The following is a 57,671-nucleotide window of genomic DNA, read 5'->3' as shown; positions in this document are numbered from 1 at the left end:
ACCAAGGGGGATTTTTATTTGAATTTTCCATATCGTTATGATTGCGATTCAATAGATTGTGATTCCATATAATTTCTGAACAAAAATAGTAAGCCGATAGTTGCTACCAACGAAAAAAGAACGATAGGCATAGGCATATGATCTATGCTTTCGAGGTCAGTTTTTACTATTTTCAGATTATACAGATACATAATAATGATAGCCAGACCATTATTGAAAATATGTGCCAGAATAGGTACCCAGATATTGCCCGTCCAATAATATAAATAGCCAAATAAAACACCCAGCATCATGCGCGGCAAAATACCATAAAACTGGAAGTGGATGACAGCAAAAATGAACCCTGCCAACCAGATAGCCACATGAATATTTTTGATACCTAAAAACAGTTTACGCATCAATAAACCTCTGAAAACCAGTTCTTCACCAATACCTGCTATCACTGCTATTACCAGAAAGGCCAGAAGAAACTGCCAGAAAGAGGTAAAAGTGGTAAAAAACTTGGTGGCTTTGGCTAGTTGATCTTCCATACCTTTCAACCATATTTCTAAACCTTTCATTGATTCAGGGAAAACAATATTTTCATTAATCTCCTGCAACCAGCCATTAAAGCCCATAAAAACCACCTGAATCAGAATAATCATGAAAAATACTCTGGCTTTCGGAAAAGGCTTAAAGTTTAAATCGCTCCATTGCTTTTTTTCAATAATTCGCCAGTATAACCAGGCGGTGCCAATAAACCCTACAAATGAACCTAAGCCTTGACCCACAATCATGCTCAACCATCCGTTTGGCATTTTTGTGAAGTCTCCACCGCTTTCTAGCATTCCCTGCAAAGTAACTCCCGAGGCCAACATGACTATAATCTGAATCAGACTACCTAAAAATAGAAAATTTACTAAAAAAAGGCCCAGAATAATCAGAACAGAAGAGGCTGCAGGATTTTCCTTACCGCTTAGGTACATAGGGGAATTATTTTTCATATTTACTGTTTAAATTTAGTATAGCAGTTTCTGCTTAAAATTCGGTAAATTTGCAGTAAAATTATTCACTTATTTGTGAATTCACTAATTCAATTTTAGATTTTGGTTAAAATAGGTAATATATCATTAGGAGAATTTCCGCTTTTACTAGCACCGATGGAAGATGTCAGCGATCCACCGTTCAGATTAGTCTGTAAAGAAAACGGAGCGGATTTGATGTACACAGAGTTTATTTCTTCAGAGGGCTTGATTCGTCATGCCGCCAAGAGCGTGCAAAAACTGGATATTTTTGAGTATGAACGTCCGATAGGCATTCAGTTATTTGGCAGTGATGTAGAAACGATGGGCGAATGCGCCAAAATTGCTACCAATGCACACCCTGATTTGATTGACATCAATTATGGTTGCCCGGTAAAAAATGTGGCGTGCAGGGGAGCAGGAGCGGCTTTGTTGCAGGATATCCCGAAAATGGTAGAAATGACCTCGGCCGTAGTAAAAGCTACACACCTGCCAGTAACCGTAAAAACCCGCTTAGGCTGGAACGACGAAACAAAGAATGTGGAAGAAGTAGCAGAGCGCTTACAGGATGTAGGTATTCAGGCCTTGACAGTACATGGCCGTACCCGTGCACAAATGTATAAAGGCGAAGCTGACTGGACTTTGATTGCCAAAATCAAAGAAAACCCACGCATCAAAATCCCGATTTTTGGTAATGGTGATATTGATTCACCTGAAAAAGCTTTGGAGTATCGTAATCGTTTTGGTATTGATGGTATTATGATTGGCCGTGCTGCTATCGGTTATCCCTGGATTTTCAACGAAATCAAACATTATTTTGCCACAGGTGAGAAATTACCTGCCCCAAGTATAGACCAAAGAGTAGAAGCTGCACGCAAGCACCTTACTTTTTCTATCAAATGGAAAGGTGAGAGATTGGGTATTCTCGAAATGCGCCGTCACTACAGCAATTATTTCAAAGGTTTACCAAATTTCAAAGAGCATCGGATGCGTTTGGTGCAATCGTTGGATATTAACGAGATTACGGATATTCTGAACGAAATTCCTGTTATTTTTGAGGGCTTTGTGCTGGAGAAGCAGGTAATTAAAGTAGAATATGCAGGTGTAGATTAATTAATGCCACCTTATAAGTGAATACATCAACAACCACTACCACCCAAAATAAAACGATTATTGCCTGGCTGCTTCTCTGTTTATTGGCAACCATGTGGGGTTCGTCGTTTATCATCATGAAAAAAGCATTGGTTGCTTTTACACCTGTGCAGATTGGTGCTTTAAGAATCATGTCGGCAGGGTTAGTCTTTTTGCCCTGGATCATTAGCCGACGCAAAGAATACCCTAAGGAGAAAACCAGATACTTTCTGGCTTCAGGTTTTTTAGGCTATCTTTTTCCTGCTTTTTTATTTGCATTAGCAGGTACCAGAGTCAATAGTTCTTTGATAGGAGCACTCAATTCATGTACGCCATTGTTTGTTTTGATGGTTGGCGCGCTTTTCTTTCAGCAAATAATCAAACGCTGGCAAGCTATTGGTTTGGTTCTAGGCTTTATTGGTAGCATTGTCCTGATTCTTTCGGCTAGTAAAGATGGCTTGTCTTTTAATAATCCGTATGCTTTATTGGTAGTGCTTTCAGCCCTGATGTATGGCTTCAATGTAAATATTACCGGCAAGCACCTGAGCACCATTAATCCGGTATTGGTAAGTGCCTGGACACTCTGTGGTGTGGCTATTCTGGCAGGTATCACCCTATTTACAACCGACTTTTTGTCGAGAGTGAATATACAGACGCTTACACCCTTGTTACTGGTTATTTTACTGGGTGCAATAAATTCGGGCATTGCTGCTATTATTTTTAATTATATTTTGCAAATTGCGTCTCCGGTATTTGCCTCTTCGGTTACTTATCTGATACCGGTAGTGGCAACCATGATTGGGTTTCTGGATGGCGAACCAATTTCATTATACCATTATTTCGGAATGAGTATTATCTTAGTGGGGGTCTATCTGATTAATAAAAAATAAGACTTTAAGTATATGCTAAAAGCCATTATCAACGACAAAGAAACTGTAGAGATTTCAGAAGAAAAGGGCAATATATTGCTTAATAATGAGCCTTTTGCATGGGATTTAAAAAAGATATCCGACAAAGACTTTCACATTATCAAAGATAATAAGTCGTATAATATAGAAGTCGTTGAGGCGAATTATGCTGAGAAAATCTTTAAGTTGAAAATCGGAGATAAAATTCATACTGTTAATTTGAAAGACCGCACTGATTTGCTTCTGGAAAAAATGGGCATGAGCAATACTAAATCTGCTAAATTAAACGACCTGAAAGCCCCTATGCCCGGTCTGATTTATGAAATGAAAGTGCAGGTAGGGGATGAGGTAAAAAAAGGCGATATTCTGTTGATTTTAGTAGCCATGAAGATGGAAAATGCCATAAAAGCCACAGGTGATGGCAAGGTAAAGAGCATTAAAGTGAAGACGGGCGAGACCGTTGAGAAGAATCATATTATTATGGAGTTTGAATAATATTTATTTGCTACCCTCTTTCAACAAAGAGGGTATTTTTTTGATTGATTGAGACAAATATTTAATTTTACGCCCAAATCATAAACTATGAGCCAACTGAAATACAAAAGAATCCTCTTAAAATTGAGCGGCGAAGCCCTAAATGGAGGCGATAAAAGCCAGATTATTAATACTGAAATCCTTTCTCAATATGCTCAGGAAATCAAAGCCGTGGTAGATGCGGGTTGTGAAGTAGCTATCGTGATAGGCGGTGGAAACATTTTTCGTGGAGCAAGTTCAAACTCAGGTATTGAGCGTGAGCAAGGCGACTATATGGGTATGATGGCCACCGTTATTAACGGTATGGCTATTCAAAGCTCCTTAGAGTCAATCGGATTGAATACCAGATTATTATCAGCCATCAAGGTAGAACAGGTAGCAGAACCGTTTATTCGTCGCAGAGCCATTCGTCACCTAGAAAAAGGAAGAGTGGTTATTTTAGGAGCAGGTACGGGTAACCCTTATTTTTCTACCGATTCGGGGGGCGCTCTAAGAGCCAATGAATTAGGCGTAGATTTGTTATTGAAAGGCACAAGTGTGGATGGCGTATACACAGCCGATCCACGCAAAGACCCTACAGCTACACGCTATAAGCAAATAAGCTATGACGAGGCCATTAATAAAAATCTGAAAATAATGGACTTAACGGCCTTTGCGTTATGTAAAGAGAACAAAATGCCAATCGTAGTTTTCGATATGAACCAGGCCGGAAACCTGATGAAAGTTGTAACAGGTGGGGATATAGGGACCTTGGTTACGGAGTAATTATTGAGTGATTTAGTGAATTAGTGATTGAGTGATTAAATTAAGAAATCTGAAAATCCTCTATTGATTAATTATATTAAGTCATTTAAATAGATTTTGAATAATTTTACAGCAAGTGATTAAAAGAATTGGATAGAAAGTGAAAAAATAATCACTCAATCACTAATTCACACAATCACTCAATTTTAAATACACATGGAAGAAATAGATCTTGTAATTGATATGGCGAAAGACACGATGGATCGTGCCTTGAAACATACTCAAATTGAGCTTTCAAAAATCAGAGCCGGAAGAGCGAGTACTAATATGCTTGATGGTATTATGGTTGAATATTATGGTGTGCCAACACCTTTAAATCAGGTGTCATCGGTGAGTACGCCTGATGCTCGTACCATTTCAATTAAGCCCTTCGAAAGAAAGCTAATTAATGATTTGGAACGTGCCATTATTAATTCAAACCTGGGGTTATCACCTGCTAATGATGGTGAAGTGATCCGTTTGAATATCCCACCATTGACAGAAGAGCGGCGCCGCGATTTAGTGAAAAGAGTAAAGGGAGAAATCGAAGTGGCGCGTGTGAATATCCGTAAGGTACGTCAGGAGGCTAACGAAGAATTGAAGAAAATTCAGAAAGATGGGGGCTCAGAAGACGAAGTTAAAAAAGCTGAAGAAAGAGTTCAAAAACTAACTGATAGTTATATTCAGAAAGCCGAACAGCTAATGGCTGAGAAAGAAAAAGATATCATGAGTGTGTAAGCTGGCTATTAGCATTGCTATAAACAGAAAGCTTGCCTTTGGCAGGCTTTTTTGTTGGTATTTTGTATATTTAATTCACTCAAAACTACCAATACACCACTTCATCTATTTATTTTGCATAAAATAACGTGTCTTTGTCCATGAATCTCGATCCGGAAATTAAGCCCTCTGAAAGATTATTTAAAAAATTCCCTTTTACTCCCACACCCGGACAAGCCAGATTGTTTGAATTGATGAACGATTTTATTCTGGACGAAGAGAAATTCAGAGATGTATTCTTGCTGAAAGGCTATGCTGGTACTGGAAAAACGACTTTTATCAATACCCTAATTAAGGTTTTAAGAGAGTTTGGCTATAAATCGGTATTAATGGCACCAACCGGACGAGCCGCCAAGGTGATGTCGGGTTATGCCAAAAAAAGTGCATTTACCATCCATAAAAAAATCTATCGGCAGGTTGAAAACACCTATACTGGTACGCTTGTTTTTGAACGGATGAAAAACAATAGTGAAGGAACGGTATACATTGTTGATGAGGCCTCAATGATTTCTGACGAAAGAGATTTTGGTACAAACAGCCTTTTGCACGATTTACTGGATTATGTCTTTGAACAGGAAACTAATAAACTCTTACTGATTGGGGACGAAGCTCAGCTTCCCCCTGTGAAAATGGCCGTAAGCCCCGCACTCAATGCCGACCACCTCAAAAACCGTTACCATACTGATTTAACCGAACATTGCCTGACCGAAGTGATGCGTCAGGAACAGGAATCAGGGATATTAACTAATGCGACTGAATTAAGGAAATTATTGGATATAGAAAATCCTGCTATCAAATTGATGACAGGCGGTTTTAAGGATTTCTTCAAAATGGGTAGTGATAGACTGGAAGATGGTTTGCGCTATGCCTATGATAAATATGGCCGCGAAAATACAACTATTATTACACGCTCCAATAAGACGGCTGTACAGTATAATCGTTACATCAGAAACGCCATTAATTATTCAGAAAGTGAGATTGAGAATGGAGATATGCTTATGGTGGTGCGCAATAATTATACGATTCTGGATGAAGATTCGAAAGCAGGTTTTATAGCCAACGGTGACTTTGTGGAAGTTATAAAACTTCGTAAAGAGGAAGAAATGCACGGATTCAGATTCGTAAATGCTACTTTGAGATTGGTTGATTATCCGGATGAACCGGAGTTTGATTCGAAATTAATTCTAAATACACTATATTCGAATGCACCTACATTGACACCCGAAGAAAACAAGGCTTTGTATGAGAGTGTAATGAAAGATTATTTCTGGGTGAAATCAAAAAAAGAGCGACAGGAAATGCTGAAAGCAGACCCTTATCTGAATGCCTTACAGGTGAAATTTGCCTATGCACTAACCTGTCATAAATCTCAGGGTGGACAGTGGGATGCCGTTTTTGTAGACCAGGGTTATCTGCCTGATGCACAGATAGACAATGATTTTATCAGGTGGCTTTATACTGCTATCACACGTGGCGTAAAACAGGTTTTTTTAGTTAATTTCAACAAAGATTTTTTTGTGTAATCATGGGGAAAAATCGTAGGAAACACGGCAATTATAAAGAGAAAAAGGCCTTTACCTCTCCTGGTACTTTGGTATATGTAGGCAAAGAGGTAGCTGAGAATACACTCATTAAGTTGGTTGAGTTTAATGAACAATTCTACCATGAAAAAACCATTAAGGATTTAAGTAACTGCAAACCTCCGATAAAAGAAAATGAGGTGCTTTGGCTGGATGTGGAGGGAGTACACGAAGTGCCTGTAGTAGCAGCCGTTGGCAGACATTACAACCTGCATCCGCTCTTGCAGGAAGATATACTGAACACCGAACAAAAGCCGAAACTGGAACATTTCGGCGATAAGCACCTTTTCACAGTTTTGAAAATGCTGCAGTTCAACCCTGAACTGAATCAGATAGAATCAGAACACGTAGCATTGATTCTGGGTGAGAATTACGTACTCACCTTTCAGGAAGTCCATAAATCTGATGTATTTGCACCCATTTTTACAAGGTTGAATGCTTCAATCGGCAAAACCCGTAAAGGCAAAGCTGATTATCTCTATTATTCTTTCTGCGATTTGATTGTCGATAATTACTTCGTTGTACTCGAAAAGTTCGGAGAAAAACTCGAGGAACTGGAAGTAAAGATCATTGAAAGACCCGAAGCAAGCGACCAGACCTTGTTGTATCGGTTCAAGAGAGAATTAATGACCATCCGTAAAGTGACTCTCCCACTACGAGATATGTTCGGCACGCTCATCAGAGAAGATTCTCCACTCATTCAGGCAAATACGAATATCTATATGAGAGATGTATACGACCATATCTTACAGATACTCGACACCATTGATACTTATCGTGAAATGATTGAGAATATTCATAATATCTATCTCACAAGCATAAGCAATAAAATGAACTCAGTCATGAAAACCCTTACCGTTTTCACGGCTATTTTCATGCCACTCACTTTTATTGCAGGTATTTACGGGATGAACTTCGACAATATGCCCGAGCTCCACCATCACAACGGGTATTTTTATACCTTGGGTCTAATGGTTGTAATAACCATAGGGCTCTGGATATATTTTAAGTGGAAGAAATATGTCTAATCATTTGCAGCAGTTAACATTGCCTCTGCCAGTATAGCATAACAGGCCGCCCAGGCAGCTTCAACTTCCGGTGTCCAGTCTTTGCCTAAACCTTTGCTAATCGACCACAACAAGGCTTTGCCAACCTCGTCATAATGCTTGGGTTTTACGCCATAGCCGACATGTCTTTTGCCTAATTGTCTGATTTTTTCACTTACTTCATTCAGGCGGTCTAATCGGCTCACAATCATGTCGAGCATATCAATTAATTTCTTCGCCTGTATTTCTCTCGGAACCTGAAACATTTTGCGCAACGAGGGTTCTTTCAGAAACAATCGGCTATAAAACACGTCTCCCAGCAAGGTAGCATCAATCCCTTGTAAACTCCGCCATGTATTTCTGATAATTTTTACTTGCTCGTTTGTCATACGCCTCGTTTTTTTATCAAAGTTTGATATTTTCAAACTCTAATCCAAATCAAACACACTGAATAAGCCGAAAATGTAGTCGAATGGTAGATTTAAGCCATTAAACAGTTTCTAGTAATCTCGCCCTTTCCAGACCAGCTTAGTAGGTAGAAAATAGCTCACCAGTTGCAGGAACCAGAATACATACATGTAGAGGGTATACACAGGAATATATTTGAACAAATGTAGCTGGCCCAATCGGACAAAAATCTGATAGCCCAATATAGCATTTATCAGTAAATTAAACCCAATAACAATGAGAGGAATCTGCCAAGAAAATAAGCTGATGGCAAGCAGAATAGGCAAAGCAAAGCCTTGAACCAGAGCAGGATAAATTAAAACAGAACCGGTAGAAATTCCTCCGGCAACCCATCTTTTGCGCTGCTCGAAATAGTTGAGTGGAGGTTTAGTAACAGTCATGATAGATGCATCAAAGCCCTGCTTAAAATCATAACCTTTATCAATCACAGCCTTATATAAGGCATAATCTTCTACTATCGAGAAGCCAATATTTTCGTAGCCGCCAACAGCCCAGTACGCTTCTTTGGTTACCATCATATTATTACCCATACCCGTTGAGGGAATATGATAGTTATTCATGGTTTTCATCAGTTTTAGCGCAAATAGCCACTCCAAAGCCTGACAAGCCTCAAACCAATGGGTATTTTTTACTAAAGTAATACCTACGGCTACTCCTGCTTTTTTGTCCGATGGGTTTTCGTGCAGCAGTTCAAGCATTTTTTCAATCCAATGTCTGGGTACTTCTACATCAGCATCAGTAAAGAAATAATACTCTCCCTCAGCATGATGTGCCAGTTGAGCCAGAACATTGGCTTTCCCTTTGAGACCGGGTATGCTTTTTTCAATGGTATGTATCTGAAACATACTTTTTTCATGCTCGCTCAAATGCCCCATGAATCCCTTAATCAATTCATCAGTTTTATCGGTAGAACCATCGTTTCCGATTAAAATCTGTGTTTTTTCTTTAGGGTAACTCAGGCATATGAGCGAGCGTAATAAATCTAGTATATTGTTTTCCTCATTGCGGGCGGCAATCAGGATACTTACCATTGGTATATTCATGAAACTAATCTCTGATACTGGCAGCTATCTTTTTAAAATCGGCGTATAGGTTTTTATATTCTGAACTTAGCGACCAACATAAAATCTGATAATAATAGTTCTTGGTTTCTACATAGGTAATCAGATAAGTGATTTTTACTTCCAGATTATCAGATTCTTTAAAGTTGACACCTAGTTCGGACTGATAAAATTTGTTACCATTGACTTCAAACTCTATAGCTTTTGTCTCTACTGATTCGTTTTCTTCAGTTCTCAGGTGTTTAATATTATCGTCATGGAAATCTTTCAGCGAAGCAAACTTGATTCCCTTCATTTCCAGTTCTTCTTTTGAGTCGTCTATGATTACCAGATAGGCATTTTTGGCAGAGTTGATGTATTGCATAGTAGCTACATCGTTCAATGTTACGGCTTTTGTCATGTAATCGGGCACTGATACATAATATATATGACCTGCTTTCTGTTCTGTGAATTTGGTCTGGCTATACGCCGAAACCAGTGTTGTGATAGATAATAATGTTATTAAAACCCCTTTTGTAATTTTCATGTTAAAAGCTGTTTATGGTTTTAAATAGTTTTTTATTAATAAATACCTCTTAAATCATTGTCTGGGAGGTATTTAAATTGATTGAAAACGAAATTCTCGTTCAGAAAAGTATTCAAGGAACCTTGGTAAAGCAAAACTCATGCTTTTATTTGCCTTGATACTATCATGAAAAAGCACAATCGAACCATTTTCAGTATACTGCAAAGCCTTTGCTAAAACTCTCTCAGGCGATAAACTGGCATCATAATCTGCCGTCAGCACATCCCACATAATTATATCATATTCCGGCAGTAAAGCCTTTGCCTGACTGCGCTTAATACGTCCATGAGGTGGTCTGAAAAGCTTTTTGCTTTTCCCATCCCATTGTATTTTACTACTGATTTCGGCATCACAATGTTTTACATTAGCTAAATATTCTTCATCTTCTGTAGCCCATCCTCTCAAATGATTATAGGTATGATTGCCTACAGCATGTCCGCCGTTCATAACCCTTTCAAAAATATGAGGGTGTTTTCTGATATTATCACCAATGCAGAAAAAAGTAGCTTTGGCATTAAATCGGGCTAAAGTTTCCAGTACAAACTCCGTTATTTCAGGAATCGGACCATCATCGAATGTCAGATAGATGGTCTTTTCCTGCTTATCCTTTCGCCAGATAAAATCAGGATACAATGCCCGCATCAGAAAATTTGTTTTGTGGAGTATCATTTATATGTTTTGTATAACGATTTTCGTAACCTGAGTCAGAATATCTGAACCCTCATTCAAAAAGGTGGTCACCGTAGCGTCCACCTTTTTTGGCTTCCTTTTTGGTAGCTGGTACTTTCACAGACTCCTTTTTAAAAAAGGTTCCCACCGTGCAGGTAACCTTTTTCTGCGCCTTTTTAGTGGCTGGTACTTTTGCTGACTCCGAAACTACCTGCTGGAAGCCACCCTCTTTCAAAAAGGTTCCCACCATAATGGTAACCTTTTCAGGTTCCGCTTGAGTGGATGGTCTGTAGTCAGTCATGCCTCTACCAACTGTATTTATCTTCTTTTTCTTGTGAGCCATAAATTTGTTATAATGTGGATTCAAATCGAGTAAATTTCCGTCTTTACATTGGGTTTTCAAAGATTTTTGGGAGGTTTTGCGTAGAATCGTACTGTTGAGGTATGAATTTAAAAATTGCACTTACTTAAAGTAAAAGATTTCATGATTCAAATACTCATCGCATTTAGCACAGAACGATTTGAAAAATCGCTACACACGATTACACAATAAAACTTCAAATAACTTCTCTAAATAAAAGCGAATTTATCTAAATTGCAAACAGTATAATAGCCAAACTCAAACGCTGCTTGCCAGTAAATTATAGTCCACTAATAAATGATTGTATGATTCATTTTCTGCGTATATCTCTCTTGTTTTGCCTGGTTGCTACTGCCACAGCACAAAACAAACCACTCAGCAATCGGATTGCCAATTATACCATTGATGTTGTGCTCGATGCTGATAAAAAAACGCTCTTTGGCAAGGAGACATTAATCTGGAAAAATACCTCAAACGATCGTATTTCAGAATTGCAGTTTCATCTTTACCTCAATGCGTTCAAAGATAAAAACTCGACTTTTATGAAAGAGTCGGGTGGACAATTGCGCGGCGATATGATGGATCCATCTAAGTCTATGAATTTAGGCTCAATTACTATTGAATCGATGCAGATAAGGAACGGTGAGACGCTAACAAAAAAGATTAAATTTATACAGACAGACGATCTGAACGAGAAAGATAAGACGGTTATCAGTGTGCCCCTCAGTAAGCCACTAAGTCCTAATGAAAGCATTACACTGGATATAAATTTTAAGGCCAAACTTCCTCAGATATTTGCCCGTACGGGTTTTGCCGATAATTATTTTCTGGTAGGACAATGGTTCCCTAAAATTGGTGTGTATGAGCCAGCTGGTATGCGTTATGCGACCAAAGGGCAATGGAATTGCCATCAGTTTCATGCCAATACCGAATTTTACGCCGATTTTGGCACCTATAAAGTCAGCATGACTGTGCCAAAAGAGTATCAGCTGGCAGCTACAGGTATTTTCCAAAGCGAATCACCTCATACAAATGGTACTAAAACCATTACCTATCTGGCGGAAGATGTGCATGATTTTGCCTGGACAACCTCACCTCGCTTTGTTATCAGCGAGCGCCAATGGAAGCATGTAAAAATAAAAGCTGTGATGCAACCGGAGCATTCAGGCTCTACCGAACGCTACTTTCAGTCGGCAATTACGGCATTAACTTATTTTGAGAAAAATCTGGGCAAATACCCCCATACAGTTTTAAGTCTGATTGATCCACCCGTAAATGGGGCTGGTTCCGGTGGGATGGAGTATCCAACATTTATCACCTGCGGCACGGCCTGGGGCCTCCCAAAAGGTTTCAGGTTTCCCGAATTGGTAACGGTACATGAATTCGGCCACCAGTATTTCCAAGGAATGCTGGCTACCAATGAGTTTGAAGAATCGTTCTTAGACGAGGGATTTAACCAATATTATGAGGGTAGAATCATGGATGAAAACTATGCCCCAGGGTCTCAGATTGATTTTATAGGTTTTACGATAAACGACATGGAGACCTCGCGAATTAGCTATATAACTATGAAAAACCCGAAGATTACAGAAGTTTTTCGCAATGCCTGGGAGTATCCGAAAGGAACTTATAGCATTATGACCTATACCAAAACAGCCACATTGCTTAAGACCTTAGAGAATATGATAGGCCGCAGCACAATGGACGAAGTGATGCAGACCTATTTTATCCGCTGGCGTTTTAAGCACCCATGTGTAAGAGATTTTATTGATGTGGTAAACGAAATTGTACCCAAACGCACCGGAAATCGTTTCGGAACAGATATGAACTGGTATTTCGATCAGGTCTTATATAAAGCTCCTGTGCTTGATTATGCCCTGAAATCTATCAACAATATTGAAAAAGATAGTAAAGTTTCCGGACAATTCACGGTAGAACGTTTGGGCGATATGATATTACCGACCGAAATCTCAGTACAGTTTGCCGATGGTAAACAGGAATTAATTCCGTGGAATGGAGAGGAGAAATCAAAGCTGTATAAGTTTGATAAAGCCATCAGCTCTGTAAAGGTTGACCCACAGAATAAACTCTTATTAGATTTAAACTTTAATAATAACAGCAAAGCTGTCGACCCATCTATGCTCGTATTCAGAAAATACACCATGAAAATCATGTTCTGGATACAGAATATGATGCAGTGGATGGCAGGAATAGCATAATGGAATGAATGAGTGATTATTTTAATGGTGAATCATGAATTACGAATTAGTGAATAATTGTAATAAAGATTTATTCTTAGAATATTCGCTAATTCATAATTCACCATTCGCGATTTCAAATCACTAACTCACTCAATAAACCATGTCCAACATCAGCCTGATAATAGAAGAGCGCCCGCATGATATAGGGAATTTTATGGTAGGGCGTTTGTTGCCTTTCAGAGGGAAACGCACCGTAGGGCCTTTTATCTTTCTCGACCATATGGGGCCAGCTTGTATGGGTGAATACCAGAATATTGATGTTCCACCGCACCCACATATCGGGCTTTCAACCCTGACCTATCTTTTCGAGGGAAGCATTATGCACCGCGATAGTCTGGGAGTGGAAATGGAAATCAAACCCGGACAAGTAAACTGGATGACGGCCGGCAAGGGAATAGTGCACTCAGAACGTACCCCTGAATACCTGCGAGCATCTGATAAAATGCTGCATGGCCTCCAAATCTGGGTAGCAATGCCCAAAGGTTTGGAAGACATGGATCCCTCATTTTATCATGCTTCGGAAGATGTTATACCTACCTGGGAGAATGATGGCGTAGCTTATAAACTGATTGCAGGTACTGCCTTTGGGCATAAGTCTCCTGTGCCTGTATATAGTAAATTGTTTTTGCTGGAGCTCAAAAGCACAAATGAGAAAACCATTAAAATCGGGCATGAATTATTTGGCGAAGTAGCGATGTATATTCTGGAGGGAAGCATTGAAAACCAGGGAATCAGCTATGAACCCAAGCGCATATTAGTTGCCAAGCAAGATGAACTCTGTGAGTTTACCATAAAAGAAAATACGAGCATTTATATTTTTGGTGGAGAGCCATTTCCGGAAGAACGTTTTATCTATTGGAATTTTGTATCGAGCAGTAAAGAAACCATAGACGAAGCCAAGATTAAATGGCAGGAGCAGACTTTTCCTAAGATTCCGGGAGAAACAGAATTTGTACCATTACCAACCTGATTATTAATGAACAACCTGAAAGTATCAACCGCTCAATTCGAAAACAAGAGCGGAGATAAAGCTTATAATCTATCTATTATTGACAAACTGGCCGGAAAAGCCGCAGCCGAAGGCTCACAGGTCATTGCTTTTCATGAATGCTCTGTTACGGGTTATACTTTTGCCATGCCCTTTACAAAAGAGCAAATGCTCGAAGTAGCTGAACTGATACCTGATGGAGAAAGCATTCAACAACTGATTGCCATTGCCAAAAAGCATGATATTGTGGTATTGGCGGGGCTTTTTGAAAAAGATAAAGACGATAATATATTCAAAGCCTATGTATGCGTCGATAAAAATGGCTTGGTTGCTAAATACCGTAAATTACACCCTTTTATCAACACACATCTTACACCTGGTAATGCTTATTGTGTATTTGAGATACACGGATGGAAATGTGGTATTCTGATTTGTTATGATAATAATGTGATTGAAAATGTACGAGCAACTACATTGCTGGGAGCCGATATTATTTTCATGCCGCATGTAACCATGTGTACACCGTCTACTCGTCCGGGCGCAGGTTTTGTTGACCCTAAGCTCTGGGAAAACAGAGAGGCAGACCCGACTTCACTTCGTTTAGAGTTTGATGGAATGAAAGGTAGGGGATGGTTGATGAAATGGCTACCTGCCAGAGCCTATGACAATGCCATCTATGCCATTTTCTCAAACCCGATTGGTATGGATGCCCACCAGTTAAAAAATGGTTGCTCGATGATTGTAGATCCATTTGGAGATGTAATAGCCGAATGCAGAACCTTAGGAGACGACTTTGTAACTGCTACGCTTACCCCTGAAAAATTAACTCAGGCAGGTGGTTACCGTTATAAAAAAGCCCGCAGGCCAGATTTGTACAGAGATATTATCGGACAAGAACATACGTCAGAACAAAAAGTAGTCTGGTTGAATATGGATAAATAATGCTATGAATGATTCTTCGGCACCAACAAAACATATTCATAACAAAGAAGTAGTTTACGTTTCAGCTCCATCTAACTTAGGGCTGAAACGTATGTCTTATGCCGATAAAGATGGTCCAGGCACGAGAAAAGCACCTGCTGTATTTGAGCAATTCTTATTCAGAGAAAGGCTGAATATTGCCAAATCTTATTCGATTATTCCCCCGGCTTATTCAGGCGAAGTTGAGTCAAAAACAGGTATCAGAAACCTGCTTGAATTGATTGAGTATTCTAAACAATATGCAGGAGTAATTAATGAAATTGTTGTCAAAAATCAATTCCCGATTGTGATTGGCGGAGATTGCAGTATTCTGATAGGCAGTATGTTAGCCCTGAAACAATCAGGAAATTATGGATTGGTACATATTGATGGACATACCGATTATGCCATTGCTAAAGTCAGTTCATCAACTGGTGGGGCAGCAGGAATGGACTTGGCAATTGTAACAGGCGTAGGTGATGATGCCGTTACGAATCTCAATCAGCTAAAGCCTTATGTGGCAGAAACCAATACGGCCCAATTTGCCAATCGTTGCTACGATGAAACTTTCAATGGTAGCTTTTATCATACCGATATTTTTAGTGCTGATTTACCCGTATTGCGTGAGGAAGGAATTGTAGAGACTGCCAATCAGTTTATTGAAAAACTAAAGCAAAACAAGGTGGATGGCGTTTGGCTACACGTAGATGCTGATGTATTAGACAGTGACCTAATGCCAGCAGTCGATTCTCCACAGGAAGATGGCTTATCTTACGATGAACTGATAACTTTGCTCCGAACTTTCATCAAGTCAGGGCTCGTAACTGGTTTTCAGTTAACCATTTACGACCCTGACTTAGACCCAGACCGAACAATCGGGAAAAGATTAATAGATGAACTAGTCGATTTATTTCAACAAGTTTAACTCAAACAGTTTCTATGCTTCCAGCATAGCCACAAACTCGGTTTCTGAAATCATCTTTACATTAAGTTTCTTAGCTTTTTCGAGTTTAGAAGATCCTGGCTTATCTCCTACAATCAAGTAATCTAACTTGCCTGATACCCCACTTACTACTTTGCCACCATTGGCTTCAATTTTTGTTTCCAAAGCCTCACGTTCAAAGTTTTCGAATGTTCCGGTATATAGGAATGTTTTTCCTGCCAGTATATCACCCTCTATTTCTTTTACTTCATTCTGCGCGGTCAGTTGTAAACCTGCCGCTCTTAGACGCTCAATAAACTGACGGTTATCCTCATTCTGGAAGTATTCCAGAATACTTAAGGCAATCTTATCTCCAATCTCTGGTGCAGTTCTCAGCTCTTCATAAGAGGCATTTTTAATAGCATCAATATTCTTGAAAAAGCTCGCTAATTTTTCGGCAACGGTTGCCCCTACGTATCGGATACCTATGGCAAAAAGCACCTGCTTGAATGGCATTTGCTTTGATTTTTCTATTCCATCCAGTATATTCTGTGTTGTTTTTTCTTTGAAACCAACTCTTTTAACCTTTCCTGTTTCTTTATCTTCAATTACTTTCTCTAAGCCAAACAACTGTTCGTAGGTCAGTTTATATAAATCTGAGGCATCCAATACCAGACCCTTTTCATAAAGTAATTCAATTTTCCCTTCTCCCAAACTATCAATATTCATCGCCTTGCGGTGGATAAAATGCTCTATTCTCCCTCTGATTTGTGGCGGACAACCCTTTTCATTCGGACAATAGTGGTTGGCTTCTCCCTCTTTTCTATACAATTCAGCACCACATTCAGGACAATTGGTAGGATATTCTATTTTCTGCGTATCAAACATCCCTCTTCGCGAAAGGTCAACAGCTGTTACTTTCGGAATAATCTCTCCACCTTTTTCTACAAAAACTGTGTCGCCAATTCTTAAATCCAGACGTTCAATTTCATTGGCATTGTGCAATGAGGCGCGTTTTACAGTAGTGCCTGATAAATGAATACCTTTATGATTAAGCTTTTCATTATCCAGTTCAGCTACCGGAGTAATAGCTCCCGTGCGACCAACCTGATAGGTAACACCCCGTAGAATAGCAGGTTTCGATTCTGCCTTGTATTTATATGCAATCGCCCATCTTGGACTTTTGGCCGTATAGCCTAATTCTTCTCTTTGGGCAAAAGAATTGAGCTTAATCACAATCCCATCAGTAGCCAATGGCAAAGAATAGCGTTTTTCTTCCCATTCTTTGATATAGGCCATTACTTCGGCTATATTGGCACATTTTTGCCACGTTTGAGATACATTAAAGCCCAGTTTTTTTAAAGCCACCAAGCTTTCTTCATGTGTTGCAAAAATCTCCTGATCGGCCAGAAACTGATAAACATAAGCATCTAAACCTCTACGCGCTACCTCTTTTGAATCTTGCAATTTAAATGTACCCGAAGCCGCATTCCTTGGATTAGCATAGCTTTCTTCACCCGCTTCTTCGGCATCTTTATTCATTTTTTCAAACGAGGCAAAAGGCAGAAACCCCTCACCACGCACTTCAAAAATCGGTGGGAGTGAGATGCCCTCTCTACTATTTACTTTCAAAGGTAAGCTCCTTAATGTTTTTACGTTGGTGGTAATATCATCTCCTCTTACCCCGTCACCTCTGGTTACCCCTCTCACAAAAATTCCATTATCAAAAGTCATTGATAAAGATATTCCGTCAAATTTCTGTTCACATACGTATTCATAGCTTTCGCCATTGAGCCCTTTTCTTACACGCTCGTCAAAATCAATCAATTCCTGCTCGCTATAGGTGTTGGCCAGCGATAGCATCGGGTAGCGGTGTGCAACACTGGCAAAGTTTTTCGTGATAGTGCCACCTACCCGGTGCGATGGCGAATCGGGTTGTTTCAGGTCAGGAAACTCAGTTTCAAGAGCTTCTAATTCTTTCAGCAGGAAATCAAATTCCTGGTCTGAAATCTCCGAAACACTATCCATATAATAGCGTTCATTATAATAATTCAGCTTTTCGGTTAGTTCTATGATTCTGTCGGCCGGGGTCATTTTGTATGTGGGTATATGTACAATAAGGTTTGATTAACAGGTCAAATTTAGGAGAAATATTCAATGATGTATTAGAATACAATTAATTTTCTGATTAACTAAGTTTAAGCATGAAATAATTGAAAATTCATCTTCACTACTACCGAATTTTCTTTATGTTTGGGGAAATAAATGCTGGGCTATTAAAATTCAGCTGCGACCCAAACATATACCCTCTCTCATGACTAACCTAAACAAAAAAGCAAGTTTATTGCTGCTGCTATCTTTTTGTACTTTTTTTACAAACGGACAATCCTGGATTTGGCAGAGACCCATCCCGCAAGGCAATACCTTAACAGATGTATTCCTTTTAAATCAGAACCACGGTTGGGCTGTTGGTATGTATGGTACTGTAGTGAAAACCACTGATGGCGGACTTACCTGGAGTGTATTAAATAATACAATTTCGATTCATCTGAATGCAGTGCATTTTATAAATGAATCCACAGGTATTATTGTCGGCAGTAATAAGATTTATAGAACCACTAATGGTGGTGTAAATTGGGTTGAAATTTATAGTCCAAGTGGTGAAAGTCTCGTTGATGTCTTCTTTGTTAATTCAACTACAGGATGGATTTCAGGGGGTTATGGAACTTTGCTGAAAACAACTAATGGTGGTGTTTCGTGGTCAAGCGTTCAAACGAATAGCTATAACGGACTTTCAAAAATACATTTTGCGAATGAAAATGAGGGGATTATTATGCTCCATCCTGGCAGAATCATAAAGACCGTAGATGGCGGGAATACATGGGAAACAAAATTGGTTAGAGAAAATACTTCATTTTTCCACTCAGAATTTATCAATGCACATACGGGCTGGGTATCATTTGGAGGGGGTGGAATGGCAAGAACAAATGATGCTGGTAATAACTGGATGTTTTTAGAAGTACACCCAAGCTATCAGGTTACATCCTTTCATTTTTCTGATAGTCAGAATGGGATAGCTTTTCTTGAATACGGTGCGGCTGGTAAAACCACTGATGGCGGCAATACCTGGAGTTTTTTTCGCCCGACCTATTCTATCGGAGATTATTTTGCCTTTAATGGTAATAGAGGTGTTTCGGTTGGTTATGATGGGCGGATTTGTTTGAGTATTGATAATGGAAACAACTGGCAGACTATTGTTGCGCCAACTATTAATTCAGGTTTTTATGATATTGATTTTAAAGACAATAATACTGGTTGGGCAGTTGGCACAAGTATTTACAAAACAACCAATGGTGGTAGTACCTGGACACAGAGTAACAATTCGGGGGTTTATAATTTCAATGATATTTGCCTTACGCCTCAGCATACACTTTTTGCAGCAGGATACGATGGCAAAATAATTAAAAGCACTAATGGAGGTACTTCCTGGAGTGTTTTAACTACCAATACTACTCAGGAATTATTAGGAATATTTTTTATCAATGAAAATACTGGTTGGTGTGTAGGGCATAATGGCACAATTCTGAAAACAATAAATGGGGGGCAAACATGGAACCCACAGAATAGTGGTGATACCAAATATTTATATAAAGTAAAATTTATCAATGAAAACACTGGCTGGATTGTGGGAGGCAGAGATGTTATTTTAAAGACAACCGATGGGGGGAATAACTGGATACCTCAAAATACTAATACAGGAGATTATTATTATAACCTTTTCATAAAAGACGAGTCAACTATTTTTGCGACAGGGCATAATACCTTATTGAGGACAACCGACGGTGGTGTTTCCTGGAATAAGCAAAATCTCAACTTTCCCTACTATAACCTGCGAAATGTATATTTCTGGGATAGTAACAACGGAATGGTTGTAGGAGAAGAGTCTTTTTTTAGGACAACTGATGGCGGGAATACATGGACAAAACAATACTTGAAAATATCGGGTGATTTCTGGGCTATTAAATTTACTGATGCCTCGCATGGGTGGATAGCAAGTTCAAGTGGTTCAATTTTAAAATATTGGAATGGTGAAATTTCAATTAATCAGCAAAGTGTAAGTATTTGCCCCAATACACCTATTACTTTAAGTATTGAAGATTGTCCCGGAACAGTGACATGGTCTAATGGCATGACCGGCAACAACATTAGTTTTATACCAACGCCTGGCGTATATACTGCCCATTGCTCATCTGGTGGAAGTAAAAGCTGTACAGTTTCAGTCGCCGAAACCAACCTTAGTATCAATGAGCCATTAAGGTCAATTTCAAGAGATTTCCAGGCTGCAGATTACATACAATCCCAAAGTCAGATTGGCACTAACATTTCTGATGATAGGACTAGAGTAAAGTTTCAATCCGGAAAAGCTATTATTTTAGATGCTGGTTTCAAAGTAAATAATTATGCGATATTTACAGCCGAAATAAAATCCTGCAGTAATTAGTTATTGATTAACCTATAGTAATTTTCACCTGCCTACATACACGCACATAAACTGCAATCTGTATCTTTGCACAATTTTTCAGCATGCTCTATGATAAATGATGCACAGGAAACAGTAAAAAAACTCTATAGTAATAAGATTCGGATACGGGTATGCGGTATTTGCATAGAAAATGAACAGGTGCTGATGGTTTGTCATAAAGGAGTCATAAATGAGAATGACGTATGGTTACCACCCGGCGGAGGCATGGAAGAGGGGGAAACCCTGACAAAAACGCTTGAAAGAGAATTTTTAGAAGAAACCGGATATCATATAAAAGTGGGAAGTTTTTTATATAAGAATGAGTTTATACACCCACCTATACACGCCATCGAATTGTATTTTAGTGTGCAGATTCTGTCGGGGAAATTGATGAAAGGAACAGACCCGGAAGTAAATCATGATGCCCAGATAATAAAAGATGTGAGATGGATACCTGTAAAAAACAGGGAGTTTTTCACAGAAGATGTATATTTAGCGATAAATCGTTAGGAAATCGTATAAATTTGATTAACATTGTCAGGGAAACGACAATTTGAATAGGAACAACCAAATCCAATAATACACTTGGAGGCCACAGTTACGCATATTTCACCAAGCTTTGAGATAAAAGATGATCGCTTTGATGTGAGTCAGATAGCCGATAGCCATTTGATGATTGAAGTGGGACATGATCGTTTTCGCTTTGCCGTTTATAATACGATTCATAATGCAGTCATGTGGCTGGAAGATTATCACGTATTTTCGTTATTGACACACAATCAATTGCTGAGCACGGTTCAGCGCATCTACCAAAGCCATCAGTTTTTAACAGCCAATTACTGGAAAACCATCCGATTAACGGTTAATGCCAATCATTTTACGCTGATTCCTGAAGAATATTACCAATCTGACGAAGTAGTCAAATATCTCAACTTTGCTGCAGGCAAGAACCTGACAGAGCAGGAACAGATATTTGAGTATAAGCACACACACTACGGGGTTATGAATGTTTTCAGTGTTGAGAAAAATCTGGTTAACTGGATAAAAGAAATGTATCCGGCCAAGAAAATTACCCCTGTGCCTGTCATTAGTACTTTGATTGAGGGAATTGTGAAAGATAAAACCAATAAAGGGTTGCATCTGTATTTTGAAGAAAATTATGTATCACTGATTTATTTTCAGGAAGATAAATTGCATTTCTGCAACCGTTTTCAATACCGTACTGCACCTGATATGGTATATCATGTATTGTTTATCATGAATGAATTAGGGCTGGAAACAGAAATGCCGGTTACATTTTATGGCGAGATAACCTCTTTTTCAGAGGGCTATACTTTGTTAAGTAAGACCCTTAAAAATATTGAATTTGCCCGGAATCCGACAAAAATAAAATTCAGTCAGTATTTTGAGCAAATTCCCGAACACCGATATTATACGCTATTCTGTTCATATTATCTGTATTAGTGCAACAAAACGAATATTTAACTCAGACCCCATTTCATGAAAAAAGTAGCTTTCTTCCCCGGCTCATTCGATCCATTTACCAAGGGTCATGCAGATATTGTCAAACGTGGATTAAAGCTTTTTGATGAAGTGATTATAGGCATTGGTACAAATACGCAGAAAAACCGTTACTTTCCCCTCGACTTAATGACGCTGAAGATTAAAGAAGCTTTTCATGAGGCAGATAATATCAGCATTATTTCTTACGATGGGCTGACCGCCAGCATAGCTCAGCAATACGGCGCTCAGTTTTTGTTGAGAGGTTTAAGAAATACAACAGATTTTGAATATGAGAACACCATATCGCAGGTAAACAGGCATTTAATAAAAGATTTAGAGACTGTTTTCCTGATTACCTCTCCTGAGTTAGCTCCAATCAGCTCCACCATTGTAAGAGAATTACATAAGTTTGGCGCTAAAGTAAACGATTATTTACCCTATGATTTGGAATAAAATGATTACAATAGGCGTTTTTAGTTCTAAGCTGAAAATGCTAATTTTGTCGATTAATTCTCAAATCAGGCGTATTGATGCGTCTCACTCACAATGAAAAAATTACTATTAGTTCTTACATTAATTTCTTTTGTTTTTGCTTGTAAAGACAAAAAAGAAGAACCTGTTAATGCTTCGGCCAAAATCCTTACTGCCAATTTCTGGAAATTAGACCGTTTTACAGATCCTACAGGTAAAACTTTGTCTCAAAATGAAGTAGGCTCACAGGCACAAGCCATTTTTGCTTTTGATTTTGAATTTCGTGCAGATAATGTAACCCGTGGCAGAGACCGCGTTTCTAAACAGATTGTAAATGCCGGAAGTTGGTACCTGAAAAACGATGATAAGGTGCTGGATATTCAGATTACCGGATTTGGCGGAGAATTTAAAATCCTCGAATTATCGAACAATAAGCTCATTTTGCAGGCCGAAAATAACAAATTTATCTCGGCGTCGAGTACAATCAATTTAGAGCTAGTACCCTCTTTATAAGATTGTTTTCCTTAGTCTTAGCCATTTTCTACAACATATACAGTGAATTTCTTTTCTGAACCTATTATTACGAAGGCTACTGTCTTATTGACTGATAGTCGTTTTGTTTCTCAACCTCAGCAAAGCATCTTTTTTGCCATTAAAGGAGAACGCCACGACGGACATAATTTTATTGAAGAACTCTATGAAAAAGGTATCCGTGAGTTTGTTGTTGAGAAAAAAGCAGCCAAGCCGGACCTAAGCGAACATTTTCCGGAAGCAAAATTCTGGTTGGTAGAAAATGGTATCAGAGCCTTGCAGAATTTGGCAGCAGGCCATCGGAAGAAATTCAATATTCCTGTCATTGGTATTACGGGTAGCAATGGAAAAACCATTGTAAAGGAGTGGTTAAGTGCGTTATTAGCAAAAGATTATACCATTATTAAGAGTCCGCGAAGTTATAATTCTCAAATAGGAGTAGGGCTATCGGTATGGCAAATAAATGAGAGCCATACATTAGGTATCTTTGAGGCAGGTATTTCAAAATCAGGTGAAATGGAGAATCTTGAACCCATCATTAGCCCGACCATTGGTATTTTTACCAATATCGGTTCAGCACATGATGAGGGTTTCAGAAGTCGCAAGCAGAAAGTTACTGAAAAGTTGCGTCTGTTTCGCAAAAGCAAAACGCTTATCTATTGCAAAGATTACGAAGAAATAGACGAAGAAATCAAGCTTTTGCTAAAAGCCGTTAATCCAAAAATTGAATTGATTGGCTGGTCGAAAAGTCAGGAGAGTCCGATTAATGTGACGTGTACCAAAGCAACTACCTATAGTACTTTAACTATCAACTGGGATGCCGAAGAATATGAATTCAGAATCCCGTTCACTGATGACGCCTCTATAGAAAACGCCATACATTGCGTTTTTGCCAAACTTTTATTAAACCCCAAAGGACAGGATTTAAGCGTTACTTCAGAAGCTCTGATGGCTTTGAAACCTATCGCCATGCGCCTGGAGTTAAAGCAGGGGATTAATGACTGCTACCTCATTGATGATACTTATAATAATGATTATGCAGGTTTAAATATGGCGCTCAATTTTATGAGTCAGCATCATACCAAAAATCATAAGGTATTAATCATCAGCGATTTATTGCAGTCGGGTTTGAAAGAAACTGAATTATACAGGAGCATTGCCGAATTAATAAAAGGCAAAGAAATAGACCAACTAATTGGTATCGGTGAGGATATTTCAAGAAATGCCAGATATTTTGATGAGAGCGCTGTTTTTTTTCATTCTACTGAAGGTTTTCTGGAAGAATATCCAATCAATCAATTACATGATAGCTTGATATTAGTAAAAGGCGCCAGAAAATTTGCCTTTGAAAAGATCGTAGACAGACTAATCCAGAAAGTGCATGGAACGGTTTTCGAGATAAATCTGGATGCATTGACGCATAATCTGAATTTCTATCGCGGCAAAATAGGCAGTGATACCAAAATTATGGTAATGGTAAAAGCCTATGCTTATGGTAGCGGAAGTGCAGAAGTAGCCAGTTTATTAGAATATCATCGGGTAAATTATCTGGGAGTGGCCTATCCAGACGAGGGTGTAGTTTTACGCCAAAGTGGTATAAAATTGCCGATTATGGTACTCAACTCGCAACCAGAAACTTTCAGCAAATTGGTTGAATATGATTTAGAGCCGGAGATATACAGCTTTCAGATATTTAAGCGTTTTCATGATTTTATCAAATCATTTCCTGATTCCACTTTCAAAATACATATCAAGTTGGATACGGGCATGCACCGATTGGGTTTTGAAGAACAGGATATTGATAAACTGATTGAGTCCTTAAAGCAGAATCCATCCATCAAAATAGCTTCTATATTCAGCCATTTGGTGGGTGCCGATGAAAGCGAGCATAACGATTTCTCAAAATCGCAGGTAGAGCGTTTTGAACGTATGTCTGACAAGATTATACAGGCACTACCGAAAGGTGAAGTACCATTACGACATATCTGTAATTCAGCCGGAATTATCCGTTTTCCCGAAGCGAAATTTGATATGGTGAGATTAGGAATCGGGCTATATGGCGTAGAAGCTACCGGATTAGAGCAGAAATCTTTGCAGACTGTCGGAACATTAAAAACAATTATCTCACAGATAAAACATCTTAAAAAAGGGGAGACCATAGGTTATAGCCGCAAAGGTGTTTTAGAAAAAGATTCCCGTATTGCTACCATTGCCATTGGCTATGCTGACGGTTTCGACAGAGGTTTTAGCAAAGGAGTAGGGACTGTCCTGGTGAATGGTGTCAGATGCCCTGTGATAGGCAATGTGTGCATGGATATGACAATGGTAGATGTTACAGAAACCAAATGCGAAGAGGGAGATGAAGTAATCATTTTTGGTAAAGACTTGCCTATCCATGAATTATCAGCCTCTATCGGCACTATCCCTTATGAAATCCTGACGGGTGTAAGCGAGCGGGTAAAACGCGTATTTTATAAGGAATAAGCTGGAGGGTTTGTAAAACAGTCGAAGTCGTAACTATATTTGTGAAACCAAACATTTCAACCTAAGTGAAAAAAGTATCTTTATTGGCAGCCGCAACTTTCATTTTCTTCACAGCTTTTCGTAGCGAAGATTTAAAACCTTATACCGAACATATTCCCGGCCTTGGTCATGGTTTAGATATGGTACCTATCCCTGCCGGAGAGTTTACCATGGGTAGTGCAGCCGATGAAAAAAACCGTAAAGACGATGAAGGACCACAGCATAAAGTAAAAATTGATGCTTTCTGGATGGCGAAATACGAGACTACGTGGGAAATGTACGAGACCTTTTTCAATAAAGAATTAGAAGTAGCCGACGATAAAAACACTGCCGAAGTAAAAGGCCGTGTAGATGTTGTAGCCCGTCCGACACAGCCTTATGTGGAAATGTCGTTCGGTCAAGGGAAAGAGAGTGGTTTCCCTGTATGTAACGTAACACAATTTGCCGCAAGAGCATTCTGCAAATGGTTATATGCTAAAACCGGCCATTTCTACCGTCTGCCAACCGAAGCAGAATGGGAATATGCCGCTCGCGCAGGTACCAATACAGCTTTTTATTTTGGCAATGATGCTTCGCAATTGAAAGATTATGCCTGGTTTTATGATAATTCAGATGGTGCTTATAAGAAAGTAGGCCAGAAGAAACCTAATGCCTGGGGATTATACGATATGTATGGGAATGTAGCCGAATGGACTTCTGATTTATATGTAGCTGATTTTTATAGCAAACCGGAAGCGGGTAATAACCCTTATGTAAAACCGGAAAAACATTATCCGCATGTGATTCGTGGTGGACACTGGGACGAAGATGCTGATAAATTACGTAGTGCTTCTCGCCGTACTTCTACACCAGAATTAAAGCAACGTGACCCACAGATTCCCAAATCTGACTGGTGGTTAACAGATGCCCCATTCTTAGGATTCAGAGTAGTAAGACCAGTAAAAGAACCATCAAAAGCAGAAATTGACGCTTATTTTGCCCGCCCTCCGAAAGATATTCCTTGATAGGGTAGAAGGTATTTAAAATACAAACCTGGTAAAGACAAGGCAATGCGGAGACGCCCAGTCCTTGTCTTTTTTTGTATAAATGAATCTCATAGGAATTTTATTTTAGTTTCTATATCAACGTATATACTTTGTGCTTACCTTTGGTTTTTCTGTGAACTACTATGAGTATAGAACCTATCTTTATTCTAAAAACTGCCGGATTTTTACAAATTATTCTCTGCGTTGGTAGTCTGGCTATCCCTTACTTACTTGATTGGAAAGGTGAACTAATAAAAGTTGCCAACCTGATTAAACAGATTTTCTGGACATACGCTGGATACATCCTGTCATTCAACTTATTCTTTGGTCTGATTTCATTCTGGGGAGCAGAAGAATTACTAACTAAAACCTTTCTGGCTAAGTCAATTACCATTTTCATTTTTATGTACTGGTTGGTCAGAGTCCTGATACAGTTTTTATACTTTGATACCAAGTCGGCACCGAAAGGACTCATTTATACACTTGGTGAAATTGGTTTAGTGGCTTTATTTGTATTCCTGACGGGTGTTTATGGTTGGGTTTGTTATCTAAACTTCCATTAAATGTCTCTTACTTATATTATATATCTGCTCATTTTTACTATTCCATTATGGAGCTATCTGATTTTATTGAATAACAGGCTTAATGCAACGCTTTGCGGATGGATTATGACTATAGGTTTCATTGCTTTGATATATCTAATAGTCGAAGCGAACCCATTATACTTGATGCTGCTATACATCGTAAGCACTTTCTGGTCTTTGAAACTTGTAGTAGTCAATAACCATTTAGGCAGGACAGATCGGTTGACGTTTATACAATGGCTTGTATTCTGTTATGGTTGGTTTGGTATGAATCCAAGTCCTTTTAAATACTTTCCAGGTAAAGTTTTCGCGGATTATCCGTCTCACATCAAAAAAGGTATTTCAAGAATTATTATCGGGCTATTATTGATTAATCTGGCTCACTGGTATTATAGCTATTCTACTCAGACAATAACCACCTATTACATAATAAATACTTCCTATCTGGTAGGCTTAAGCCTGATTTTACATTTTGGAATATTAAATATTAATACCGGATTATTAAGAATGAAAGGCGTAAATGTGAGTGTTTTGTTTAATAATCCTATTAAATCAAAAACCTTACAGGAATTCTGGAGCAGACGATGGAATCTGGCATTTGTAGAGTTAACCACCCTTGCTGTTTTAAGACCATTAAAGAAGCGTTATAGGCAGAACGTAGCTTTCTGGGCTTCGTATATTTTCTCGGGTTTATTACATGAACTGGCCATTAGTTTGCCCGTCCGCAGTGGTTATGGATTACCCTTTCTGTATTTTATTATTCAGGCAGCCTTGATTCTGGGTGTAGAGAAATACGTTATTAAACCTGATACAGGGAGTTTTAAAAGATTGTTATGGCTGTTACTCTGTCTTTTTGCGCCAATGCCTATTTTATTTCATCAGCCTTTTATTAAAGGTGTTGTTTTACCCTTGGTTGATTTGTTAACTGTGATTAAGGTGTAAGACAATTTTTCAAATCGTCAAATTCGATAGAATTTTATCTTTGTCTAGCCCTGAATTAGGTTTACAAATACCAATTTCAGGGCTAGAAAATTCATTATTCTCTATCCACTACATAATTCAATTCAATCACCCCAGAATCAAATTGCCTGGTACTCAATAGCTTTAGATTTGTTTTGTCTTTGCTGTCTGCAAACAATGGAATGCCTTGCCCGAGAATAGTTGGGTTAAGAAATAACCAATAGCCATCAATTAAGTTCTGTTCAATCAAGGCATGGGTTGCTGTTGGGCTACCAAAAAGTAAGATGTCCTCACCATCCTGCTGTTTTATTTCATTGATACGGTCTGCAATATTGTTGCTGATAATGGTGGTATTCGTCAGATCTGCTTCATTCAACGTTTTTGACAAAACAATTTTGTGGGCATTCTTATACCATTTTGAATGTTCAACGTCATGCTTGCTTGCATCCGGTGCATCTCCTGCGGTTGGCCAGTAACTTTCCATCATCTGATAAGTTGTTCGTCCATATAAGGCAGTGTCACCTCCGCTTATACGTTTACCAACATAGTCAAAAAGTTCTTCATCAACTTTAGCCCAGTTGAGTTCTCCGTTTGGCCCTGCTACAAAACCGTCAAGCGATATGTGCATAAATGAAATAATTTTTCTCATATAGTTCTATTTTACTGTTGTCTATGGTTGTTGCTGTAATTTAAAAATGTCAGTTTATTCACTAATTCACAATTCGCCATTCACTATTACTTACGCTAATGCCATATTCTTCCGTTTCAATATCAAAGCACTGATTAACGTCACAATCAGACCCACTGGCAAAATTTCCATATAAGTCAATAAAATTACTCCAACAGGTGTTTCGTAAAGTTTAGCAGAATCTTGCATCATTTTAATTTGCTTCTGAATTTCTTCTGCATTTTCTCCACCTTTTTTTGCTTCCTCTATCATGTGACTAGTATATTTCTCCATAAAATCTGGTACAAATACGTAGTAGTCAACCAGCCATACAAGCACGTAGACACTTGAAGCAATCAGGGTGATGAAGAGACCTACCTTAAAGGCTTTTCCGAAAGAGATACTTCCGTTATTATACTTATCCCGATAAGTTTTAATACCGACAAAAACCATTGAAAATGCCAGTAGCATAGAGGCATATCCTATCCAGATATTGCCATCAAAATTACCGGAAGAATAGCAGTAACTAATAGAACAGACCATAAACGTGGATATGATAAGCCCGGCTATCAATCCAAAAATGAGAACAATTCTTTGCATAGGAGTTTATTTGTTTAGGCCACAAAACTGAAATCTTCTGCCCGATTTATACTCATACTTTCGGGTGATTTTACAGAATAATAACAGATTTCATACCAAAGGGTGAGTCACACTAGGGTATCAGGCTCAGTCTTTTAGCTTTTTCAACGGCCTGTGTTCTCCGCTTCACATCCAGTTTCTCAAAAACCTTTGAGGTGTGTGTCTTGATGGTATTGAGCGATACAAATAATTGCGCAGCAATCTCCTGATTGCTTAAACCCGTAGCCATTAGTTCCAACACTTCCAGTTCTCTTCTGCTTAGCCCCAACTCATTAAGCGTTGCTTCATTCAATTTAAATTCATCGCTACTCTCAACGGAATAAACTTTCTCCACAATCTGCTCTACTACCTGAATCTCTACTTTGGGCTTAGTAAGTTTAAGCGCAAGCCATATACCCAGAGCTGTAAAAATAAGGGCAATAGCTCCGATATACATTTCAAGGGCATGATTGAAAATGATAAAACGCAATTCAAGCCACCTCATCAAAAACATGAGGATGGCTAATGAAACACCGTAGAGAATAACATGCTTGTTACGTATCAGGAAATTAAGGGGCATAGGCAATTAAAAGTATCTTCCGATTTTAGGGTGGTCAACAATTATTTTTTTTAGTTTCAGGTTATCAATACTCCCTTGCAAAGAATAGACTACTTTCCCTCCCGGTTCAACCAGAAGTGTATAGGGTAGAGCACCATTCCATTTGGGGTCTATGGCTTCTATGAGTTTATAAGTGTCGTCCTCTTTAAAAATATAGTTTTTAACACCTGAATGCTTGCTTTGCAGAAACTTCAAAGCTTTATCTTTTTTATCCATCTTATCAGCTGTCAGCGATACAAATTCAAAATCACGGGCGCCATACATACGTTGTAATTCCAGAAAATCAGGGTATTCCAGAATACAAGGCCCACACCAGGTTGCCCATACATTTATCAGACGCAATTTGTCTGAATCATTGCTTACTAATTTTTTCACACCCTCAGTATCCAGTTCTTCTAAAGTTACAGGTCTGGCCTCCCAGTTTTTTTCAACTTTGCCTTTATATTCTGTATGCCAGGCCCATTTTATTGAGCAACCAAAAGTTTTAGTGGTTGGAGTTGCCACATCTTTTCCTGCCAGAGTCGCATCAATGGCGGCCCTTAAATCTTCTGCATTGGCTTTGCCGGGTTTTTCAATGCCGTCTAAGCGTCCATTATATTTTAGTATTCTTTGGCTATCAAATACATAGGCATGCGGTGTAGCAACCGGGCCATACTTGATAGAAGTAGCTTCGGTATCACCATCATATAAATAAGGGAAATTGTAGCCTTTATCTTTGGCTCTGATGGCCATATTCTCATAATCATCATTCAAATCAGTGTATCCTAATTCTTCAAATACTACAGCAGGAGGGCTATTGGGCATAATGGCTACCACTGCAACATCCTTATTTTTATAATCTGTCACAATCGCTTTCATCCGGTCTTCGTAGGCCTGTGCGGTAGGGCAGTGGGTGCAGGTGAAAATAATAACTAATACCTTGGCTGAAGCAAAATCTTTCAATGAATAATACTTACCCGTAGTCGATGGTAATCTGAAATCAGGCGCCTTTGCACCTATGGGTAGGGTAGGTGTCGGTTGGCTGGGAACAGCCTGTGGCTTGGATATAAACTTAGTCTGTGCAATAGACACAGCACTGGTAAATACCAGTAAGATAGCAATCAATGTTTTCATAGATGTAATAATAGACAGGTAGAATTGTTAATCAAATTTATCAATAAATTAACTGGTTTTCAAATTTATTAAAACCTGTAGACGCACATTTTCTATTAAAAATCGTTATAATTTCAATAAATGCCCTAAATTTGTTTTCTTAAATATTTCAACTCGTATAACCTCACAAATACATGAACTCAAACTTTTCTCGCCGGGATTTTGTAAAGGCTTCTGCAGTAGTTGCAGGTGGCCTGTCGGTAACAAGCCTACCTTTTCAGTCTGCCGCTAATTCATCTGTTGATGATACCATCAAGGTTGCTCTAGTTGGTTGCGGTGGCCGTGGCACAGGTGCTGCTTTTCAGGCGCTTTCTGTGAAAGAAAATGTGAAATTAGTAGCAATGGCTGACGCTTTCCGCGACAGAATTGACTATGCTTACAAAAATCTTACTACCGAAAAGGAAAATAGCAAAAGACAAAGTGTAAAAAGCCGTGTTGATGTGCCGGAAGAACGCAAATTTGTTGGTTTTGATGGCTACAAACAAGCCATTGCTTTGGCCGATGTGGTGATTCTGACAACCCCTCCGGGTTTCCGTCCAATCCATTTCGAAGAAGCCGTACGTCAGGGCAAACACGTTTTCATGGAAAAACCTGTAGCTACCGATGCACCGGGTATCCGTCGTGTATTAGCTGCTGCTGAAGAATCTAAAAAGAAAAACCTGAAAGTGGTAGTAGGTCTGCAACGCCACTATCAAAAATCATACTTAGAAACGTATAAAAAAGTTATCGACGAGGGTGCCATTGGCGATATCGTAGCTGCTCGTTGCTACTGGAACAATGATGGGGTTTGGGTAAAAGAGCGTGAGGCAGGACAAACCGAAATGGCCTACCAAATGCGTAACTGGTACTATTTCAACTGGCTTTGCGGTGATCATATCAACGAGCAACACATTCATAACATTGACGTGATTAACTGGTTTAAAGGTGGTTACCCTGTAGATGCAGTTGCTATGGGTGGACGCCAGATAAGAACAGACAAAAAATTCGGTGAAATTTATGACCACCATGCGGTAGAATTCAAATACGCCGATGGCATGGTTTTAGCAAGTTATTGCCGTCACCAACCAGGTACTGTTTCTGATGTATCAGAGCATCTGGTAGGTACAAAAGGCCGTGCTACCGAAGGAAAAATATTTGACTTGAAAGGCAACAGCATCTGGAGACACAGAGGCGAAGGTGATAAAGACCCTTATCAGGTAGAACACGATGTATTGTTTGATAGCATCGTAAACAACAAACCGATTAACGATGCCGAAAGAGGAGCCTATAGTACACTGACAGCTATTATGGGTCGTATGGCAAGTTATTCGGGCAAACGTGTGAAATGGGAAGAGGCACTGAATTCTAATATTGACTTAATGCCTGAAAAATTCACCTGGGATACTTTACCAAAAACTTTACCAGATAAAGATGGCTGGTACCAGATTGCAATGCCGGGTAAAACTAAAGCTGTTTAATTTAACAGTGAGACGATAAACAAAAAACCTGCAATTTGCATTGCAGGTTTTTTTATGTAATTCATCTGATTATAATCAATCTTACATGATTATTTTACCAACTCACCGCTCAAACGCAACAATTGTAATTCTGAAATTTTGATATTAAAACGAGCGTTGGTCAAACGGTTCAATGAGGTATTTAAGCTACGCTGTGCTTCGTTTATTTCAAGAATAGTTGAGCCTCCTAATCTGAATTTCTCTAGCGAAATCTGCATATTTTCTTCCGCAACCTTATTGTATTCTTCTTCCAGTTTCAGAATCTCTTTATCTGTCTGATACTGGTTGTAGGCTCTTACCAGATCATTTTCCATTTGCACAATCCAATCCTGTTCCTGTGTTTTGGCAATATCTGTATTGATTTTTGACGTCTGAATCTGTCTACGGATAATTTGTCCGTTAAAGATAGGTACTGTTAAGCCCACCCCCGGAGATAAACCGTAGTTCTGGTTATATAAAAAGAGACCTGCATTTGTTTTACTCAACTGGTAACCTAAATTAGCATTAAGTGTTATTCTCGGACGTTTAAGTCCCTCTGCCTCTCTTTGTTGAATCAAGGTAATATCTGTTGCCTTTCTAAAGGCCTGCAATGTTTTATTGGCTGTGCGTGCTCTGTTTCTCAGTTCTTCCTGCGATGGGTCAAAAGTAAGAGCAACTACTTCCTGCACTTCAAAATCCGTATTGGGTTCTCTTGCCAGAAAGTTATTCAAGGCAACTTTTGCATTTTTCAGGTCAGTTTTTGCCTGTACCAATAAACTGGTTTGTGTACCCAAATCAGTTTTGGATTGAAGAAAATCTAATTTAGAGCCTTTACCAAACTGCCAGCGTTGGTCAGTAATATTGAGTCTTTCCTCGTAATATTTAATGATGGTTTCCAGGAATCTGACCGTTTGCTTCTGACGCATAATTTCATAATAAGCCGCCATTACATTAGCCATTGTATTTTCCATGGCTATACGTGTTTGAATTTGGCTCAATTCACTTTGGTTTTTCAAACGGTCAAAAATGGCATACATGCGTTTGCCATCATACAATGTCCAGGCAAAGGTTATGTTTGCCGAAGGTGTTAAGTTAACCCCGAAACGATTAGTTTCATTTCCGTTAGCTAATACCTGTTTTACTTCGTTAAAGGCTGTTCCGGCATTGGCATTGAAATTGATATTCGGTAGCATCCCTGCATTCCCTTTAAAAACCTGTGTTTCTGCTACCTTTTGTTGAAGTTCGGCAATTTTTACATCATAGTTTTTTTCGAGCGCTATAGTTATGGCATTCTCTAAGGTTAGTGTATCTTGTGCAAATGAGGTTTGGGCAATGAATAACAGAAGAATTAAATAATTTTTCACGATGTTGTATTTTTACTTAGTTTCATTGAGTTAGGTTAAAAACGCTTCATGAAACTACTGAAATGATGCTTCAATTTTTATTGGTATGCCGGATTGTGAATCGGCATTTGATTTGGCAAAAGGTAAATAATCAGCGTGAGGCTTTATTAACCATCAGGGAGATGCCTTACAGCACCTCCCTGATAATTATATTATGCCATTTCATGCTCTGACTCATGTGCAATTCTTTCAATCTGTTTCATACGTTCAAAGTCTTTATTGCGAGACAAGAAAGTATAAATGGCAGGGATTACATAGAGCGTCAAAACTAGTGAGAACAACAAACCACCCATAATTACGATACCCATTGACATACGACTTTTGCCGGCCGAACCCAAAGCGAAAGCGATAGGAGCAGCACCCAATACAGTTGCTAAACTGGTCATTAAGATAGGACGGAAACGCATAGCAGCGGCTTCAATGGCTGCTTCTTTCAGTTCCATGCCTTTCTCGCGCAACTGGTTGGCAAACTCCACAATCAGGATACCGTTTTTGGTTACAAGACCAATCAACATAATCATACCAATCTGGCTGAAAATATTCAACGTCTGGTTGAAGTACCACAATGAAAACATCGCACCAGATACCGCTAAAGGTACTGTAAGCATGATGATAAATGGGTCAACGAAACTCTCAAACTGTGCTGCAAGAATCAGGTAAACTAATAAAAGAGCTAGTAAGAAAGTGAATAAAGTATTTGATGAACTCTCGGCAAAGTCACGCGAAGAACCCGATAGCGTTGTTCTGATAGCTTCATCTTTCAGACGGTCTCTGATTGCATCCATAGCTTTGATACCATCACCAATGGTTTTGCCCGGAGCTAATCCGGCAGATACCGTCGCACTCATGTATCGGTTAAAGTGATACAATTGAGGCGGGCTACTTTGTTCTTCCGTCTTTACAATATTATCCAGCTGAACTAATTCGCCCAGGTTATTTTTTACGAATGTACTCTTTAAATCTAAAGGCTCGTCTCTGTTGGCACGGTCAAACTGCCCGATAACCTGATACTGGCGACCATTCATGGTAAAGTACCCGAAACGCTGTCCGGCAAAAGCCAACTGCATATTTTGCGCAATATCAGATACCGAAATTCCCATACTCTTTGCTTTTTCACGGTCGATAGATACCTCTAATTCAGGCTTGTTGAATTTAAGGTTCATATCAGATACTACAAAGGTCGGGTCTTTCGCTACCTCATCCATAAATTTAGGCATATACTCACGTAGTTTCTCGAAGTCGGGCGCCTGAATTACGTACTGCACGGGTAAGCCCCCACGAGAGTCAACCGCAATGGTTTGCTGCTGAATTACAAATGAACGGGCATCTGGCATTGCTTTTAGTTTACGGGTAACCACATCAACTATCTCTTGTTGTGTACGCTTACGTTCAGATTTATCTTTCAAGGCAATACGGGCAAATGCAGTATTTGGTGAGCCGGAACCCGAAAAGCCTGGAGCAGTCACGGTCATAATCCCTTTGGCTTCAGGAATCGAATCTTCCAGCATTTTACTCATTTTCAGTACATAACTGTCCATATACTCGAATGAAGAACCTTCAGGCGCAGTAACCGAAATACGGAACCAGTTACGGTCATCTAACGGTGCCAACTCTTGTTGAATATCTTTTCCGAAAAACCAGGCAATTCCTAAAGTAAGAAACAGGATTGGAATAGCCAGCCAACGCATTTTCATAAAGCTAGTCAGACGGTTACGGTAACCATTAATCATGTTTTCAAAGAAAGGCTCAGTTTTTTCGTAGAACCATGAACGCTTATTGGTTTTTCTAACTAAATAGGCATTCAGCATAGGTGTCAGCGTAAGCGACACAAAGGCGGATATTAATACGGCGGAGGCCAGTACGATACCAAACTCACGGAATAGTTTACCTACGAAACCCTGCATGAAAATTACGGGTAAGAATACTGACGCCAGCGTAATGGAGGTAGAAACTACGGCAAAGATGATCTCATTGGCTCCTTTTATGGCAGCCTCTATCGGCTTCATGCCCTCTTCTATCTTCTTATAGATATTTTCTGTTACAACAATACCATCATCAACCACAAGACCTGTCGCCAGTACAATCGCGAGGAGTGTCAATACATTGACCGTATAACCCAGCATGTACATGACAAAGAAAGTACCGATTAACGAAACTGGAATGTCAATCAGAGGTCTTACGGCAATAATCCAGTCGCGGAAGAACAAGAAGATGATAATTACTACAAGTACAATCGCAATCAATAAAGTTTCACCTACCTCTTCTACTGAATTTTCGATGAAAACTGTATTGTCAAGCAAGATGTCCATCTTGTAATCTTTCGGTAAATCTCTCTTGATTTCTTCTAATCTCTTTTTGATTTCCCCAGAGATTTCAAGGTAGTTGGTACCAGGTTGAGGCACAATGGCCAGACCAATCATTGGAATACTATTCAGACGAAGGATAGTTTCTTCATTTTCTGGTCCTAACTGAATTGTGCCAATATCTTTAAAACGAATGATTTTATCGCCAATCGTTTTTACAATCAGGTTTTCAAAGTCAGCCTCATTTTTGAAGCGACCTACCGTTTTTACGGTTAACTCGGTATTATCACCGGCTAGTTTACCACTTGGAAGCTCTACGTTTTCACGGTCAAGCGCTTGTTTAATATCCTGAGTAGTTACCCCTTGTGCGGCCATACGCGTAGGGTCCATCCATAAGCGCATCGCATATTTTTTCTGTCCCCAGATCATTACCGAGCTCACACCCTGAATCGTCTGCAAACGTTGTGCTACTACATTTTCAGCCATATCACTGATTTCCAAGTGACTGCGTGACTCACTTTGCAATAGCATACTCAGAATAGGGTCAGAGTTTGCATCAGCTTTAGATACGGTTGGAGGGGCATCAATATCCTGCGGCAATTGTCTTACTGCTCCAGATACCTTATCGCGCACGTCGTTAGCTGCGCGTTCCATATCAACGCCCAGTTCAAATTCAACCGTAATCTGGCTTGTACCTACATTCGACGAAGAACTGATAGATTTTACTCCCTCTACGCTATTCAGGTTTTTTTCGAGGGGCTCAGTAATCTGAGACTCAATAATATCGGCATTGGCACCCGCATAAGCGGTACGTACCGATACCACAGGCGGGTCGATAGACGGGTACTCCCGTACGCCCAGGAATGTATAACCAATAACACCAAATAAGATGATGACAAGGTTCATCACTATGGCTAATACCGGGCGTTTAATGGAAATGGTTGATATAGACATAATTTTGTAAGTTTCGTTGTTAATTCATGCCCACAGGCATTATTTATATCTTATTTCACAACCTGTTTTACTTTTACAGGAGCGTCTTTCTTAATTGACATAATACCACTGACAATTAAAGAGTCGCCTGATGTAAGCCCACTGGTAATCTGAATATTTTTCTCATTACGCAAACCCGTTTCTACCATTTTCTCGGCTACTTTTCCATTCTGCATTACATACACTTTCTTGCCTTTCAATACAGGGATAATGGCTTCGGTAGGTATCATAATTGCTTGCGAAATATCTAAATCAACGGTTACTTTCACGAACATACCCGGAATCAGGCGGTCGTTCGGATTCTGCGCTATGGCTCTTACCTTTAAGGTACGTAAGTTCGGGTCAATCTTCGGATCAATAGCCACGATACTTGCTGAATAACTGGTGCTTTGACCTTCAACCTCAAATTTTACATTACTGCCTAATCTGATTTGTGTTGAGTATTTTTCAGGAATTGCAAAGTCAATTTTTACAGGATTGGTCTGTACTAACGTAGCAAGCGTAGTAGCAGGCGAAACATAAGCACCTTGGCTTACATTTTTAAAGCTGATTTTTCCTGCAAAAGGAGCTCTCAAAACCGTTTTTTCAATGCTGGTTTCCAAAAACTCTTTGTCGGCATCCAATGTATTCAGCGTGTTAGACGTAATTTCGTATTCTTCGCGGCTGATGGCATTGATTTCCAATAGTTTTTTCTGACGGGCATCGGTTTGTTTAGCCAGCTCAATCTGATAATTGATTTTTTTCAGCTGAGCCTGCAAATCAGTATCTTTAATTTTAGCTATTACCTGTCCGGTGGCTACTCTGCTACCCTCTTTAATATTTAATGCAACAATTCTTCCAGCTGATTCCGACATTAGTTGTACTTCTTCGTTAGGGAAAACAGTACCCGGAGAAGTAACGGCGTTATCAAGCGTTTGAAAACCCGTAACAAATATATTTACAGATGTAGGCGGTCCACCACCGGGTCCTCCGGCACCGCCCGGGCCGCCTTTGCCTTTTTCTCCACCTCTGCCAGCTGCTGCTCCTCCACCGCCACCAGGGCCACCGCCTCCTTTTTCTTCAGGTTTCTTAAAAAAGAATATTTTACCAAGCACAAGAACAACAACAACTGCAACAATAGTTAGTATGGTACGCATCTTAATTTTTAGCTTATTTTTATTAATAGGGTGAGTAATTTAGGAATAAGTGTCAGTTTGATAAACTCAGATTATTAATTTCTTATTAATACAAACGAAAAATATTGATTATTTTTTACGAAAGTAAGTGATTTTAGTGATTGTAACTATAAATAAACGACAAATTCGTCGTTTTTGACGACTATTCATCAGAAAACGTATTATCAGCCGATTATAAGCAGAAATAACCAGATTTGAAGCTAAATCCGCCACTTAAAAAGCTAAATCTGCCAGATACTCATTTTGGGTAGGAGGGTGCCTGAACAGGCTATAATTTTGGGTAAATAATTCGAAAACCACCTAAAATAATAAAGCCATGAATGCAAATTTTAACATCAAAAATGACAATCTTGTAAGAGTCGGCGGACACAAAAAATTCAATCCATCTATTATCGTATTGATGGAAGCCGACATTAATTATACTAAAGTACATCTGAATTCAGGTAAAGTGATTTATGTCGCTACCAACCTGAAAAAACTCGAAGAAAGATTAGCCACCAATGTTTCGTTTTTCCGTTCGCACCGTTCGTTTATCATCAACCTTAATCATGTAATAAATACTTGTGGTGAAGATACCATTCAGCTAGCCAATAACAAAACCGTATTGGTAGCTCGTCGGAGAAAAGAAGCCTTGGTTCAAAAACTAGCCTGCTTGAAAATGGCCGTTTAAAGTCTGATTAAAAAGCTATTATATAAAATAGCGGATGGCCATTTCGTAACCTTTCATGCCTAATCCGCAAATCATGCCTTTACATCTGCTAGACAAATAGGAGTGATGGCGAAAAGCCTCTCTGGCATGTATATTGGAGATATGTACTTCTATTGCAGGCGTTTTAATGGCCGAAAGGGCATCAGCAATGGCAATAGAAGTATGTGTATAAGCCCCGGCGTTAATAATAAGCCCATCAAATTCAACTCGTCCATAGCCTACTTCGTGAATTTTATCAATAATTCCTCCCTCATGATTTGATTGGTAATAATGCAGCTCAATCGTAGAAAACAGTTCTTTCAACTCTGACAGATAATCTTCAAAAGTCTGACTTCCGTAAATATGAGGTTCTCTTTTTCCCAGCAGATTTAAGTTAGGGCCATTGATAATAATTATTTTTTTCATCGAATGATTCAGTATTTTTACGGCAAGTTACAAAAACGATTCGTGTTTACTGATAAAATTTACGGTTTTGAATTGGCCCATCTACATTCAACATTTTAAGAACTATCTGAGGCTGGAGCGCTCTATGTCTGAAAACTCCATTGAAGCCTACCTGAGAGATGTTGAAAAATTAAGTCAGTTTGCCTCTATGCAGGTACATACCCCAGCTCCCGAAACCATTAATGAAAAGGATATATCAGATTTCCTCGAATACATCAATCAATTTGGATTAACACCCACTTCGCAAGCGAGAATCCTGTCAGGTATCAAATCTTTTTATAAGTATCTGGCGCTCGAAAACATTATTCAGATTGACCCCACGCAATTAATTGAAGCCCCCAAGACAGGCAGAAAGTTGCCTGATACCTTATCATTCCCTGAAATTGAACAGATGTTGGACTTGATAGATGTATCTACTCCGGAAGGCACACGAAACCGGGCTATATTAGAGGTATTATACAGCTGCGGCGTCCGGGTTTCAGAACTGGTTGATTTGAAACTGACCAATTGTTATTTTGATATTGGGTTCATCAGAGTAATTGGTAAAGGTAATAAAATGCGCCTGGTGCCTATTGGGCGTGACGCCATTAAATACACTAAAATTTATTTAGAAAGCATCAGAAATCATCTGGATATTAAACCTGACGCAGAAGATATCGTATTTTTGAATCGCAGGGGTAAGGCATTGACCAGAGTGATGATTTTTCTGATTATTAAAGAACTGGCCGAGCGGGCAGGTATTCATAAAAACATTTCGCCGCATACTTTCCGGCATTCGTTTGCTACCCATCTGATAGAGGGAGGAGCAGATTTAAGAGCCGTGCAGGAAATGCTAGGGCATGAATCTATTACTACCACCGAAATATATACCCATCTGGATAGAGCATTTTTACAGGAAACTCTGAAGAGTTATCACCCAAGAGAGGGGCTTCCTCAGTATAGAACTAAGCAGGCAGGAAGACAATAAAGAAATCGTTAAATCTCAGAAGAAATCTCAAGCGCTATGAAAAAAAATGAAAATAAGATTCTTACTTTGACGGTCAGTCCGGCAATTGATAAAAGTACCAAATTCGCTGGCCTGGTAGCTGAGCAAAAAATCAGGTGTGAAGTGCCGCATTTTGATGCAGGTGGCGGTGGCATTAATGTCTCTAAAGCCATTGCCCGTTTAGGTGGAAATTCATTAGCTATTTTTACAGTGGGTGGTGCCTCCGGCGAATTGTTGCAAGATCTGGTAAAGAAAGAGGGGATTGATTATAAGACCATCAAAACAGAGAGCTGGACAAGGGAGAATTTCATAGCTGTTGATACGCATACCAATGCGCAATACCGTTTCGGTATGCCAGGGCCAGCTATTACAGCCAAGGAATCAAAAGAAATATTGAAAGTTGTAGAAGACGCAAAACCAGATTTTCTGGTAGCCAGTGGCAGCCTATCTCCGGGTTTAGGGGATGATTTTTATGAAAAAGTAGCGGCAATTTCTCGTAAAATTGGTTCAAAACTGATTATTGATACTTCTGGTGTGCCCCTAGAAAAAGCTATTGATGAGGGAGTGTTCCTACTGAAACCCAATGTAGGTGAATTAGCCAAACTGGTAAAGAAAGAATCACTCGAAATCAACGAAGTAGATGATGCTGCCAGAGAGATAATCGGCCAGGGCAAATGCGAGGTGGTGGTAGTTTCACTAGGCCCACAGGGAGCGGTTTTAGTAACAAAAGATATATGCGAGCATATTCCGGCACCACCGGTACAAAAAAAGAGTACAGTCGGTGCAGGCGACAGTATGGTAGGAGGCATGGTTTGGGCATTATCAGAAGGGAAAGATTTATCAGAAATGCTCCGTTGGGGAGTAGCCTGCGGTTCGGCAGCTACTATGAACGAGGGCACACAATTATTCACAAAACAAGACGCACATAAACTCTTTAAATGGTTAAATACTTATGGAGAAAAATATCAGATTCGTACTCTTTAGTTTAGTATTATTCAGCAATCAGGTTTTTGCCCAGCTCATTCATTCGCACAATGATTACGAGCAGAAAGAGCCCTTCTTTGCCGCGTATAATTTAGGCTTTGATTCAATCGAAGCCGATTTGTATATCAAAAATGGTAAATTGTATGTGGCACATGATGAGAAAAATATCACCAAAAAAAGAACTTTTAAGGCTTTATACTGGAAGCCGCTATTGTCTAAAATCAAAAAGAATAAAGGGTACGCATACCCTAATCAGAAAGAATTATACCTCTTACTCGATTTGAAAAAAGACGGCAAATTGATAATGGCTGAACTGGAAAAACTGGTGAAGCGCAACAAGAAAGATTTGCAGCACGTGCATATTACAATCAGTGGCGATATGCCCAAGCCAGAAGAATATGAGCAATATGATAAGCTGTTTTTCTTTGATGGGAGAAGAAACACACAGTACTCAGCGGAAGCCTACAAACGAGTAGACATGGTAAGCGCCAGTTTTCTTGATTTTGGTAAATACTGGCCCGGAAAAGAACAATTGCCCGAAGAAACCTACCAGAATATCAGGGCTTTTGTACTATCAAATCATGCAAAAGGCAAACGTGTGAGAATCTGGGGAACACCCAATACAACCCTCGGTTTTGAGACTCTGAAAAAGCTTGAAGTAGATTTTATTGGTACCGATGATTTAGAGTTATTGAAAAATTTTGTTGTCAAATAAAATTATGTTTGCTACCTTGTAATCAGTATTTTATCAAAGATTTACATATAGACACCAGCGTTACTTTTTGCTGGCTGGTGGTTTGTATCGTAACATAAGAGTAGGTTTTCAATTTTATTGTAATTACAGATGCGTCGTTTGCTTTTTTTGAATGGAATAATTCATATAATAGCTAAAGACTGACAAGGCTCTGAGTGAATAGGAGTAAATTTATTGGCACGGAATATTTGTAAGGATATTCCGGGTTTATACCTATTTATGCATTTGCTATTGCTTAGGTATTAAAACCTTTTGCTATCGAATGAAACAAGGAACCCTGATGAGTAATAAAATAACCCAAAATGAAAGCTCTATTAAGAGAAAATTTGATACAAAGCCCTCTTTTAATTCTTCAGACAAACCAGGAAGTCTGCAGGAATTGGAAGAAAGCTTAAATCTCTTGATGGTTAATACCGACGAGTGTCTTCTGGTAGTAGACTGTAATCTGGATATTGTGACCTGTAACCAAAAATTTCAGGAACTCTACGATGTTTATTTTGGCATAAAAATCATAAAAGGCCAAAGTGTTCTCTCTTATGTTCAGCCTGAACGAATTGAAATACTCAGACAAGTCTACAAAAAAGTACTGGAGGGCGAGAAGCTTGAAACAGAAATTCAGGTGCCGGCACCCGATGGGTCTATCAGTTTTTTCCTCAATAAATTCAAACCTATTTATAATACAGAACACACTATTGTAGGTGCTTTTGTGTCTTCATATGATATTACAGTCAATAAGAAAACAGAAATGGCGCTTCGTATGAGCGAAGAGAAGTATCATTATATTGTTGAAAACGCCTTGGATGGTTTTTTCTTTAGTGAGAAAGACGGGACTCTTTTAGACGCTAATAAGACATCGTGCGATATGTTTGGTTACACGCTCGAAGAGTTCAAAAAATTAAAGTGGCACGATATAATAGTTTATGATCCCGAAGTAATTGCTAAATATGTAGAAGAAAGACACAAAACAGGCAAAGCGAGAGGCGAATTAATGGCCATTCATAAAAGTGGCAGACATTTTCCTTGTGAGTTTTCATCTATTTTTTACAAAAGTAGTAACGGGAAGAACGAAGGAAATATCAGCACATTCATTAGTGATATTTCAGAAAGGAAGAAAGCAGAAGAAGAAAAAGAATTAAGAGAAAAACGCTTTGCCTCATTGGTTGAACATGGGGCTGATGGTGTAGCCATTTTATCAACAACAGGAATCCCTATTTATATTTCACCGTCTATAGAACGGGTATTGGGTTATACAATAGAAGAATCCCTGACCCTTGATTTGTTTTCTGCTACCCATCCTGATGATATGAAATATGTGCAAGCGGCCTGGGTAGAAATGACGCAGAATCCGGGTAAACCGATATTGGGGCAAGTAGCCAGAATCAGACACAAAGATGGCAACTGGCGTTGGATAGAGGGAGTTCTCATAAATATGCTGCATGAGCCAGGTATTGAAGGAATTGTGAATAATTTCAGAGATGTAACCACCAAAGTTTTAGCCGAGCAAGAGAAAGAATTTGAACGAAGAGACAAAGAGGCCCTGATTAATAATACAGAAGACCTTATCTGGAGTGTAACCAGAGATTTCAGACTCATAGCGGGCAATAGATCATTTATAGAATCTATGCGCCAGACTACCGGTATCATGCTGGTTTCAGGAGATAATCTGCTGATGAGCGAATACTTCGACCACCGATTTATAGAGTTCTGGAGAGCATTGTATTTAAGAGGCCTTAGTGGAGAATCTTTTAAAGAAGAAGCCTATATCTCAGGCCTGTTAGGCACTGAAAATTCATGGATAGAAATAAGTATTAACCCAATTATAGATAACAGTGAAATTACAGGGCTGGCTTGTTATTCAAGAAATATTACCAGACAGAAAACCCTGCAGGATAGCCTGAGTCAAAGTGAGGAGCAGTTTAGAGCATCCTTTCAGTTTTCGGCTATAGGTATGGCTATTGTAAGTCTGGAAGGTAAATTCCTTACAGTCAACGAAAGGTTGTGCCACATTACAGGTTATTCTCAGGACGAACTCAAATCGTTGAGTTTCCAGGATGTGACTCATCCCGACGACCTTGAGTCAGACATTAAAGCAATGGACGACTTATTGAGTGGTCAGAAAGAGATGTATCAGATAGAGAAGAGATATATTCATAAAGACAGGCATGTACTATGGGTACTCATTGCTACTTCTCTGGTAAGACATAAATACGGAGAACCACTTCATTTTGTTTCGCAGATTAAAGATATTACCCAAAGAAAGAGAGACGAATTACATCTGTTAGCCCTGAACCTGAGCCTGAATCAAAGAGCTGAGCAATTGGCCTCTACTAATGCTGAATTGGAACAGTTTGCTTATATTGCGTCGCATGATTTGCAGGAGCCTTTAAGGATGATTACAGGTTTTCTGACTCAATTGGATAAGAAATATAAAGACCAGCTCGATGATAAGGCGAAACAATACATAAACTTTGCAGTAGATGGGGCTACCCGAATGAGAACAATTATTCTGGATTTATTAGAGTATTCAAAAATAGGACGGAAAGAATATGACCTGGATTGGGTAAATATGAATGAGGTAGTGCAGGAAATAGTACAGAAAAATATCTGGCAAGATGAGGGCGTGCAGATTGAATGGAAAGATTTGCCAGTTATTTATGGAGCAAAACTACCGCTCTATCAGGTAATGCAGAATCTTATTTCTAATGCCATCAAGTACAGAAAAAAAGAGGAAGAACCCAGAATCGTTATTTCGGCTATAGATAATCATAAATATTGGCAATTTTCGGTGGTAGATAATGGAATAGGCATAGATTCGCAGTTTTTTGAAAAAATCTTTGTGCTTTTCCAACGACTACACCATAAGGAAGAGTATTCAGGTACTGGTATCGGGTTGGCCATTTGTAAGAAAATCATTGAGAATCATAATGGCAAAATATGGGTAGAATCAGAATACGGTAAAGGCAGTGCATTTCATTTTATCATTAATAAGTAATGTCTGAATATAAGTCCCTTAACTCTATCATAATTTATGGAACCTGTACATATATTATTAGTTGAAGACAATGAAGGAGATATTTTTTTGACGACAGAGGCATTGCAGGAAAGCAAAATTGCCAATCAGCTAAGTACTGTAAGAGATGGCTGGGAAGCTATGCAGTTTTTAGAAAAAAAAGGAAATTATGCCTCTGCCCGCATGCCTGATCTAATATTATTAGATGTGAATTTGCCCAAAATGAATGGGCATGAAGTATTGATAGCCGTGAAATCTAATGAAAGCCTGAAGCATATACCTGTGATTATGCTTACTACTTCTTCATCAGAGAGAGACATTTATCAATCCTATAAAAATTATGTAAATTGTTATATTACTAAACCTATTGATGCAAGCGATTTCCTGAAAGTAGTGACATCTATTGAACATTTCTGGATTTCTATTGTTACGTTGCCTAAGGCTTTAAATAATTAAAAAGGCACTTTAATGTCAGTTTTTACGAAGCAATTAAATATTCTGATTGTAGAAGATAACCCCGGAGACTATTTCCTGATAGAAGAATATCTGTCAGAAGCAGCGTTTCCGCATTGTCTCTTTCATGCCAAAACTTTAGTTGACTTAAAAGCAAAATTACTGACAAGCACTCCTTTCGATATTATCCTGCTCGACCTCTCTTTACCTGATGGAGATGGCGAAACATTAGTAAAAGAAGTATTAACCGTTGCCCAGCAAATACCTGTGATTGTATTGACAGGCTATGCAGACAAGGATTTCGGAATCCGGAGTTTATCATTGGGAGTGGCTGATTATCTGCTGAAAGATGAACTGAGCGCCTCATTACTTACCAAGAGTACATTGTATAGTATCGAACGGCGAAAGATAAATATCTCTTTAACGGACTCTGAAAAAAGATACAAAGAGCTTTTTCATATGAATCCCGTGCCTATGTGGGTGTACGAAATCAGTACGTTACAATTTTTAGATGTTAATCAGGCAACAGTTGATTTTTATGGCTACTCGAAAGAGGAATTTCTTAAAATGAATATCCTGCAGATTCGGCCTAAAGAGAGTATCCCTGAGTTAATTGAAACCATTCAGGAAATCAGAAGTAAAGGAAAAACCAGTAGAAAAATCTGGCGGCATGTGAAAAAAAGCGGCGAACTGATTTATGTAGAAATTGAGGGAAACGTCATTGAATTTGCCGGAAAAAAATGTCGTTTGATACTAGCAACAGATATAACAGAAAAACTAGAAGTAGAAAATGCGCTGAAAATAAGTGAACAGCGATTCAGAGCACTCGTGCAAGACGGAGCCGATCTCATAACTATTATTGATAAAGATGGAAACTTCAGGTATGTAAGTCCTAATCATGAAGCCATTGTTGGGTATGAACCTGCGGCACTTTTATACAAAAATGTATATGATTTTATCTATGAAGATGATTTAGAGCGAATCAGGAAAACAACGAATGGGCTTAATTTTCATAAGAGTGTTAGTATAGCACCTTACCGCTTTATGCATGGCAAGGGCCATTGGATATGGTTGGAGACTACTATTACTAATATGCTGACCGACCCCGCTATAGAGGGAATAGTGACGAATTCGAGAGATATAGGTAAGCGGATAGAGTATGAAACCATGCTCAGACAAACCAATGAGCGATACGAGGTTGTTGCTCAGGCAACCAGTGATGCTGTCTGGGATTATGACATAAGAGCCGGAAGAACCTTTATATCCGGCAATGGGTATCAGAAACTTTTTGGGTATCCTTTTGTGAATGAATATCTGGATAAGAATTTCTGGGAAAAACATTTGCATCCGGAAGATAAAGCACATGCTTTAAGGACTCTTGACGAAGCTATAGCCAATTCAACTGCGCAATGTTCAACAGAGTACCGTTTTCTGAAGGCTGATGGCGAATATGCTTATGTACACGACAGAGCATTTATTATATATGAGAATAATGAGCCTGTCCGTATTTTAGGTGCCATGCAAGACATTACTACCCGCAAATATCAGGAGAGTATTCTGGCGATTGAAAAAGGTATTTATGCTCTGAATGCTACTGCCGGTATTTCGCTGGATGATATTTTAGAAAAACTGATTGATGAAATTGAAGATCTTATTCCGCACTCGCTCTGTTCAATAGTGCAGCTGAAAGATGGTAAAACATTACATCAAATAGCGGGAGATGCTATCCCTGCTAAATATATCGTATCTATTGATGGCTTAGAGATTGGCCCGGCAACTGGTTCATGTGGCACAGCCATGTTTTTGGGCAAACCTGTGATTGTAACTGATATAGAGCAAGACCCTTTGTGGGATAATTATCGACATCTGGCAGAAGAGCATCATTTCAATGCATGTTGGTCAATCCCGATTAAAAAGAGCGATGGAGAGGTAATAGGAAGTTTTGCCACCTATTATTTAAACAAGAAATCGCCCAAACCCCATGAAATCAGTTTTATTGAACGTGCAGCCAATCTGGTAGGGGTATTACTCGAAAACAGAGAGGCAAGCGAAAAAGTAAAACAAGCTAAAGAACGCTATGATATTGTGATGAAAGCCACCAGTGATACCATCTGGGATCTGGATATTATCAGAGATCGTATTACCTACAATAAGGGCATCACCAAGGTTTTCGGCTATTCATTAGATTATCTGCACGTCGATAATGTGCAGGATTGGTGGAAAGCAAGTATCCATCCTGACGATTTAAAGAAAGTAACTGATACGCTAAACGATGTTTTTGAAAAAAAGCAACCAATTATTCAGATTGAGTATCGGTTTCGCTGCATGGATGGGTCTTATAAATATGTTTTAGACAGAGGCTTTATAGTAGTAGACAGAGACCATAATCCTGTCAGGATTATAGGCGCTATGCAGGATATTACCCGGCAGAAAGAAGAAGAAAACCGATTAAGGCTTTTGGAGTCAGTCATTACCAATGCCAATGATGCCGTTATGATTACCGATGCAAAACCCCCTGGCGACCCTGGGCCGGCCATACTCTATATAAATGATGCTTTTACAAAAATGACTGGGTATAGCAGAGAAGAGGTGATTGGTAAAAATCCGGGATTTTTGAATGGAAAGAACACCGGCCAGGAGGAGTTAGAAAAATTAAGAACTGCCTTTGAAAATAGGGAAAGTTGCGAGATAGAGTTAATAAATTATAAAAAGAACGGGGAAGAATTCTGGATAAATATGTCGGTGGCACCAATGGCTGATAGCACAGGTGTATTTACACATTGGATAGCCATACAGAGGGATGTAACAGAGCGGAAGAATATAGAAATTGAACGTGAGCAACTGATTAAAGATTTAAACAGTAGTAATGAAGACCTGCGGCATTTCTCCTATATTACCTCGCACAATTTCAAAGCTCCTTTATCAAATCTGATTGGGCTTCTGAATATAATAGATGATATGCCTATCGAAAATCCGATGATGAGTCAGATTATTCAAGGGTTTAAAACATCAACTCATTTATTAAATGATACCATCAATGATCTGGTAAAGATTCTGATCATCAGAGATAGTGATTCGATTGACCTGAAGAATATTTGGTTCACGAAAATAATGAATCAGGTAATGACCCAGGTAGAAAATCTGATAGTTGAGTCGGGGGCTATAATAGAAACGCATTTTAAAAGTGCTCCATCAGTATTTTTTAATGAAACGTATTTAGAAAGCATCTTACTGAATTTACTCACCAATGCCATTAAGTATAGGTCTTATGCAAGGCCATTGAAAATAAATGTCAGCACAAAAAACCAGGGAGACTGTGTTGTGTTAACTTTTGAAGACAATGGCATTGGAGTAGATTTAGAAAGACATCGGGAGAAAATGTTTGGCTTATATCAGAAATTTCATGACAGACCCAATAGTAAAGGTATGGGGTTATATTTAATACGTTCGCAACTCGAAAGCCTGGGGGGGAGTATAGATGTTGAAAGCACCGTTGAGATTGGCACTAAATTCATTCTAAAATTCAAAATCCGAGATGATAAAAAAACTTCTTTGCATTGATGATGACTCAACCACGTTGATGCTTATTAAGATGGTAATAGAAAAAGCCTCTTTCGCCAAAGAAGTAGTAACCGCTATGAATGGCAAAGAAGCGCTACAGTATTACAATGATTTACTAAACGATACAGCTGAGAAAAAAGCAGATTATCCGGGACTCATTTTTCTGGATCTGAACATGCCTGTTATGAACGGCTGGGAGTTTCTGGATGAATTTGTAAATAATTTGTTACCGCATTTTCCGACTACCAAGGTAGTAATTCTCTCTTCGTCGGCTAATCCGGTTGATAAAGAGAAAGCTAAACAGTATTCGATTATCATCGGATATATTTCAAAGCCAATTACTGCCGACTTATTGAAAATGTTGGTAAAGAAATAATCTGAATTTGCTAATTTTGACGCCTCAGCCCGAATCAGAACGAAACTCAAAAAGTAGAATGCAGCTATTCAATACCATCGCCGAAACGCAATATTATCTTAAAACTCAACAGAAAGCAGGCAAAACTATTGGTTTTGTGCCAACGATGGGGGCTTTACACTCAGGCCATATTTCTTTGATTGAATCTTCAAAAAAGGAAAATGACCTGACCGTTTGCAGTATTTTCGTCAATCCCACGCAATTCAATAATCCTGAAGATTTGAAAAAGTACCCTCGTACCTTAGAAAAGGACTGCGAGATGTTGGAAGCCGCACAATGTGATGTAGTATTTGCTCCGTCTGCTGAAGAAATGTATGCGGTATTACCTAAACTTAAATTCGACTTTGGTACTTTAGAAACAGTAATGGAGGGCAAGTTCCGCCCCGGTCACTTCAATGGAGTAGGTATTGTAGTATCAAAACTCTTTCATATGGTTAAGCCTGATAAAGCCTATTTCGGACTCAAAGACCTGCAACAGGTGGCCGTTATCCGCCAGATGGTGAGTGATTTAAGTTTTGATCTGGAGATTATCCCTTGCCCAACCTTACGGGAAGCCGATGGCCTGGCGATGTCTTCACGTAATACACGTTTATCAGTCGAAGCTCGTGCTTTAGCCCCACATATTCATAAATTACTAGTATTAGCCAAGGAAAAATTACAAAGTGGAGAATCATCCGTCAAGACCCAAGCTTTCGCTGCTGAATATTTCAAAAACTATCCTGAATTTGAATTGGAATACCTCGAAATAGCAGATTTTGACTCCTTAGAAACTATCACGCAAGCCAATACACCCGGTAAAACAGCCATTTGTATTGCCGCATTTTTAGGAGGCGTCCGGCTGATTGATAATATTGTTTTCTGAGAAGATTAGTCTTCAGGATAAGGTACAAATACAAACCCGGCAAATTCGTTTTCGATTACGAACAGACAGCTATATTCTTCCGGGTTTTTGTAGTTTTCTTTAAACAGTTCAATTGACTCTTCCCCAATCAGTTTGCGTTGAACAAATTCATCGAGAAACGAAGCCTTGTAATCGAATTGGGTTTTGAAATCGGCACGACTGAATAGTAACTGGCCTACTTCCACAGGTGTTTTGGTAAGAACAAATATAGGATTCTCGGAAAATCCGCGTTTTCTTATCTGGTAAGATGCTTCTTTCAGATGGTCGGCTACAATCACAAAGTCTTCTGAAACCCGACCCATTATCTTCTTGTCTAATTCCGGCGAATTAGCATCATCTAAAATTGTATTTTCGTTTGAATGATTGATCATGTCCTAATTTATTGAGTGAATTAGTGAATGAGCGATTGAGTGATTAATTAATTATGAATGGCGAATTTGTGAATTAGCAAATAAATTAATAGTAAATCATCTTCAATTCACCATTCACTAATTCGCGATTAGCCTAATCACTCAATCGCTCATTCACTAAATATATTCTACAGCCTCGCCGCTATCAATAACCCTAGGTCTTTATATCTTAAGTTAAATCTTTGAGCTATCGGGAGGTTGGTTAAGCTCCCTTTGTAGCTATATACACCTTTAGTAAACCATTGTTTGGCAAAAATCATTTCCTCAATGCCCCCAACTGCACCGGTTTTTAATAAAAATGGGGTGAATACATTGCTCAGAGCAATACTGGCCGTATGCGCTACGCGAGAAGCAATATTAGGGACACAGTAATGCGTTACCCCATATTTCTGAAATGTTGGCTGCTTATGGGTCGTCATTTCTGAGGTTTCAAAGCAACCGCCCTGGTCAATTGAAACATCTATAATGATAGAATTTTTCTTCATGCGCGATACCATCTCTTCTGTTACTACCATTGGAGTTAATCCATCTTCAGCCCGCATCGCCCCAATTACTACGTCGGCTCTTGCCAATTCGTTGGTAAGGGTTTCAGAATCAATAATAGAGGTATAAATCTGCTGTCCTATAGTATATTTAATCCGTTGCAGGCGATAAATATGCTGGTCGAAAACCTTTATTTCTGCCCCAAGCGCATGAGCGGCTCTGGCAGCGTATTCTCCAACTGTTCCTGCTCCTAAAATCACTACCTTAGTAGGGGGAACGCCTGTGATTCCACCTAAAATAATGCCTCGTCCGTTATGTACACTACTCAACAATTCGGCTGCTACCAACATAACGGTGTTTCCGGCTATTTCGCTCATGGCTCTGATAATGGGCAGGCCACCTACTTTATCCTGTATCAATTCAAAACCAATGCCCGTGACTTTCTTTTCATTCAACCGCTCAAAGTATTTCCTGTCAAGATTAGGGATATTGAGCGTTGAAATAACCGTCTGGTCGTTTTTCAGATAACTGATTTCTTTTTCTACCAATGGTTCTATTTTCAGGATCAGATCGGCCTCAAAAACTTCTTCCGGCGAATAAGCAATTTTTGCTCCGGCCTCGCTGTAATCGTTGTCTGAAAACTTGGCTCCCTCTCCTGCACCTTTCTCAATCATTACCTCATGCCCATTCCGCACCAATAAACTTACGGCTTCGGGAGTCAGCGCAATTCTGCTCTCTTGTAAGGAAATCTCTCTTGGTAGACCAATAAAAAGGCTTTTTTTGCCTTTTTTGACTAATTCCGGAGATTCTTGCGGAGTAAGTACAGACTGGCGTGCTAGTTCAGAAACAGATTGACCTGTCATAGGTTAGTGCGTTTATGTTAACTGCTTGGCTATGGATTAATTTAAACTCAAATTTCGGCTATTTTCATCAATAACTTCTATCTGAATAGTATAACAATTTTCAGGCAAAAGAGATTCTACTTTTTCTGCCCATTCTAGCAGGCAGATATTACCTGAGTCAAAATATTCTTCGATACCAAAATCAAGTGCCTCAGATTCTCGTTTTAAACGATAAAAATCAAAGTGATAAATCGTATCTCCGGCAACTGTCAAATACTCATTCACAATCGAAAAAGTAGGGCTTTGTACAGCACTTAAAACCCCCAGTTCTTTACAGATAGCTTTAATCATGGTCGTCTTTCCAGCCCCCATTTCTCCAGCAAAAATCCAGATAGTTTTATCACCTGCCTGCCTGATTATTTTCTTCGCAATCTCTTCTAAATCTGTGAGATTATAAATCATTTTTCGTCCATTTTTCTAATTCTATTGCAAAAATCGCATAAATCCTTAGAATATTTCCAATCTTATTCCAATAAATAACATTTCGTAAAAAAATCATCTTTTTCTTGACAATAAATATGTTTTTGTCTTGTTTTTTCAAGAACTTTGTTAAACGAAAGTTACAGCCGCAAAATCGACCTTCGTGTTATCCTATTTTGTATGTTCCAGGACCGTAAACAGATTATCCTAAGCTTCTTTTTTATTGTTTGTGGAGTTTATCTCCTAAGGCTGCTGTATCTGCAAGTGATTGATGATCAATACCAGGCATTAGGCTCAACTAATGCGATCAAAAAGGAAATTCAGGTACCTTTAAGAGGACAGATATACGACCGCAATGGCAAGCTTCTGGTAGCCAATGTGGATGTTTACGATATGTATGTAACACCCTACAAAGTGAAAAATATAGATACCACTATGTTTTGCAGTTTGTTTGGCATTACGAGAAACTACTTCGATAGTACTATGACTGTTGCCAAAACTTATTCACGCAACAGAGCTTCTTTGTTTTTAAGGCAATTATCGAAAGAAGACTATGCAAGAGTATCTGATGCGATGGTACATTTTCCGGGTTTTACCTTTGAATTATCTTTCTTTCGTACGTATCCGGCCCGAACAATGGCTAATGCCTTGGGTTATATTGGTGAAATTAGCAAAAAAGCCTACGAAGAACAGACCATTGAATATTATAGAAGAGGCGATTATGTGGGTATTACAGGATTAGAGAAACAATATGAATCAGAGTTGCGAGGCACAAGAGGGGTGAAATTTACAATGGTAAATGTAAAAGCAGAAGATAAAGGCTCGTATGCGAATGGTGAATTTGATACCCTGGCTGTAATCGGGAAAAACCTGTATACTACAGTTGATGTTGAAGTGCAGCAATTGGCCGATAGCCTTTTTCAGGGTAAAACGGGTTGTGCTGTAGCTATTGAACCAAAAACAGGCGAAATTTTAGCGATGGGTTCCTATCCCTACTATGACCCAAATGCTTTATCAGGTAAACAATTCGCCAAAAACTTTAAAGAACTTTATAAGAATCCTGACAAACCTTTAAACGACCGTGTGGCTACAGGTTTCTTTCGTCCGGGTTCTACTTTTAAGCTGGTTCAGGCGTTAGTGGCTTTGCAATTAGGGGCTATTGAACCCTCAACGGCATTTCCGTTAGGTGGTGCGCCTGTTAAATGTCATAGCCATCCGGGGGCGCCTAACGATTTGCATAATGCGGTTCGATTCTCGTGTAATCCCTATTTTTATAATGTTTTTCGTAAGACCATGTCTTTAGGAAGTGAAACGAACCCTTTTAAAGAAGCACCAATCATGCTTACCAAATGGCATGAAATGACTGCTAAGTTTGGCTACGGACAAAAACTGGGAGTTGATCTACCATCAGAATCAGCCGGATTATTACCAAGTGTGAAATATTATGACAAACGCTATGGGAAACACCAATGGAAGTTCTCTAATATTTACTCATTGAGTATTGGTGAGGGAGAGGTTTCTATTAATATGCTGAAAATGGCTAACCTTGCGGCAACTATTGCCAATAGAGGTCATTGGATCACACCGCATCTGGTAAAAGGTATCGGACAAAATTCCCAGGGGATTAATGCCTCATTGAAAGAAGTACATCAGACAGAGATTGATCCTATCCATTTTGAGTCGATTATCGGGGGGATGCAGGATGCCGTTGAACGGGGAACAGTAGGTGGCGGTGCCGGAATTGTAGAGGGTATCTCTATCTGCGGAAAAACGGGTACTTCCCAAAATAAGCATGGAAAAGATAACTCGATTTTTATTGCTTTTGCCCCACGCGAAAATCCTAAAATTGCCATTGCCGTAATGGTTCAGAATGCAGGATTCGGCGGAACTTATGCCGCACCAATTGCCACATTGATGATTGAAAAATACCTGAAACGAAAAGTGGAGCGTCTGGCATTGAAAGAAAGGATAATGAATACAAGCATTAAAACAGTGGAAGCAATGGCAGCAAAAGGTTATGAACCGACTGTGAATAAACCAGCAGAACCAGCCAGACCTGTAAAAGCGCCGGAAAGTCCGAAAAAAGAAGCTCCGAAATCAGTAAAAGTAGAATTTATAACACCGAAAGAAAACCTTATAGCAGCAAAAAGCACCAAGTAATATGGCACGTGACATTGATATCAGAGAAGGAATTGACTGGACAACCGTATGGCTTTACGCAGCCCTCGTGTTTTTTGGCTGGTTAAACATTTATGCGGCAGTCTATAACCCGGAGAATCCGATAGAGATTGTTTCGCTATCGCACAATGCAGGCAGACAGTTGATATTTATTTGTGCTTCGTTTTTATTGATTCTGATTATTCTATTTGTCGATTATAAGGTCTACGACTCGTTTGCCTATATCTTTTACGGGCTCATTATTCTGATATTGGTAGGTACTATATTTCTGGCAACTGAAATTAAAGGTTCGCGCTCGTGGATTAAGATAGGTACTTTCTCGCTTCAGCCAGCCGAGTTCTCAAAGGTTTTTACGGCATTAGCTCTAGCCAGGTATTTGAGTACTCAAAACGTAAATATCTCCCGATTCCGCGATGCGTTTGTGGCCGGAGTAATGGTGTTTTTACCACCGGTTATTATCATTCTTCAAAAAGAAACAGGGTCTGCTCTTACTTTTGCGGCCTTTGTAGCAGTATTTTACCGAGAGGGTTTGCCGGGCATTTATCCTGCTCTGGGTATTGCCTTAGCTATCTTATTTGTATTTACACTGTTTTTCCCTAAGCTATATATTATTGCAGCTATATTGATACTTTGTGGTTTGTTCTGGTATTTCTTCCTGAAACGCTATGAGCGAACGCAACAAAATATGTTCAGGCTCATTGCCGTATTTGTTATTGCTTCTGTATTTGTATTTGGAACTGACTTTTTTATCAATAAAGTATTACAACCGCACCAACAAAAACGTATTCAGGTATTAGTGAATCCTGATTCTGATCCTTTGGGTGCAGGTTGGAACGTAACTCAATCAAGAATTGCCATTAGTTCGGGTGGAGCTATCGGTAAAGGGTATTTACAGGGAACGCAAACCAAATTTGACTTTGTGCCTGAGCAATCGACTGACTTTATTTTCTGTACGGTAGGTGAAGAGTGGGGCTTTTTAGGTAGCTTGATTGTGATATTGATTTTTGCAGCTTTACTCAATCGGATTATCAATCTGGCTGAAAAGCAGCGGAGCAAATTTGCCCGTATTTACGGCTATTGTGTGGCCTCTATTCTGTTTTTCCACTTATTGGTAAACATTGGTATGACTATCGGCCTGATGCCTGTTATCGGTATCCCATTGCCATTCCTGAGCTATGGGGGGTCATCATTATGGTCGTTTACTATATTGCTGTTTATCTTCCTGAAATTAGATGCTCATAGAAGTTATAAGGTATAATTATTGGAGAAAGGAGAGCGGAAAAAGAAAAGGTGCGCAGTTGATGTGCACCTTTTTTAATGCTTTTTCTATATGTTTTAATGATCTGAAATCTATAGAGCCTGATAAACCCTTACATAATCTACTTCATATTTTATCAGGTTATTGACTGCTTTTCCGCCATTTACACCGCCTATTGCCAGATTCAACAGTAGGTAATGTTCCTGTAAAAATCCATTGCTTCCATCAGCGTTAAGGGTTTCACTGAGGGAAGTAGTATTCAGCAATTCATCATCTAAATACAGATTGATTTTATCTTTGTCCCAATCCATTCGCCAGATATGGAATTTCTTTACCCAGTCTTTATCTTTGGCTGTGAAATGGGTTAAGGGCATTTTGAGGTCGTCCCATTTAGCTTTGTATGGCGTTTCTGTACCCCAAGCCGTGTTGGCTAAAATGGTAGGCTCACCTTTTACTCTGTAAAACTCCATGATATCAATTTCACCATTCGAGGGCCAGGGTTTAGTTACACCTAATGTCCAGATGGCAGGCCATGAGCCCGTGGCGGTATCGATACGCGCTCTTACTTCTACACATCCGAATTGAAATTGTTTCAAACCTCTGGTCTGGATGCTAGATGAGGTATATTCAGAATATTCGCGATTTTTACGCCAATCAGTGCTTCCTGCTTCGTAGTTTGGGTTTTTGATGGCTTCTTTTCTGCCCTCAATTAGAAGTACTCCGTCTTTAATTGTGGCATTATCAGATTGATACCATTGTGTTTCCTGATTTCTGACGAAGCCTTTTTCGTAGCGCCAGTATTGTGGGTCAGGTTTGCCGTTGGCATTAAACTCATCGTTCCAGATGAGCTTCATGCCTGCTATGGCTTTAGGTGAAGAAAAATCAGGCTCAAAATTAGATTTCTGGGCTTTAGAACTTAAATAAGATAGTAATGCCAAGACAAGTGTTGTGAGTTTTTTCATTGAGAGAGATAGGTGAGTTTAGCGGTAAAGTTCTCACCTTTTCTTTAGAAAAAACGATTCTACTCATAAATAATATTAGTGTTTAGAAATCACTAAGAGTGTATTTAATATATCGTCCCTACGGGACTTTGAACCTTCAAATTAAATTATTTACTACCGATATAGCATCCCTACGGGATATAGATATACCGAATATTTCTTTAGTCCCGTAGGGACGGTATATCGGTAGAAAATATTTTACCATTAAAAACGAATATCCCGTAGGGATGATATATTTATAGTCGGATATTTAAATCCGTTATT

At 39.1% G+C, this 57,671-nt stretch carries 51 protein-coding genes; 32 read left to right on the top strand and 19 right to left on the bottom strand.

Translation table 11 applies throughout. The annotated features are described in order from the left end of the window. Positions 1-35 precede the first annotated feature (35 nt). Entirely contained in the window at positions 36-983 is a 948-nt protein-coding gene (locus D0T08_RS03345) for a CPBP family intramembrane glutamic endopeptidase (protein ID WP_116981148.1), read from the bottom strand. 102 nt (positions 984-1,085) lie between these two features. On the opposite strand from D0T08_RS03345, the gene dusB reads away from it, so the two are divergent. The 7 genes from dusB to corA all read left to right on the top strand — a co-directional run bounded on the left by dusB (position 1,086) and on the right by corA (position 7,742). After that, positions 1,086-2,114, top strand: coding sequence for a tRNA dihydrouridine synthase DusB (gene dusB, locus D0T08_RS03340; RefSeq protein ID WP_116981147.1), 1,029 nt, complete (start codon positions 1,086-1,088; stop codon positions 2,112-2,114). 17 nt (positions 2,115-2,131) lie between these two features. Beyond that, complete coding sequence (locus D0T08_RS03335) at positions 2,132-3,022, top strand: DMT family transporter (protein ID WP_147322693.1); 891 nt, start codon at positions 2,132-2,134, stop codon at positions 3,020-3,022. Positions 3,023-3,034: 12 nt separating this feature from the next. Next, the gene (locus D0T08_RS03330) at positions 3,035-3,535 is read left to right on the top strand and encodes an acetyl-CoA carboxylase biotin carboxyl carrier protein subunit (protein ID WP_116981143.1); all 501 of its coding nucleotides are present in this window, start codon (positions 3,035-3,037) and stop codon (positions 3,533-3,535) included. Between the two features lie 87 nt (positions 3,536-3,622). Next, positions 3,623-4,339, top strand: a complete 717-nt coding sequence (pyrH, locus tag D0T08_RS03325; RefSeq protein ID WP_116981141.1) for a UMP kinase — start codon at positions 3,623-3,625, stop codon at positions 4,337-4,339. Positions 4,340-4,534: 195 nt separating this feature from the next. Continuing rightward, positions 4,535-5,095 (top strand): ribosome recycling factor, encoded by a 561-nt coding sequence (gene frr, locus D0T08_RS03320; RefSeq protein WP_116981140.1) that lies wholly within the window; start codon positions 4,535-4,537, stop codon positions 5,093-5,095. A 140-nt stretch (positions 5,096-5,235) separates the two neighbouring features. Continuing rightward, complete coding sequence (locus D0T08_RS03315) at positions 5,236-6,657, top strand: ATP-dependent RecD-like DNA helicase (RefSeq protein WP_116981139.1); 1,422 nt, start codon at positions 5,236-5,238, stop codon at positions 6,655-6,657. Positions 6,658-6,659: 2 nt separating this feature from the next. Continuing rightward, positions 6,660-7,742 carry a magnesium/cobalt transporter CorA gene (gene corA, locus D0T08_RS03310; protein WP_116981138.1) on the top strand — a complete coding sequence of 361 codons (1,083 nt, stop codon included), beginning with the start codon at positions 6,660-6,662 and terminating at the stop codon, positions 7,740-7,742. Here corA and D0T08_RS03305 read toward each other — a convergent pair. The 5 genes from D0T08_RS03305 to D0T08_RS03285 form a co-directional block, all read right to left on the bottom strand. Beyond that, positions 7,739-8,149: a globin domain-containing protein gene (locus D0T08_RS03305; protein WP_116981137.1), complete on the bottom strand. Its 411-nt coding sequence runs from the start codon at positions 8,147-8,149 to the stop codon at positions 7,739-7,741. The genes corA and D0T08_RS03305 overlap by 4 nt on opposite strands. Before the next feature lie 111 nt (positions 8,150-8,260). Beyond that, positions 8,261-9,271: a glycosyltransferase gene (locus D0T08_RS03300; RefSeq protein ID WP_116981136.1), complete on the bottom strand. Its 1,011-nt coding sequence runs from the start codon at positions 9,269-9,271 to the stop codon at positions 8,261-8,263. 4 nt (positions 9,272-9,275) lie between these two features. Beyond that, a complete protein-coding gene (locus D0T08_RS03295) occupies positions 9,276-9,815 on the bottom strand; it encodes a hypothetical protein (RefSeq protein WP_116981135.1) in 540 nt (179 codons plus the stop codon). A 72-nt stretch (positions 9,816-9,887) separates the two neighbouring features. Next, a complete protein-coding gene (locus tag D0T08_RS03290) occupies positions 9,888-10,523 on the bottom strand; it encodes a polysaccharide deacetylase family protein (RefSeq protein WP_116981134.1) in 636 nt (211 codons plus the stop codon). A gap of 52 nt (positions 10,524-10,575) precedes the next feature. After that, positions 10,576-10,926 (bottom strand): hypothetical protein, encoded by a 351-nt coding sequence (locus D0T08_RS03285; RefSeq protein WP_147322692.1) that lies wholly within the window; start codon positions 10,924-10,926, stop codon positions 10,576-10,578. Positions 10,927-11,189: 263 nt separating this feature from the next. On the opposite strand from D0T08_RS03285, the gene D0T08_RS03280 reads away from it, so the two are divergent. The 4 genes from D0T08_RS03280 to D0T08_RS03265 all read left to right on the top strand — a co-directional run bounded on the left by D0T08_RS03280 (position 11,190) and on the right by D0T08_RS03265 (position 16,018). After that, positions 11,190-13,103, top strand: a complete 1,914-nt coding sequence (locus tag D0T08_RS03280) for a M1 family metallopeptidase (protein WP_116981132.1) — start codon at positions 11,190-11,192, stop codon at positions 13,101-13,103. A gap of 142 nt (positions 13,104-13,245) precedes the next feature. Continuing rightward, complete coding sequence (locus D0T08_RS03275; RefSeq protein WP_116981131.1) at positions 13,246-14,115, top strand: pirin family protein; 870 nt, start codon at positions 13,246-13,248, stop codon at positions 14,113-14,115. A gap of 6 nt (positions 14,116-14,121) precedes the next feature. Continuing rightward, entirely contained in the window at positions 14,122-15,075 is a 954-nt protein-coding gene (locus D0T08_RS03270; RefSeq protein WP_116981130.1) for a nitrilase family protein, read from the top strand. 4 nt (positions 15,076-15,079) lie between these two features. After that, complete coding sequence (locus D0T08_RS03265; protein ID WP_116981128.1) at positions 15,080-16,018, top strand: arginase family protein; 939 nt, start codon at positions 15,080-15,082, stop codon at positions 16,016-16,018. 12 nt (positions 16,019-16,030) lie between these two features. Here the strand turns inward: D0T08_RS03265 and ligA are convergent, their stop codons facing one another. Beyond that, entirely contained in the window at positions 16,031-18,109 is a 2,079-nt protein-coding gene (gene ligA, locus D0T08_RS03260) for an NAD-dependent DNA ligase LigA (protein ID WP_116981127.1), read from the bottom strand. A gap of 220 nt (positions 18,110-18,329) precedes the next feature. Here ligA and D0T08_RS03255 point away from each other — a divergent pair, with 220 nt between their 5' ends. The 9 genes from D0T08_RS03255 to D0T08_RS03215 all read left to right on the top strand — a co-directional run bounded on the left by D0T08_RS03255 (position 18,330) and on the right by D0T08_RS03215 (position 28,116). Beyond that, complete coding sequence (locus tag D0T08_RS03255) at positions 18,330-20,516, top strand: YCF48-related protein (protein WP_116981126.1); 2,187 nt, start codon at positions 18,330-18,332, stop codon at positions 20,514-20,516. 90 nt (positions 20,517-20,606) lie between these two features. Then, positions 20,607-21,047 (top strand): NUDIX hydrolase, encoded by a 441-nt coding sequence (locus D0T08_RS03250; protein WP_116981124.1) that lies wholly within the window; start codon positions 20,607-20,609, stop codon positions 21,045-21,047. A gap of 75 nt (positions 21,048-21,122) precedes the next feature. After that, entirely contained in the window at positions 21,123-22,001 is an 879-nt protein-coding gene (locus tag D0T08_RS03245; protein ID WP_116981123.1) for a DUF3822 family protein, read from the top strand. A gap of 36 nt (positions 22,002-22,037) precedes the next feature. Beyond that, on the top strand, positions 22,038-22,493 hold the full coding sequence (gene coaD / locus D0T08_RS03240) for a pantetheine-phosphate adenylyltransferase (RefSeq protein WP_116981122.1): 456 nt from the start codon (positions 22,038-22,040) through the stop codon (positions 22,491-22,493). 93 nt (positions 22,494-22,586) lie between these two features. Beyond that, a complete protein-coding gene (locus D0T08_RS03235; protein ID WP_116981121.1) occupies positions 22,587-23,024 on the top strand; it encodes a hypothetical protein in 438 nt (145 codons plus the stop codon). A 42-nt stretch (positions 23,025-23,066) separates the two neighbouring features. After that, positions 23,067-25,526: a bifunctional UDP-N-acetylmuramoyl-tripeptide:D-alanyl-D-alanine ligase/alanine racemase gene (locus D0T08_RS03230; RefSeq protein ID WP_116981120.1), complete on the top strand. Its 2,460-nt coding sequence runs from the start codon at positions 23,067-23,069 to the stop codon at positions 25,524-25,526. A 65-nt stretch (positions 25,527-25,591) separates the two neighbouring features. Next, entirely contained in the window at positions 25,592-26,569 is a 978-nt protein-coding gene (locus D0T08_RS03225) for an SUMF1/EgtB/PvdO family nonheme iron enzyme (RefSeq protein ID WP_116981119.1), read from the top strand. Positions 26,570-26,733: 164 nt separating this feature from the next. Beyond that, a complete protein-coding gene (locus D0T08_RS03220) occupies positions 26,734-27,153 on the top strand; it encodes a hypothetical protein (RefSeq protein ID WP_116981117.1) in 420 nt (139 codons plus the stop codon). Then, a complete protein-coding gene (locus D0T08_RS03215) occupies positions 27,154-28,116 on the top strand; it encodes an MBOAT family protein (protein WP_116981116.1) in 963 nt (320 codons plus the stop codon). 94 nt (positions 28,117-28,210) lie between these two features. Here the strand turns inward: D0T08_RS03215 and D0T08_RS03210 are convergent, their stop codons facing one another. From D0T08_RS03210 to D0T08_RS03195, 4 genes are all read right to left on the bottom strand, one after another. Further along, positions 28,211-28,783, bottom strand: a complete 573-nt coding sequence (locus D0T08_RS03210; protein ID WP_116981115.1) for a dihydrofolate reductase family protein — start codon at positions 28,781-28,783, stop codon at positions 28,211-28,213. Between the two features lie 90 nt (positions 28,784-28,873). Then, positions 28,874-29,401: a DUF4199 domain-containing protein gene (locus D0T08_RS03205; RefSeq protein ID WP_116981114.1), complete on the bottom strand. Its 528-nt coding sequence runs from the start codon at positions 29,399-29,401 to the stop codon at positions 28,874-28,876. 112 nt (positions 29,402-29,513) lie between these two features. Then, a complete protein-coding gene (locus tag D0T08_RS03200; RefSeq protein WP_116981113.1) occupies positions 29,514-29,999 on the bottom strand; it encodes a LuxR C-terminal-related transcriptional regulator in 486 nt (161 codons plus the stop codon). A gap of 6 nt (positions 30,000-30,005) precedes the next feature. Continuing rightward, entirely contained in the window at positions 30,006-31,151 is a 1,146-nt protein-coding gene (locus D0T08_RS03195; protein WP_116981112.1) for a redoxin family protein, read from the bottom strand. 173 nt (positions 31,152-31,324) lie between these two features. Between D0T08_RS03195 and D0T08_RS03190 the strand changes: the two genes are divergently transcribed. After that, positions 31,325-32,647 (top strand): Gfo/Idh/MocA family oxidoreductase, encoded by a 1,323-nt coding sequence (locus tag D0T08_RS03190; RefSeq protein ID WP_116981111.1) that lies wholly within the window; start codon positions 31,325-31,327, stop codon positions 32,645-32,647. 89 nt (positions 32,648-32,736) lie between these two features. On the opposite strand, the gene D0T08_RS03185 is transcribed toward D0T08_RS03190, so the two are convergent. From D0T08_RS03185 to D0T08_RS03175, 3 genes are all read right to left on the bottom strand, one after another. Further along, entirely contained in the window at positions 32,737-34,029 is a 1,293-nt protein-coding gene (locus tag D0T08_RS03185; RefSeq protein ID WP_116981110.1) for a TolC family protein, read from the bottom strand. 191 nt (positions 34,030-34,220) lie between these two features. Continuing rightward, the gene (locus tag D0T08_RS03180; protein WP_116981109.1) at positions 34,221-37,325 is read right to left on the bottom strand and encodes an efflux RND transporter permease subunit; all 3,105 of its coding nucleotides are present in this window, start codon (positions 37,323-37,325) and stop codon (positions 34,221-34,223) included. Between the two features lie 50 nt (positions 37,326-37,375). Further along, entirely contained in the window at positions 37,376-38,500 is a 1,125-nt protein-coding gene (locus D0T08_RS03175) for an efflux RND transporter periplasmic adaptor subunit (protein ID WP_116981108.1), read from the bottom strand. Positions 38,501-38,855: 355 nt separating this feature from the next. On the opposite strand from D0T08_RS03175, the gene D0T08_RS03170 reads away from it, so the two are divergent. Next, the gene (locus D0T08_RS03170) at positions 38,856-39,209 is read left to right on the top strand and encodes a LytTR family DNA-binding domain-containing protein (protein ID WP_116981107.1); all 354 of its coding nucleotides are present in this window, start codon (positions 38,856-38,858) and stop codon (positions 39,207-39,209) included. Positions 39,210-39,227: 18 nt separating this feature from the next. On the opposite strand, the gene aroQ is transcribed toward D0T08_RS03170, so the two are convergent. Then, positions 39,228-39,653, bottom strand: a complete 426-nt coding sequence (gene aroQ / locus D0T08_RS03165; protein ID WP_116981106.1) for a type II 3-dehydroquinate dehydratase — start codon at positions 39,651-39,653, stop codon at positions 39,228-39,230. Positions 39,654-39,720: 67 nt separating this feature from the next. On the opposite strand from aroQ, the gene xerD reads away from it, so the two are divergent. The 8 genes from xerD (at position 39,721) to panC (ending at position 50,716) form a co-directional block, all read left to right on the top strand. Continuing rightward, positions 39,721-40,659, top strand: coding sequence for a site-specific tyrosine recombinase XerD (gene xerD, locus D0T08_RS03160; protein ID WP_116981105.1), 939 nt, complete (start codon positions 39,721-39,723; stop codon positions 40,657-40,659). Between the two features lie 36 nt (positions 40,660-40,695). Then, on the top strand, positions 40,696-41,661 hold the full coding sequence (locus D0T08_RS03155; RefSeq protein ID WP_116981104.1) for a 1-phosphofructokinase family hexose kinase: 966 nt from the start codon (positions 40,696-40,698) through the stop codon (positions 41,659-41,661). Continuing rightward, positions 41,630-42,376, top strand: coding sequence for a hypothetical protein (locus D0T08_RS03150; RefSeq protein ID WP_116981103.1), 747 nt, complete (start codon positions 41,630-41,632; stop codon positions 42,374-42,376). The genes D0T08_RS03155 and D0T08_RS03150 overlap by 32 nt, the downstream gene beginning before the upstream one ends. 301 nt (positions 42,377-42,677) lie before the next feature. Further along, positions 42,678-45,407 carry a PAS domain-containing sensor histidine kinase gene (locus D0T08_RS03145; RefSeq protein ID WP_116981102.1) on the top strand — a complete coding sequence of 910 codons (2,730 nt, stop codon included), beginning with the start codon at positions 42,678-42,680 and terminating at the stop codon, positions 45,405-45,407. A 36-nt stretch (positions 45,408-45,443) separates the two neighbouring features. Then, positions 45,444-45,881 (top strand): response regulator, encoded by a 438-nt coding sequence (locus tag D0T08_RS03140; protein WP_116981101.1) that lies wholly within the window; start codon positions 45,444-45,446, stop codon positions 45,879-45,881. A 12-nt stretch (positions 45,882-45,893) separates the two neighbouring features. Further along, the gene (locus D0T08_RS03135; RefSeq protein ID WP_116981100.1) at positions 45,894-49,439 is read left to right on the top strand and encodes a PAS domain S-box protein; all 3,546 of its coding nucleotides are present in this window, start codon (positions 45,894-45,896) and stop codon (positions 49,437-49,439) included. Next, on the top strand, positions 49,414-49,815 hold the full coding sequence (locus D0T08_RS03130; protein WP_116981099.1) for a response regulator: 402 nt from the start codon (positions 49,414-49,416) through the stop codon (positions 49,813-49,815). The genes D0T08_RS03135 and D0T08_RS03130 overlap by 26 nt, the downstream gene beginning before the upstream one ends. Positions 49,816-49,873: 58 nt before the next feature. Next, on the top strand, positions 49,874-50,716 hold the full coding sequence (gene panC / locus D0T08_RS03125) for a pantoate--beta-alanine ligase (protein WP_116981491.1): 843 nt from the start codon (positions 49,874-49,876) through the stop codon (positions 50,714-50,716). Between the two features lie 5 nt (positions 50,717-50,721). Here the strand turns inward: panC and D0T08_RS03120 are convergent, their stop codons facing one another. The 3 genes from D0T08_RS03120 to tsaE all read right to left on the bottom strand — a co-directional run bounded on the left by D0T08_RS03120 (position 50,722) and on the right by tsaE (position 52,952). Then, positions 50,722-51,126 carry a hypothetical protein gene (locus tag D0T08_RS03120; RefSeq protein ID WP_116981098.1) on the bottom strand — a complete coding sequence of 135 codons (405 nt, stop codon included), beginning with the start codon at positions 51,124-51,126 and terminating at the stop codon, positions 50,722-50,724. Positions 51,127-51,293: 167 nt separating this feature from the next. After that, entirely contained in the window at positions 51,294-52,511 is a 1,218-nt protein-coding gene (locus D0T08_RS03115; RefSeq protein ID WP_116981097.1) for an alanine dehydrogenase, read from the bottom strand. Between the two features lie 36 nt (positions 52,512-52,547). Further along, entirely contained in the window at positions 52,548-52,952 is a 405-nt protein-coding gene (tsaE, locus tag D0T08_RS03110) for a tRNA (adenosine(37)-N6)-threonylcarbamoyltransferase complex ATPase subunit type 1 TsaE (RefSeq protein ID WP_116981096.1), read from the bottom strand. Between the two features lie 198 nt (positions 52,953-53,150). Between tsaE and D0T08_RS03105 the strand changes: the two genes are divergently transcribed. Further along, complete coding sequence (locus tag D0T08_RS03105; protein ID WP_116981095.1) at positions 53,151-55,130, top strand: penicillin-binding transpeptidase domain-containing protein; 1,980 nt, start codon at positions 53,151-53,153, stop codon at positions 55,128-55,130. Between the two features lies 1 nt (position 55,131). After that, complete coding sequence (gene rodA / locus D0T08_RS03100; RefSeq protein ID WP_116981094.1) at positions 55,132-56,406, top strand: rod shape-determining protein RodA; 1,275 nt, start codon at positions 55,132-55,134, stop codon at positions 56,404-56,406. A gap of 92 nt (positions 56,407-56,498) precedes the next feature. Here the strand turns inward: rodA and D0T08_RS03095 are convergent, their stop codons facing one another. Beyond that, complete coding sequence (locus tag D0T08_RS03095; protein WP_116981093.1) at positions 56,499-57,368, bottom strand: family 16 glycosylhydrolase; 870 nt, start codon at positions 57,366-57,368, stop codon at positions 56,499-56,501. Positions 57,369-57,671 lie beyond the last annotated feature (303 nt).

Source organism: Emticicia sp. C21 (genome assembly GCF_003418935.1).
Lineage (GTDB): Bacteria > Bacteroidota > Bacteroidia > Cytophagales > Spirosomataceae > Emticicia.
Note: the sequence above shows the minus strand (reverse complement) of the source record. Positions and strands in the feature narration are given on the sequence as shown.

Coding starts and splice junctions, on each gene's coding strand:
- D0T08_RS03345 (WP_116981148.1), bottom strand. CDS start 983: ATGAAAAATAATTCCCCTATGTACCTAAGCGGTAAGGAAAATCCTGCA.
- D0T08_RS03330 (WP_116981143.1), top strand. CDS start 3,035: ATGCTAAAAGCCATTATCAACGACAAAGAAACTGTAGAGATTTCAGAA.
- pyrH (WP_116981141.1), top strand. CDS start 3,623: ATGAGCCAACTGAAATACAAAAGAATCCTCTTAAAATTGAGCGGCGAA.
- frr (WP_116981140.1), top strand. CDS start 4,535: ATGGAAGAAATAGATCTTGTAATTGATATGGCGAAAGACACGATGGAT.
- D0T08_RS03315 (WP_116981139.1), top strand. CDS start 5,236: ATGAATCTCGATCCGGAAATTAAGCCCTCTGAAAGATTATTTAAAAAA.
- corA (WP_116981138.1), top strand. CDS start 6,660: ATGGGGAAAAATCGTAGGAAACACGGCAATTATAAAGAGAAAAAGGCC.
- D0T08_RS03305 (WP_116981137.1), bottom strand. CDS start 8,149: ATGACAAACGAGCAAGTAAAAATTATCAGAAATACATGGCGGAGTTTA.
- D0T08_RS03300 (WP_116981136.1), bottom strand. CDS start 9,271: ATGAATATACCAATGGTAAGTATCCTGATTGCCGCCCGCAATGAGGAA.
- D0T08_RS03295 (WP_116981135.1), bottom strand. CDS start 9,815: ATGAAAATTACAAAAGGGGTTTTAATAACATTATTATCTATCACAACA.
- D0T08_RS03290 (WP_116981134.1), bottom strand. CDS start 10,523: ATGATACTCCACAAAACAAATTTTCTGATGCGGGCATTGTATCCTGAT.
- D0T08_RS03280 (WP_116981132.1), top strand. CDS start 11,190: ATGATTCATTTTCTGCGTATATCTCTCTTGTTTTGCCTGGTTGCTACT.
- D0T08_RS03275 (WP_116981131.1), top strand. CDS start 13,246: ATGTCCAACATCAGCCTGATAATAGAAGAGCGCCCGCATGATATAGGG.
- D0T08_RS03270 (WP_116981130.1), top strand. CDS start 14,122: ATGAACAACCTGAAAGTATCAACCGCTCAATTCGAAAACAAGAGCGGA.
- D0T08_RS03265 (WP_116981128.1), top strand. CDS start 15,080: ATGAATGATTCTTCGGCACCAACAAAACATATTCATAACAAAGAAGTA.
- ligA (WP_116981127.1), bottom strand. CDS start 18,109: ATGACCCCGGCCGACAGAATCATAGAACTAACCGAAAAGCTGAATTAT.
- D0T08_RS03255 (WP_116981126.1), top strand. CDS start 18,330: ATGACTAACCTAAACAAAAAAGCAAGTTTATTGCTGCTGCTATCTTTT.
- D0T08_RS03250 (WP_116981124.1), top strand. CDS start 20,607: ATGATAAATGATGCACAGGAAACAGTAAAAAAACTCTATAGTAATAAG.
- coaD (WP_116981122.1), top strand. CDS start 22,038: ATGAAAAAAGTAGCTTTCTTCCCCGGCTCATTCGATCCATTTACCAAG.
- D0T08_RS03235 (WP_116981121.1), top strand. CDS start 22,587: ATGAAAAAATTACTATTAGTTCTTACATTAATTTCTTTTGTTTTTGCT.
- D0T08_RS03220 (WP_116981117.1), top strand. CDS start 26,734: ATGAGTATAGAACCTATCTTTATTCTAAAAACTGCCGGATTTTTACAA.
- D0T08_RS03215 (WP_116981116.1), top strand. CDS start 27,154: ATGTCTCTTACTTATATTATATATCTGCTCATTTTTACTATTCCATTA.
- D0T08_RS03210 (WP_116981115.1), bottom strand. CDS start 28,783: ATGAGAAAAATTATTTCATTTATGCACATATCGCTTGACGGTTTTGTA.
- D0T08_RS03205 (WP_116981114.1), bottom strand. CDS start 29,401: ATGCAAAGAATTGTTCTCATTTTTGGATTGATAGCCGGGCTTATCATA.
- D0T08_RS03200 (WP_116981113.1), bottom strand. CDS start 29,999: ATGCCCCTTAATTTCCTGATACGTAACAAGCATGTTATTCTCTACGGT.
- D0T08_RS03195 (WP_116981112.1), bottom strand. CDS start 31,151: ATGAAAACATTGATTGCTATCTTACTGGTATTTACCAGTGCTGTGTCT.
- D0T08_RS03190 (WP_116981111.1), top strand. CDS start 31,325: ATGAACTCAAACTTTTCTCGCCGGGATTTTGTAAAGGCTTCTGCAGTA.
- D0T08_RS03180 (WP_116981109.1), bottom strand. CDS start 37,325: ATGTCTATATCAACCATTTCCATTAAACGCCCGGTATTAGCCATAGTG.
- D0T08_RS03175 (WP_116981108.1), bottom strand. CDS start 38,500: ATGCGTACCATACTAACTATTGTTGCAGTTGTTGTTGTTCTTGTGCTT.
- D0T08_RS03170 (WP_116981107.1), top strand. CDS start 38,856: ATGAATGCAAATTTTAACATCAAAAATGACAATCTTGTAAGAGTCGGC.
- aroQ (WP_116981106.1), bottom strand. CDS start 39,653: ATGAAAAAAATAATTATTATCAATGGCCCTAACTTAAATCTGCTGGGA.
- D0T08_RS03155 (WP_116981104.1), top strand. CDS start 40,696: ATGAAAAAAAATGAAAATAAGATTCTTACTTTGACGGTCAGTCCGGCA.
- D0T08_RS03150 (WP_116981103.1), top strand. CDS start 41,630: ATGGAGAAAAATATCAGATTCGTACTCTTTAGTTTAGTATTATTCAGC.
- D0T08_RS03145 (WP_116981102.1), top strand. CDS start 42,678: ATGAAACAAGGAACCCTGATGAGTAATAAAATAACCCAAAATGAAAGC.
- D0T08_RS03140 (WP_116981101.1), top strand. CDS start 45,444: ATGGAACCTGTACATATATTATTAGTTGAAGACAATGAAGGAGATATT.
- D0T08_RS03135 (WP_116981100.1), top strand. CDS start 45,894: ATGTCAGTTTTTACGAAGCAATTAAATATTCTGATTGTAGAAGATAAC.
- D0T08_RS03130 (WP_116981099.1), top strand. CDS start 49,414: ATGATAAAAAAACTTCTTTGCATTGATGATGACTCAACCACGTTGATG.
- panC (WP_116981491.1), top strand. CDS start 49,874: ATGCAGCTATTCAATACCATCGCCGAAACGCAATATTATCTTAAAACT.
- D0T08_RS03120 (WP_116981098.1), bottom strand. CDS start 51,126: ATGATCAATCATTCAAACGAAAATACAATTTTAGATGATGCTAATTCG.
- D0T08_RS03115 (WP_116981097.1), bottom strand. CDS start 52,511: ATGACAGGTCAATCTGTTTCTGAACTAGCACGCCAGTCTGTACTTACT.
- tsaE (WP_116981096.1), bottom strand. CDS start 52,952: ATGATTTATAATCTCACAGATTTAGAAGAGATTGCGAAGAAAATAATC.
- D0T08_RS03105 (WP_116981095.1), top strand. CDS start 53,151: ATGTTCCAGGACCGTAAACAGATTATCCTAAGCTTCTTTTTTATTGTT.
- rodA (WP_116981094.1), top strand. CDS start 55,132: ATGGCACGTGACATTGATATCAGAGAAGGAATTGACTGGACAACCGTA.
- D0T08_RS03095 (WP_116981093.1), bottom strand. CDS start 57,368: ATGAAAAAACTCACAACACTTGTCTTGGCATTACTATCTTATTTAAGT.